We start from the raw sequence: 56,962 nt of genomic DNA on the forward strand, positions 1-56,962 counted from the left end.
GCGTGCCCGTCGACACCTGACCCTCGAGGGCCGCACGGTCGTCGGGGTCGAGGACGAGGTCTTCGACGCCACGCTCTACGACGACGAGCGCACCCACCTGCAGGGCGAAGGGGCCCTGCTCGCCGCGGTCACCGCCGAGCGCACCGGACGGATGACGGACATCGTCGCCACCATCCAGGGCGAGCAGGACCGGATCATCCGCTCCCCGCTCGAGGGCGTGCTCATCGTGCAGGGCGGCCCGGGCACCGGCAAGACGGCCGTCGCACTGCACCGCGCCGCGTACCTGCTCTACTCGTACCGCGAGCGCCTCCGGGGCTCCGGCGTCCTGGTCGTCGGCCCGTCGCCGGCGTTCCTCACCTACATCGAGCAGGTGCTGCCGTCCCTCGGTGAGACCGGCGTCGTGATGGCGTCGCTCGGCTCGCTGTACCCGGGGCTGCACACCACGGTCCACGACCGCCGGGACGTCGCCGCGGTCAAGGGCTCGGGCGAGATGGCCGACCTCCTGCGCCGGGCCGTCCGCTCACGCCAGGTCGTCCCGACCGAGTCGGTGACGCTCGACGTCGAGGGCGAGCGACTCGTCGTCCCGCCGCAGCTCGTGGCCGAGGCGATGCGTCGCGCCCAGGACCGCGGCAAGCCGCACAACGTCGCCCGGGTGTCCTTCAACAAGAACGCGCTCGACGCCATGACCCGGCTGCTCGCCGACCAGCTGCGGCAGCGTGGCACCACGGTCGACGAGGCGGACGAGAAGGTGCTGCGCGAGGACATCCGCAGTTCGTACGACGCCCGCGTCCTGCTCAACACCGCGTGGCTGCCGCTGCCGGCCGAGAAGTTCCTCGAGGACCTCTACGCCCGCCCGAACTGGCTGGCGTCGCTGACCCCGAACTGGAGCCCCGAGCGCCGCGAACTCCTCCGACGCGAGCGTGGTGCGGCCTTCACGGTGGAGGACGTGCCGCTCCTCGACGAGGCGGCCGAGCTCCTCGGCGAGTTCGACCCGACGGGTGGTGCGGCGAAGCGTCAGGCGAAGGCCAGCCGGAACCGCGACATCGAGAACGCCCGCCAGGCCATCGAGAACATGGGCGTCGAGGGGATCGTCAGCGCGGAACAGGTCGCCGGTGCCTTCGCGGAGGGCGGCGACCCCCGCTCCACGGCCGAGCGTGCCGCCGAGGACCGCGAGTGGACCTACGGGCACATCGTGGTCGACGAGGCGCAGGAGCTCTCGCCGATGCAGTGGCGGATCCTCGCCCGCCGGAACCCGCTGCGGTCCTTCACGATCGTGGGTGACATGGCGCAGGGCTCCTCGCCCGGTGCCGCCCGCACCTGGGACGACGTCCGCGGTGCGCTCTCCCGACGCCGTCGTGGTCGTGCGCCGCAGGTGCCGCTGGACTCCCGCCTGGAAGAGCTGACCGTGAACTACCGCACGCCGCGCTCGATCGTCGAGGCCGCCGGGGCGTTCGCCGCCTCGGCCGGACTCACGGTGACCGCGAACGAGGCGGTCCGTGACGGCGACCCCGTCGAGCGGCTGCGCGTCGACCGGGCGGACCTGTTCGACACCGTCGTCCGCCGGGTCGACAGCGAGCGGGACCTGATCGGCGCGGGGACGATCGGCGTGATCGTCCCGGAAGCCGACGTCACGGCCGTCCGCGAGCGCCTGGCCCGCACCGAGGCCGACGTCCGCGGGCTCGGTTCGCCGCGCCCGGGCTCGGTCACGGTGCTCACCGGTGCCGACGCGAAGGGCCTGGAGTTCGACGGCGTGCTGCTCGTCGACCCGGATCGCGTCGGGTCCGACGCGGCCCGCGCAGCTGCGGCGGTCTACGTCGCGATGACCCGCCCGACCCGTCGCCTGACGGTCATCGAGGTCGCCTGACGGTCGTCGCGGTCGCCTGACGGGAGGCCCGACACCCGTCCGTCAGGCTGGCTCGCCCTGGTCCCGCACCTCGGCCACGAGCGTCGCCCACGGACCGTCCAGCCGGCGGCCGACAGGCGGACCGGTGTCGGGCCTCCCGGCCGTGGTGTGCGCGTCAGTCGCGCTTGCGGTTCTCGACCAGGGCGAGCGCGTACGACTCCCACCACTGCCCGGCGGCCGGTCCGCCGTTGCAGCTGCCGTCGCTGAGGCCGGGCGTCTTCACCCAGAGCAACGCGTCGAGCCGGGTCGTGCCGCGGGTGACGTGGGGGAGCTGTCCGAGCCCGGCACCCTCGGGGTTGCACCAGTCCCCGCGCCAGCCCCGACCGTTCCGCGAGACGTCGATGACGAAGTGCGGGTCGCCGCCGATCGCGTCGGCGAGTTCGTCGGCGTAGGCGCGCTCCTGGTCGACGCGGTAGAAGTTCGACACGTTCGTGGCGAAGCCCTGCACCCGGTCGACGCCCGCGCGCCGCAGCCAGCCGGCCATCGTCCGGACCGGCACCCGGTTCTCGTTGCCACCGTCGAGGTACACGGTCAGCCCGTGCCCGGAGAGCGCCGTCACGGCCTTGCGGAGCAGCGGCAGCCGTGTGTCCCGCAGTCGCTCGCACACGGCGATCTGCGCGATCGAGTCCGGCTCGACCAGGACGACGGCGTGCGAGCCGGCGAGGGCGCGGACGACCGCGCGGACCCACGGCAGGTAGGCGTCCTCGGCGGTGCCGCCGCGCGACCAGTGCCCGCAGTCGCGGTCGGGGATCGCGTAGAGCACGAACACCGGGGTCGCGCGCTGCTCGCGCGCCGACGCCAGGACACGCTGCACGGTCGTGACCGTCTCCGGCACGGACGGCTTCGTCAGCCAGGTGGCGACCGGCTGGTCCGCGATCACGGCGAGGCGGTCCGCGGTGGAGGCCCGGCCCGCCTCCCGCGCGGCCGTCTCGTGCCAGCGTGCCTGGTTCGCGGTCGACGGCTGGCGGGCGAGACCGCCGGGCCACGCTTGGGCGACGCTCTTGCGCTGGGCGACCGGGCGGTCAGCGCCGTGCGGCAGCACCACGCTCACCGCCACGACGACGGCCACGACGAGCGCGCCGACGATCCCGATCCACGCCCACTGACGCGTGGACGAGGCGCGTTCCGGTCTCGGCATCGGCCGTTCCTCCCTGTTGCGCGACGCCCCGACCCGCGTCCGCTGCTGCCGTCATGTTCCCATCCCATCGTCATGCGATGCCAGGGTGCTGCCCAGCAGGCGTGCCCCAGACTGACCTGATGTTGCGGAAACTGCTCCTCCTGGCCCTGACCGGCGGCTACGCCTGGGTGATCTACCGGATGACGCTGACCCCGCACGTGTTCACGTCGGCCGAGAACTCGCTGGTCCTGCACGCCATCGCCTGGGTGCAGCACCTGCCGCACGGTGCCTGGTTCACGTACGACCGCACCGAGTTCCTGGCGAACGTCGCGATGTTCGTCCCGGTCGGGGTGATCGCCGCGCTGTGGCTGCCCCGACGCTGGTGGATCCTCGGCGCCCTGGTGGCGGTCGGGCTGTCGGTCGGGATCGAGTTCGCGCAGGCCGAGTACCTGCCGGCCCGGGTGGCCGACCCCCGCGACGTGCTGTCGAACGGCATGGGCGGCCTGCTCGGGGCGACGCTCGTCGGGTTCGTGCGGAGCCTGCTGCCCGAGCGTCGACGCCGTCGTCGGCCGCTGCGAGCACGGACGGTCTGAGCGACCGCGCCCCGTCGGCGCGTCCCTGCTCTGGTATGCTCGTTCGGTTGCCGTCGAACGGCCGCGGATCAAGAGCGCTCACGCATCAGGTGTGGGCACCGCGCAACGGACAGAGCTCTCACGCAGAGCAGGAAAGGGGATCCTCCATGGCACTTGACGCGAAGATCAAGCAGGAGATCATCGAAGAGTACGCGACCCACCCGGGCGACACCGGATCCCCCGAGGTCCAGGTCGCCGTTCTGACGCGTCGTATCAACGACCTGAACGAGCACCTCAAGGAGCACAAGCACGACCACCACTCGCGTCGTGGTCTGCTCCTCATGGTCGGTCAGCGCCGCCGTCTCCTCGGGTACCTCTCCGACGTCGACATCGCCCGCTACCGCGCGCTCATCGAGCGTCTCGGCCTGCGCCGCTAGTCAGATCCGGAGCACTGCCACCGCGCAGTCCTACTGATCGGAAGCCCCGTTCCTCCTGGTGAGGGACGGGGCTTCTGTCGTTCCCGGGCCTCTGCCGTTCCGCGTGCATCCGTCGCGGGAATGCGTCGGAGTCGTTCCGAGTTCCTGATACTGTTCATGCAAACGCATCGAAAGTCGGGAGTCTCCATGACCACCATCGCCGTCGTCTCCGCCGGTCTCTCCGAGCCCAGCTCGACCCGCCTGCTCGCCGACCGCCTCGGCGCCGCGACCCTCGAGGCCCTGTCGGCCGACAGCGCCGTCGCCGGAGACCGGGTGGAACTCCGGAACGTGGACCTCCGCCCGCTGGCGCACGAGATCACCGACGCCATGCTCACGCGCTTCGCCGCCCCGGCCCTGACGGCCGCGATGGCGACGGTGGTCGAGGCGGACGCCGTCGTCTTCGTCACCCCGGTCTTCACCGCCGGCATGAGCGGCCTGGCGAAGTCCTTCCTCGACGTCCTCGACAAGGACGCCCTCACCGACATGCCCGTGCTGCTCGGTGCGACCGGTGGCACCGCACGCCACTCGCTCGCCCTCGAGCACGGCATCCGTCCGGTCTTCGCCTACCTCCGCGCCGCGGTCGTCCCCACCGGGGTGTTCGCCGCGACCGACGACTGGGGGAGCGACGACGCGGGCACGCTCGACGCGCGCATCCGCCGGGCCGGAGCCGACCTGACGTGGATGATGCGGGCCTCCCGTCGGCAGCCGCAGCAGGCGGACGCCCTGCCGGAGGTCGTGGACTTCGCGTCCCTCCTCGGTGGGGCGCAGCGCTAGCCGTACCCCTGCCGGCACTCAGTACCAGTGCGGGTTGACGCTCATCTCGTGGTTCCAGGCGCCGCACGGCGTCCCGTAACTGCTCTTGATGTAGGCCAGACCCCAGTTCACCTGGGTCTGCGCGTTCGTCCGCCAGTCCGCTCCGGCGGCGGCGAGCTTCGACGCGGGCAGTGCCTGCGGGATCCCGTAGGCACCACTCGACGCGTTCAGGGCGTTCGCGCGCCAGCCGGACTCCTGCGTCCACAGGGACACCAGGCAGCCGAACTGGTCGTCGCCCCAGCCGTAGTTGCCGAGGACGCTCCGTGCGTAGGCCTGCGCTGCGGACGGGTCGACCGCGACGCCGTCGGTGCTCGGGTAGTCGTTGCCCGATGACGCCCCGCCCGACGGGGTGGGTGCGGCCGCTGCTGCCGCCGCGGCCTGGGCGGCGGCCCGCGCCGCTGCCGCCTGTGCCGCGGCCTGCGCGGCGACCGCCTGTCCGACTTCGTAGCGACGCTGCGTCTCGGCGGTCGAGTCCCGGAGTGTCGCGAGCTGCTGGTAGAGCTCGTCACTGTGCGACTCGGTCGACGCGACCGCGGCGTCCGCACGCTGCTGGGCGGCCTTCGCGGTCGCCGCCTTCGCCTCGGCCTCGGCCGCGAGCGAGGCACGCTCGTCCTCGGCCCGGGCGGCCTGGTCGTGCAGCGAGGACGCCGTCTTCGCCGACACCGAGGCGTCGTCGAGCACACCGGCCCAGGTCGTCGACAGCTGGTCGAGCGCACCGAGCTGGTACAGCAGTGCATCCGGGTTGCCGGCGGTCGCGATCCGCGTCGTCATCTGGTCGGTCGAGCCGTCGCGGTACAGGTCCGCGGCCAGTCGCCCGGCCCGGGTCTGCGCACGCTTCGCGGTCTCCGCCGCCTGGTCGGCGTGGGCCTGGAGGCTCGTGGCCGTCTGGGTGGCCTGGGCCAGGTCCGCCTCGGCCTGCGTCGCCTCCGCGGAGCGGTCGAGGGCGACCTGCGACTTCGCGGCGGCGTCGGCCTGCACCGACTTCAGGGCTGCCTGGACCCTCGTGACCTCGGTCTGCTTGGCCTGCTCGTTCCCCTTCGCGCGCTGCACGTCCTGCCACGTCGGGTAGTCCGTGGCGGAGGCCGGCGCAGCACCGACCACCGGGACGACCAGGGCGCCGACGAGCACGGTGACGGCGAAGAGGACGTGTCGCCCGTGCGGCCGACGGACGAGGGTGGGATTCCGAGGCATGCCAGCAGGCTAGGTGAGGACACGCCCGTTCTCCTGGAGCACCGCCGCTCGTCCACCACGGAATGCTAAGGTCGGCTGGTCTGGGGACCGTTCCCCGAGACGAACCATGACATCGCACGCAGACCGGCACGAAGCTGGTCATCGGTGGTGGCGTCCGGGCCGGTTGTCGTCCCGTGTGCTTCTACTGCTGGCCAGACATGCGTTCCGCGTCGTGGAGCGCACGTGCACGAGTGTGCCCGAGGCCTGGTCTGCTGCACGAAAAACGCAAGGAGGCATCCTCTATGGAGGGTCCCGAGATCAAGTTCGCGGAAGCGACCATCGACAACGGTCGCTTCGGCACCAGGACGGTCCGGTTCGAGACCGGTCGTCTCGCGCAGCAGGCACAGGGTGCCGTCGCCGCGTACCTCGACGAAGAGACCATGCTGCTGTCGGCCACCAGCGCCGGCAAGCACCCGCGTGAGGGCTTCGACTTCTTCCCGCTGACGGTCGACGTCGAAGAGCGCTCGTACGCCGCCGGCAAGATCCCCGGCTCGTTCTTCCGCCGCGAAGGCCGCCCCAGCACCGAGGCGATCCTCGTCTGCCGCCTGATCGACCGGCCGCTGCGCCCGTCGTTCGTCGACGGCCTCCGCAACGAGGTCCAGATCGTCATCACCGTCCTGAGCATCGCCCCGGACGAGTTCTACGACGCGCTGGCCATCAACGCCGCGTCCGCGTCCACGCAGATCTCCGGTCTGCCGTTCTCCGGCCCGATCGCCGGTGTGCGTCTCGCGCTCATCCCGGGCGCGAACGGCACCGACCAGTGGGTCGCGTTCCCGAAGGCGTCGCAGCTGGCCGAGGCCGTCTTCGACCTCACCGTCGCGGGCCGTGTCGTCACCGACGAAGCGGGCAACGAAGACGTCGCGATCATGATGGTCGAAGCCGAGGCCACCGAGCACAGCTGGGACCTCATCCAGGGCGGCGCCACCAAGCCCGACGAGTCCGTCGTCGCGCAGGGCCTCGAAGCGGCCAAGCCGTTCCTCAAGGCCCTCGTCGAGGCGCAGGCGAAGCTCGCCGCGCAGTCGGCCAAGGAGATCCAGGACTTCCCGGTCTTCCCGCCCTACGCCGACGAGGTCTACGCGGCCGTCGAGTCCCTCGCGCTCTCCGAGCTCGGTGACGTCTACAAGATCGCCGCCAAGACCGAGCGCCAGGACGCCGACGACGCACTCAAGTCGCGCGTCAAGGCAGCCATCGCCGAGCAGGTCTCCGCGGGCACGCTGCCCGAGGTCGCCAACAGCCAGGTCGGCGCCGCCTACAAGTCGGTCACGAAGAAGGTCGTCCGCGGCCGCATCCTCACCGAGCAGATCCGCATGGACGGCCGCGGCCTCGCCGACATCCGTCCGCTCGACGCCGAGGTCGCCGTGATCCCGCGCGTCCACGGTTCCGCGGTGTTCCAGCGCGGCGAGACGCAGATCCTCGGCGTCACCACGCTGAACATGCTCAAGATGGAGCAGCAGATCGACTCGCTGTCGCCCATCACGAAGAAGCGCTACCTGCACCACTACAACTTCCCGCCGTACTCGACCGGTGAGACCGGTCGCGTCGGTTCGCCGAAGCGTCGCGAGATCGGGCACGGCTTCCTCGCCGAGCGCGCCCTCGTGCCGGTGCTGCCGTCGCGCGAGGAGTTCCCGTACGCCATCCGTCAGGTCTCCGAGGCGCTCAGCTCCAACGGTTCCACCTCGATGGGTTCCGTCTGCGCCTCGACCCTGTCGCTCCTCAACGCCGGTGTGCCCCTCAAGGCCCCGGTCGCGGGCATCGCGATGGGCCTCGTCTCCGACACCGTCGACGGCCAGACCCGCTACGCGGCGCTGACCGACATCCTCGGTGCCGAGGACGCACTCGGTGACATGGACTTCAAGGTCGCCGGTACCTCCGAGTTCGTCACCGCGATCCAGCTCGACACCAAGCTCGACGGCATCCCGTCGTCCGTGCTCGACGCCGCGCTGAAGCAGGCCAAGGAAGCCCGTTCGGCCATCCTCGGTGTCCTCAACGAGGCCATCGACGGACCCGACGAGATGGCCGACACCGCCCCGCGCGTGATCTCGGTCAACATCCCGGTCGACAAGATCGGCGAGCTGATCGGCCCGAAGGGCAAGACGATCAACGGCATCCAGGACACCACGGGCGCCGACATCTCGATCGAGGACGACGGCACGGTCTACATCGGTGCCGTCGACGGTCCGTCCGCCGAGGCCGCGCGTGCGCAGGTCAACGCGATCGCGAACCCGACGAACCCGGAGATCGGGGACCAGTTCCTCGGCACGGTCGTCAAGATCGCGACGTTCGGTGCCTTCGTGTCGCTGATGCCGGGTCGTGACGGTCTGCTGCACGTCTCCGAGGTCCGCAAGCTCGCCGGTGGCAAGCGTGTGGAGAACGTCGAGGACGTCCTGGGCGTCGGCCAGAAGATCCTGGTCGAGGTCACCAAGGTGGACGACCGCGGCAAGCTCTCGCTCGCCCCGGTCGTGGCCGACGAGGTCGACACCGAGGGTCGCGACGACCACGGCACCCACACCGAGGTCCCCGCCGAAGGCTGATCCCCGATCACCTGAAGCCCACAACGGCCGCCGTCCTGCTGGACGGCGGCCGTTGTCGTGCGGGTCAGGAGGCGGGCGTCTCCTGGATGCCGACGAGCTGCGCGCGACCGAGCAGGTGCTCGCGGAACATGAAGCCGACGACGGCCGGGGTCGCCTCGGCGGGGACCTCGAGCGTCGGGACGTCCAGCGCGCTCAGCGTGAAGACGTAGCGGTGGGGGCCGTGGCCGGCGGGCGGAGCGGCACCGAGGAAGGTGTCGGTGCCGAACTCGTTGCGGCGGCGTGTGGCGCCGGCGGGCAGCAGGGCGTCGTCGGTGCCGGCGCCCTGCGGCAGCGAGCTGACCGAGGCGGGGATGTCCGACAGCGTCCAGTGCCAGAAGCCGGAGCCGGTCGGGGCGTCGGGGTCGTACACGGTGAGGACGAAGCTCTGGGTGCCCTCGGGTGCGCCGGACCACGTCAGCTCGGGGGAGCGGTCCGCGCCGCCGGCGTCGGCGCCGCGGGCTTCCTGCGGCAGCGTGCCGCCGTCGGTGAACTCGGGGCTGGTGAGGTCGAAGGTCGGGACGTCCGGCAGGTTCCAGTTGGGGTCGTTGGTCATGCTCCGAGCCAACACCCGCCGACCCGACGGAACCGGGGAACGACCCGGGGGAGTGCTCAGGCAGCTGCGGTCAGGCGGCTGCTGTCCGGCAGCTGCGCTCAGGCAGCGAGGACGCGCTCGGCCACGCGGCCGAGTGCTGCCGTCGCGGCGATCGCGTCGCCCGCGTAGGCACCGCTCATCGCCCCGTCGCGCGCGAGCATGAGCTCGTCGGCGCCGTCACCCGGCAGCGGGTGACCGGAGTCCTGCAGCAGGTCGCCGAGGCGTTCGGTGTACCAGTCGCGGTGCATGGCGACGACCTGACGGACCGGGTCGCGCGGGTCGTGGTACTCGGCGGCGGCGTTGAGGAACGCACAGCCGCGGAACTCGGCCTGGTTGACCTCGGCGGCGAGGGCGTCGACCCAGGCGCGGACCGCTGACTCCGGGGCGTCCGCGCCGGCGACGATCCGGTCCATGCGGGCCTGCACACGAGCGTGCTGCTCGTGCATGTAGGCGAGGATCAGGTTGTCCTTCGAGCCGTAGTGCTTGTAGAACGTCGCCTTCGTGACGCTCGCCTCGGAGATGAGGCGGTCGACGCCGACGCCGTGGATGCCCTCTTCGTAGAACAGCCGGAGGGCCGTCTCGAGGATACGGACCTTCGCGCCGCCGGAACGGGGAGCCGGGGGGACGCTCGACCCGTCCGGCGACGGAAGGTTCTGGGTGCTCGGGGCCGGTCCTTGCAGACGCTGACCCAGGAGACGCTGGACGGTCGGTTGGGGGGAATCGACCGTCACAGCGTGGCTCTCCTTGGGTCATCGGCTCCGCGGCGGAGTGGGGGGACTCATTGCCGCGCAGGACTGATGTCCCGAGCCACCGGGTCGAGATCTAGGGGGGCTCTCGACCCGGTGACATCACTGTAGCACGAGGAGGACAGACAGACGAGTCGGTCTGTCCACAATTCTTGTACCCCACTTCGAGTGGCGTGCCCCGCCAGCCCGTCAAACTGGGCGACGGGTGTCCGCGCTTCAGTAGAGTCATGACGATGAACCGCCCAGTGCCGCTGCCGCTCGAGGCTCCGGAAACGTCCTTCGTGACGTCCGGTGGAGCCCTCGTCCGGCGCACCGTTCTCGCCTCGGGCGTCCGTGTGCTCACCGAAGCCGTCCCCTCCGTCCACTCCACGAGCATCGGGTACTGGGTCGGTGTCGGGTCACGTGACGAACGGGCCGGACAGTTCGGCTCGACGCACTTCCTCGAGCACCTCCTCTTCAAGGGCACGACCGAGCGCAGCGCCCTCGACATCGCCGTCGCCTTCGACTCGGTCGGTGGCGAGCACAACGCCGCGACCGCCAAGGAGTACACCTGCTACTACGCCCGGGTCCGGGACACCGACGTCCCGATGGCCGTGGGCGTGATCGGTGACATGGTGACGAACTCCACGCTCGAGGACTCGGCGTTCGACATCGAGCGCGGGGTCATCCTCGAAGAGCTCGCGATGGCCGCGGACGACCCGGCCGACGTCGCGGGCGAGGCCTTCTTCGCCGCCACCTTCGACGGGCACGCCCTGGGACGCCCGATCGGCGGCACCCCGGAGAGCATCCGCGAGGTCCAGCGGGATGAGGTGATGGCCCACTACGCCGAGCACTACGAGCCGAACGGCATCGTCGTGACCGCCGCCGGCGCCGTCGACCACGACGACTTCTGCGCCCTGGTCGAGGCGGTCTTCGCCGACGCGGCCCCGGCCGTGCCCCTCGCTCGTCGCCAGGCCCGTCCCGCCGCCGACCCGGTCGAGTCGTCGCTGGCGGTCGTGCACCGGCCGACGGAACAAGTCAGCATGCTGCGCGGGTCGCAGGGCCTGGACCTCCGCGACGACCGCCGCCCGGTGCTCAGCGTGCTCAACGCCGTGCTCGGTGGCGGCATGAGTTCCCGGCTCTTCCAGGAGGTGCGCGAGCGCCGCGGCCTGGCCTACGCCGTGTCGTCCTTCGCCCCGGCCTACCTCGACAACGGCGCCTTCGGCGTCTACGCGGGCTGTGCGCCGGACAACGTCGCCGGGGTCATCGACATCATCGACGGCGAGTTCCGCCGGATGGCCGACGACGGCATCACCGACGAAGAGCTCCGACGCGCGAAGGGCCAGATCGAAGGCGCGCTGACGCTCTCGCTCGAGGACTCCGACGCCCGGATGACCCGCCTCGGTCGCGCCGAGCTCGGCACGGGGGAGTTCACCGACCTCGCGACCGCCCTCGAGCGGGTGGACCGCGTGACCGCCGCCGACGTGCTCGACCTGTCCCGCGACCTCCTGACCCGACCGATGGTGACCGCCGTCGTCGGCGACGTCCAGCGCGAGCGTCTGGCAGTGGCGCTCGGGATCGACGGTTGACCTCCACGATGTCGCACTACCTCTACCTCGTCCGCCACGGCGAACACCAGGACGCCGAGCACGGCCTCCGTGACGGCAAGCTCTCGGAACGCGGCAAGCGCCAGGCCATGCTGATCGCCGACCGCCTGGGTGGCGTGCCCTTCGACGGCGTCTGGCACTCACCGCTCGAGGCGCCGAGCGAGACCGCGTCCTTCCTGCAGCAGCGTCTGCCGGCGATCCAGCCCGAGCCGTCCACCCTGCTGTTCGACTGCATCCCGTCCGGCCCGACGCCCGACATGCCGCACGCCTACAAGGGCTGGTACGGCGGGATCACCGACGAGGAGATCGTCGCCGGTCAGGCGCAGATGGGCGACGCCGTCGCGGAGTGGTTCACCCCCGCGATGGAGGACCGGCACGACCTCCTCATCACCCACAACGCCGTCATCGGCTGGTTCGTCCGCGAGGTCTTCCAGGCCCCCGAGTGGCGCTGGATGGGCACCAACGTGGCCCACAGCTCGCTGACGATCATCCGGATCCGCTCGGCGAAGCCCGCCGAGCTCGTCACGCTCAACGACCTCGCGCACCTGCCGGTCGAACTCCGCACCGGCCTGCCGGTGCCGCAGCCGCTCTAGGGCCGGCCCCGTCTGCGGGTCGCGACCGGCGGGTCGGACCGGCACCGTTCCTCCCGGGAGGCCCGTGTTGCGTCAGCGGACCGGCTTGCGGTACCAGGCGGTCGCGTTCGGGTTGTCGTTGAAGGCCGGCACCCGGTCGTAGCCGCGACTGCGGTACATCGCGCCGGCCGCGACCAGCGCGTCGTTGGTGTCGAGGACGATGCTCGTCGCGCCGAGGCCCACCGCTGCCTGCTCGAGCACGTCCATCACGGCGGTCGCGACCCCGCGGCCGCGCCCCTCGGGCAGGACGAAGACGTGCTTCACCTCGAAGCGGACGTCGTCGCCGTCGTCGGCGATGCGCCGGAGCCCGCCGCAGCCGAGCGGTGTGTCCCCGTCGTACGCGACCACGAAGGTGCCGTTCGGCGGGGTGAGTTCGGGCGTCGGGGTGCGTTTCCGGGTGTACGTGCCCTGCGTGCTCGGGAAGGTCGCCTCGCGCTCGTCGAGGTACCGGTCGAGCAGGACGTCGACCTCCGGAGCACCGGCGCTGACGGTGCGGACGGTGACCTGGCTGCGATCCTCGGGCATGCCCCGATCCTAGGATGGAGGCATGGTCACTCCCGTCGCCGTCGTCGGCGCCTCCGGTCGGCTCGGTGCCCTCGTGGCGGCCGTCGTCGAGGAACTGCCCGACTTCGCGCTCGTCGCCCGGCTGTCGTCCGCCGACCGTGCACACGAGGCCGACGGCGCGGTGTTCGCCGGGGCGCGGATCGTCGTCGACGTCACGGTCCCGGCACTCAGCCCGGCGATCGTCGAGAACGCGCTGTCGACCGGGGCGAACGTGCTCGTCGGCACGTCCGGGTGGTCGGGGCAGCGGCTCGGCACGCTGCGGACGGCGCTCGAGGCACGCCCCGAGCAGGGTGCCTTCGTCGTGCCGAACTTCTCGATCGGTTCCGTCATCGGCACGCACCTGGCCACGATCGCGGCACCGTGGTTCCCCTCGGTCGAGATCGTCGAGAGCCACCACGCCGGCAAGATCGACTCACCGTCCGGCACCGCGGTCCGGACGGCCGAACTCATCGCCGACGCCCGTCGTGACGTCGGTCCGGTCGACGCGCCGCACGTGGACCAGCGGGCCCGCGGCCAGCAGGTCGCGAGCGTGCCGATCCACTCGCTCCGACTGCCCGGCGTGAAGGCCGTGCAGGACGTCGTGCTGAGCGGCCCCGGCGAGACGCTGACGATCCGGCACGACACCGGCGACGACACCGCGTACCTGCCCGGCATCCGCGCGGCGCTGCAGGCCGTGGGGTCGATGCGCGGCCTGACGGTCGGGCTCGGTTCCGTCCTCGGCATCGGCTAGGGGCGGTCGTGCGAGGCCTCCGGTCACCGCTCTGGGGCGTGCTGCTGATGACCGTCCTGCTCGTCGTCTACATCGTGCTCGTCGGGCAGCGGGCGGTCGCGTTCCTGTCGACGGGGATCCCGGTCGGCATCGGGATCGGCGTCGCGCTCATCGTCATCGCCGTCGTCGGCGCGGTGCTGCTCGTGCTGGAACTCCGCTTCGGCCTGCGGATCACCCGGCTCGGCACCCGACTCGAGCGCGAGGGCGGGGCTCCGGACGACGTCGTCGACGTGCGGCCCTCCGGCCGGCCCGCCCGGGCGGCCGCCGACGAGCTGTTCCCCGAGTACCGGGCAGCGGTCGAGGCGGCACCCGACGACTGGCGCGCCTGGTACCGCCTCGGAGTGGTCTACGACGCAGCGGGGGACCGGAAGCGGGCCCGGGCCGCGATGCGGACGGCACTGACCCACGCGCGGTGAACCCGGGTCCGGCCCCTTGGTCGACTCTCAGCGTCGCCGACGCTCAGAACGCCGCGTCGACGGCGTCCTCGGCCCGGGTGTACCGGAACGTGTACCCGGACTCGAGCAGCTTCGTCGGCTCCATCCGCTGGTTCGACAGCAGCATCTCGTCGGCCGCGTCCTTGAGGACCGCACGGAGCGCGAACGCCGGCACCCGGAACAGGTACGGGCGGTGCAGGTCCTCGGCGACGCGCCTGGTGATCCGCTCGGCCACGGCGGGCTCGGGGCCGGCCAGGTTCACCGGGCCGGAGACGTCGTCGGCGGTGGCGAGGTGCACGATCGCGCCGACCTCGTCCTCCAGCGCGATCCACGGCCAGTACTGGCCGCCGGTGCCCAGTCGGCTGCCGACGCCGGCCTTCGTCAGGGGGACCAGCGGCGCGAGGGCGCCGCCGCCCTGGCCGACGACGATGCCGGTGCGGAGCAGGACGACACGGACGCCCTCCGGTGCCCGCTCGGCCGCCGCCTCCCAGGCGCGGCAGACGTCGGCGAGGAAGCCGGTGCCGACGGCCGCGTCGTCACCGAGCACGTCGACGGGACGGTCGCCGTAGACGCCGGACGCCGAGCCGGACAGGAAGACCCGCGGCGGGGTGCTCGCGGCACGCATCGCCTCGACGAGGGTCGTCGTCGAGTCGATCCGGGAGGACCGGATCGCACGACGGTACGAGGCCGTCCAGGGCAGCTTGCCGAGGCTCGCCCCGGCCAGGTTGACGACGACGTCCGCGCCGTCCAGGACGGCCGGGTCGAGCGGCCGCTCGCCCGGGGCCCAGCGGAACTCGGTCGGGGTGCGCGGTTCCCGGCGGACCAGCGTCGAGACGTGGTGGCCGGCGTCACGGAAGGCACGGACCAGGGGCGTCCCGATGAAGCCGGATGCGCCGGCGACCAGGATCGAGAGCGGCTGTTGGGTCATGCCGCCACGGTACCCAGTCAGCTGACCGTGAGCCCGGGACCGTGTCGCTTAGGCTCGACGTCGTGACCGAGAACCCCACGCCGTACGAAGACCTGCTGCGCCGAGTGCTCGAGGAGGGCTCGCCGAAGGGCGACCGCACCGGCACCGGGACCCGCAGCCTGTTCGGTGCCCAGCTGCGCTACGACCTGTCGCAGGGTTTCCCGCTCATCACCACCAAGCGCGTGCACATGAAGTCGATCGCGTACGAGCTGCTCTGGTTCCTCCGCGGCGACTCGAACGTCGGCTGGCTGCAGGAGCACGGTGTCCGGATCTGGAACGAGTGGGCGGGGGAGGACGGCGACCTCGGACCGGTCTACGGCGTGCAGTGGCGCTCGTGGCCGACCCCGTCCGGCGAGCACGTCGACCAGATCGCCCAGGTGGTCGAGCAGATCCGGAGCAACCCGGACTCCCGCCGGCTCATCGTCTCGGCCTGGAACGTGGCGGACATCCCGAACATGGCGCTGGCCCCGTGCCACGCGTTCTTCCAGTTCTACGTCAACGACGGCAAGCTCTCGTGCCAGCTGTACCAGCGGAGCGCGGACATGTTCCTCGGCGTCCCGTTCAACATCGCCTCGTACGCCCTGCTCACCCACATGGTCGCCGCGCAGACCGGGCTCGAGGTCGGCGACTTCATCTGGACCGGCGGCGACTGCCACGTCTACGACAACCACGTCGAGCAGGTCCGGGAGCAGCTGTCCCGCACGGCGTTCCCGCTGCCGACGCTCGAGCTCGCCCCGCGCGACTCGATCGACGACTACGAGTACGAGGACATCACCGTCGTCGGCTACGAGCACCACCCGGCGATCTCGGGCAAGGTCGCGGTCTGATGGTGGACGGGGCTGGTGGTGCGGGCTCCGTCGGTCTGGTGTGGGCCCGCTCCACGGACGGCGTCATCGGCGCCGACGGCGGGATCCCGTGGCACGTCCCGGAGGACCTCGCCCACTTCCGCACCGTGACCGGCACCGGCACCGTGCTGATGGGCCGGCGGACGTGGCAGTCCCTGCCGGAGCGGTTCCGCCCGCTGCCCGGTCGCCGCAACGTCGTGCTCACGCGCGACCCTGCGTTCCACGCTGAGGGCGCCGAGGTCGTCCACGACCTCGATGCGGCGATCGGACAGGCCCAGTCGGCCGGCGGACCGGTCTGGGTGATCGGCGGTGGTGCCGTCTACCAGGACGCCCTGGCGCGTGCCGACCGCATCGCCGAGACGATCGTCGACGTCGTGGTCGCCGGTGACACCCGCGCGCCGACCATCGACGACGCGTGGGAGCTCGTCGAGGACGGCCCCTGGCAGGAGTCCCGGACCGGCACCCGCTACCGCTTCCTGGAGTGGCGCCGCCGCTGACCGTCCGGGTGGACGGACGCCGTGCGCGCTCGGCCCGGTACGCTGGTCTCCGTGTCCACGCGTGAGAATCCCTTCGGCCAGGTCCTCGTCGCGCTCGTGACCCCGTTCACCGCCGACGGCGAGGTGGACTGGCCGGGCGTCGAGCAGCACATCGACGACTGCATCACCGCGGGCGCCGACGGCATCGTCGTCACCGGCACCACCGGCGAGACCTCCACCCTCACCGACCCGGAGAAGCTCCGGCTGGTCGAGGTCGGCAAGTCCGTCGCCGCGGGCCGCGCGAAGATCATCACCGGCGGTGGCTCGAACGAGACCGCCCACGCGATCCACCTCTACAAGCAGAGCGAGCGCGCCGGCGCCGACGGCGTCATGATCGTCACGCCGTACTACAACAAGCCGACCCAGGCCGGTGTCCTCACGCACTTCCGGATGATCGCCGACGCGACCGACCTGCCGGTCATCCTGTACGACATCCCCGGCCGCACCGGCATCCCGATCACGTACGACACGATCCTCCGTGCGTCGAAGCACCCGAACATCCTCGCCGTGAAGGACGCCAAGGGCGACTTCGCCGAGGTGTCCCGCGTGCTCAACAACACCGACCTCATGTACTTCTCCGGCGACGACACGAACGTGCTCCCGCACCTGTCGATCGGCGCCACCGGGCTCATCGGCGTGACCGCGAACATCACGAGTGCCCCGTACCGCACCATCGTCGACGCCGTGAACCGCGGCGACCTGGCGACCGCGACCGCCGAGCACAAGCGCCTCGAGCCGCTCGTCCGCGCGGTCATGACCCACGTGCCCGGCACCGTGGCGGCGAAGTACGTACTGCACGGCCTCGGGCGCATCGGCAGCCCGCGCGTCCGGCTGCCCCTCGTCGGCCCGGAGGACTCCGAGGCGTACGCCATCGAGACCTCCCTCGAAGCCGTCGTCGACGTGCCGGGCGCCGACTTCTCCAACTTCCGCCCCGACCGCAACGCAGCGGCCGGCGGTGCACTACCGAAGGTGCCAGGCACCACTCGTTGACGAACCGTGGCGCGCTCACCGCGCGTCGCCCGAATCCGTAGGACCGAATGCCCACACAGATCTCGACTCCCCAGCCGCTCGAACCCGGAACCCTCCGAGTCATCCCCGTCGGGGGACTCGGCGAGATCGGTCGCAACATGACCGTGTACGAGTTCGAGGGCAAGATCCTCATCGTCGACGCCGGCGTGCTCTTCCCCGAGGAGCACCAGCCCGGTGTGGACCTGATCCTGCCGGACTTCGCGCCGATCCGGGACCGCCTCGACGACGTCCTCGGTGTCGTGCTCACGCACGGTCACGAGGACCACATCGGCGCCGTCCCGTACCTGCTGAAGCTCCGCGGTGACATCCCGCTGATCGGCTCCACGCTGACCCTCGCGCTCGTCGAGGCGAAGCTCAAGGAACACCGGATCAAGCCCTACACGCTGAACGTGGCCGAGGACCAGACCGAGCAGATCGGTCCGTTCCACCTCGAGTTCGTCGCCGTGAACCACTCGATCCCGGACGCCCTCGCCGTCGCCATCACCACCCCGGCCGGCCGCGTGCTGCACACCGGCGACTTCAAGATGGACCAGCTCCCGCTGGACGACCGGATCACGGACCTCCGTGCCTTCGCGCGCCTCGGTGAGCTCGGCGTCGACCTGTTCCTGCCGGACTCGACGAACGCCGACGTGCCGGGCTTCACCGCACCGGAGCGCGACATCGGCCCGGTGCTCGAGAGCATCATCACGAAGGCCCGCAAGAAGGTCGTCGTGGCGAGCTTCTCGTCCCACGTGCACCGCGTGCAGCAGGTCCTCGACGCCGCCGCGGCCGCGAACCGCAAGGTCGCGTTCATGGGGCGCTCGATGATCCGCAACATGACGATCGCCGCCGAGCTCGGGTACCTCCGCGTCCCGGAGAACGTGCTCATCGACACGAAGAAGGCGAAGAACGTCCCCGACGACCAGATCGTCTACATGTCGACCGGGTCCCAGGGCGAGCCGATGGCCGTCCTGGCGCGGATGGCGAACCTCGAGCACCAGATCGAGATCGGTGAGGGCGACACCGTCATCCTCGCCTCGTCGCTGATCCCGGGCAACGAGAACGCCGTCTACCGCGTCATCGACGGTCTGACGAAGCTCGGCGCGAAGGTCGTGCACAAGGGCAACGCCAAGGTGCACGTCTCCGGACACGCCTCCGCCGGCGAGCTGCTCTACTGCTACAACATCCTGCGTCCGCGCAACGTCATGCCCGTGCACGGCGAGCACCGCCACCTGTTCGCGAACGCCGACCTGGCGATCCAGACGGGTGTCCCGCCGCGCAACGTCATCCTGGGCGAGGACGGCACCGTCGTCGACCTCAAGGACGGCCAGGTCACGGTCGCCGGGCAGCTCGACATCGCGTACGTGTACGTCGACGGCTCCACGGTCGGCGAGATCACCGACGCCGACCTCAAGGACCGCCGCGTCCTGGCCGAAGAGGGCTTCATCACCGTCTTCTGCGCGGTCGACTTCACGACCGGCCAGTGCGTCATCGGCCCGGAGATCCAGTCGCGCGGGTTCGCCGAGGACGACTCGGTGTTCGACGACGTGCGTCCGCAGATCGCGAAGGCCCTGGCCGACGCCGCGGGCAACGGCACGCGGGACGCGCACGCGTTCAGCCAGGTGGTCCGCCGCACGGTCGGTCGCTGGGTGAACACGAAGCACCGTCGTCGTCCGATGATCGTGCCGGTGGTCATCGAGGCCTGACGCCTCGCAGATCCGACTGACGGGAGGCCCGTCGCACGTCCGCCACGGACGCTGCGGCGGGCCTCTCGTCCTTCGTCGTCGGCTGGCGTTAGGGTCGTCCCCATGGCCGGAGGCACCAAGTCGACCACGCGCACGCGCGCGTCGTCATCGTCGACCCGTGGAGGCGGGTCGCGCGGGACGTCGCGTACCCAGGCCACGACGAAGAAACTGCCGCAGGCGGCGCCGACACCGGTGTTCCGCGAGCAGAACCCGCTCGTGACGGCGTGGCTCGGCATGGCGCACGGCGTCGGTGCCGGCTTCCGGTTGCTCGGCAAGGAGTCCCTCGAGAAGGACCAGCGCCGCGACGGGTTCCCGTTCCTGCTGTTCGTCCTGGCCATCGCCGGCGGGGTCGTCGAGTGGTTGAACCCGACGAACGCCGTGTCGATCGCCCTCGACGCGTACACGTTCGGCGGGCTGTTCGGTCGGCTGGCGTTCGCGCTGCCCGTGATCATGGTCGTGTTCGCCGGCTGGCTCTTCCGGCACCCGGCGTCCGTGCACGACAACACCCGGATCGGCATCGGCCTGGGGCTGATGCTCGTGTCGATCGCGTCGCTGTGCCACGTGTTCGGTGGTCAGCCGAGCGCGGTGGACGGCATGCCCGCCCTCGCCGCGGCCGGTGGGGTGCTCGGTTGGGTCGTCATCGGCTGGCTCGTCGCGGTCGCCACGGCCTGGGTCGCCGTCCCGGTCGCGGTCGTGCTGCTCGCACTCTCGCTCTTCATCATCACCAAGACGCCGCCGAACCAGCTCGGTCGGCGTCTGCACGAGCTCTACGCCTACTTGTTCGGGGCTCCCGGCCCGGCGGCGGAGACGGACGAGACCCCGAGTGCTGCCGAGACCGGGGCGGTCGCGACGAAGCCGACCCGGAAGCGTGGCGCGAAGGGGCAGTCCCAGGACTTCCCGCTGTTCGAGGACCTCGGGTTCGACGAGGACGGCGCTCCGATCGACCCGGGCGCGGACGAACACCTGCCCTGGTGGCGGCGCAACAAGTCCGGGCGCGAAGAGGACCCGGCGTTCGACAGCCCGGTCATCCCGCCGGCCGGTGCGGCTGCGGCCGGTGCCGGTCCGCGCGGTGCGGGTGCTGCCGGTGCTGCCGCCGGGCTCCGCGACTTGACGCCGGCCGAGCCCGAATCGGTCAACCTCAACGACTCGATCGAGCAGGACGTCGCCGACGACCTCGACCGTGCGGAGCAGGCGCTCCGCGACTTCGGGTCGCCTGCGGCCGCGGCCGCACCGACCGAGGCGTTCCGTCCGGACCGCGACGTCGCGGCGGCCGTGGCCACGGGCCTCCCGTCCAGCGCTGCCGCCGTTGCAGCGCCGGCCGTCGCCCCGGTCCCGTCTGTGCCCGTCGTGTCGGGTGCGTCCGACCTCGGGGAGGTCGGGGTCGAGGACGAGCCGGAGGGCCTGCCGGTCGCCAGCACCGACGACCCGGCCCACCCGTACCGCCTGCCCGCCGCGTCTACGCTGACTCCGGGCACACCCTCGGTCGCGCGCAGCCAGGCGAACGACGAGATCGTCGCGGCGATCACCGGTGTGCTCACCGAGTTCAAGGTCGACGCGCGGGTCACCGGGTTCTCCCGTGGGCCGACGGTCACGCGGTACGAGATCGAGCTCGGCCCGGGCGTCAAGGTCGAACGCGTCACCGCCCTGTCGAAGAACCTGTCGTACGCGGTGGCCTCGAACGAGGTCCGCATCCTCTCGCCGATCCCGGGCAAGAGCGCGATCGGCGTCGAGATCCCGAACAGCGACCGCGAGATCGTGTCCCTGGGTGACGTGCTCCGTTCGAGCGCGGCCACCAAGTCCAAGCACCCGATGACGATCGGCGTCGGCAAGGACGTCGAGGGCGGCTTCGTCGTCGCGAACCTGGCGAAGATGCCGCACCTGCTCGTCGCGGGCTCCACCGGCTCCGGCAAGTCCGTGTTCATCAACTCGATGATCACCTCGCTGCTCATGCGCGCGAAGCCGTCCGAGGTCCGCATGGTCCTGGTCGACCCGAAGCGCGTCGAGCTGTCGATCTACGCCGGGGTCCCGCACCTCATCACGCCCATCATCACGAACCCGAAGAAGGCGGCCGAAGCGCTGCAGTGGGTCGTGAAGGAGATGGACATGCGGTACGACGACCTGGCGTCCTTCGGGTTCCGCCACGTCGACGACTTCAACAAGGCCGTCCAGAACGAGGAGATCGTCCTGCCGGCGGGCAGCGAGCGGAAGCTCAAGCCGTACCCGTACCTGCTCGTCGTCGTCGACGAGCTCGCGGACCTCATGCTCGTCGCCCCACGCGACGTCGAGGAGTCGATCGTCCGGATCACTCAGCTCGCCCGCGCCGCCGGCATCCACCTCGTGCTCGCCACGCAGCGCCCGTCGGTCGACGTCATCACCGGCCTCATCAAGGCGAACGTGCCGTCCCGGATCGCGTTCGCCGTGACGAGCGTCACCGACTCCCGGGTCATCCTCGACCAGCCGGGCGCCGACAAGCTCATCGGCCAGGGCGATGCGCTCTTCCTGCCGATGGGGTCCTCGAAGGCTGTCCGCGTGCAGGGCGCCTGGGTGCAGGAGAGCGAGGTCGCCGAGGTCGTCCAGCACGTCACCCGGCAGGCACAGCCCGAGTACCGCCAGGACGTCGCGGCCGTGGTCGAGCGCAAGGAGATCGACGCCGACATCGGCGACGACCTCGAGCTGCTGCTCGCGGCGGTCGAGCAGGTCGTCTCGACGCAGTTCGGGTCGACGTCGATGCTGCAGCGGAAGCTGCGTGTCGGCTTCGCGAAGGCGGGGCGTCTCATGGACCTGATGGAGTCCCGCGACATCGTCGGTCCGTCCGAGGGGTCGAAGGCGCGCGACGTCCTCGTCACCGGGGACCAGCTGCCGTCGGTGCTCGCGAAGCTCCGCGGTGAGGAGCCGCCGGCACCTGCCGCGGCAGCACCGACCGCCGCTCTGCCGTCGTCGTCCGCCGCGGTGCCGACCTCGGCCACGGAGTCCGACGACCGGTACGGCAACGACCCGGTCGCCGGCATGACGCGTGGGTACGATGAGGTGACAGGCGATGACGACGACGAAGACGCCTGGGGCCTGACGGGCAGGGAGTGAGACCATGACCGCCTCTGACGGCAACACGAACCGGTTCCCGTGGCGTGGCCGGATCCTCCGCAAGGGTCCCGGCCCCGCGTCCACCGCGAACGTCGCCAACATCATCACCGTGGTGCGCATCCTCATGGCGCCGCTGTTCTTCGTCCTGCTGCTGACCGACGCCGGTGCGGACGGCCCGGTGCGCATCTGGGCCGCGGTGCTCTTCGTCGTGGCGATCGTCACCGACAGCGCGGACGGCATCATCGCCCGCCGACAGAACCTGGTGACCGACTTCGGCAAGCTCGTCGACCCGATCGCCGACAAGGTGCTGATCGGCGGCGCGCTCGTCGCCCTGTCGATCCTCGGTGAACTTCCCTGGTACGTGACGGTGCTGATCATGGTGCGCGAGATCGGCATCACGGTCTTCCGGTTCGCGGTGCTGTCCGACCGGGTGATCCCGGCCAGCCGCGGCGGCAAGATCAAGACGGTGCTGCAGGCCGTCGCGCTCACGCTCGCGCTGTTCCCGTGGTGGAACCTCGTCGGCGACCTGGCGCACTGGGTCAACGGCATCTTTATGACCGCAGCGGTCGTCGCGACGGTCGCCAGCGGGGTGGACTACCTCGTGCAGGCGTGGCGGCACAACCGGACCGCAGCGTGAGCCTCCCGGCCTCCACCGAGGTCGCTGGCGTCACTGACATCGCTCGTGCGCTCGTCGCGGAGCTGACCGCTCGTGGTGAGACCGTCGCGGTGGCGGAGTCGCTGACCGGCGGACTCGTCGTCGCGGAGCTGGTCGGCGTCCCCGGAGCCAGTGCGGTCGTGCGCGGGGGAGTCGTGGCCTACGCGACCCCGGTGAAGGCGACCGTGCTCGGCGTCGATGCCGAGCTGCTCGCCGAACACGGTGCGGTCGATCCGGAGGTCGCGCGCCAGATGGCCGCGGGTGTCCGGATGGCGCTGGCGGTCGACGACGTCCCGGCGACCTGGGGCATCAGCACGACGGGTGTCGCCGGACCGGATCCCCAGGACGGTCAGCCGGTCGGGACCGTGTTCGTCGGAATCGCCAGCGCGGCCGGTGCGGAAGCGGTCGAACTGCACCTGGACGGGGACCGCGGAGCAATCCGTCGGGCCGTCGTCTCCGAACTCCTGGCACGACTGCGATCCAGACTGCAGGGCGTGGAATAGGCGGCGTGACCGTCAGGTTACATCTCACGCAATCTCCAGCAGGACGGCAGCCGCACTGGCTAACATGCTGCAACCGGCAACCTCATCGTTGCCGAACCCGAGCTCGGTCATCCCGACCGAGCGGGCGCGGAGATGACAGGAAGGAGGAGTTCTCATGGTTCTCGTTCGTCAGGAAATCGGCGATGTGCTGCGGGACTTCCGCTTGCAGAAGGGCCGGACCCTCCGTCAGGTCGCGTCCAAGGCCAGCGTTGCCCTCGGGTACCTCAGCGAGGTCGAGCGTGGTCAGAAAGAAGCCAGCTCGGAGATCCTCGCCTCGGTCGCGGATGCTCTCGACACCCCCATCTCGACGATCATGCGCGAAGTGGGCGACCGCCTCGCGGTGGTCGAAGGACTCACCCGGGTCCCGGACACGCTTCCCGATGAACTCGTCGCCGAGTTCGACAACGACCTCGCGGTGCGCTGAGGCCGATCTCACGAACGAACGCCCTCGCCGGTCCGCCGGCGGGGGCGTTCCCCGTTGTTAGGGTGGTCCGATGCGCGTGAGTGAGTTCTGGCGAGCCGTCGACCAGGTGTTCGGGGATGCCTACGGTGCCGTCGTCGCGCGGGACGTCGTGCTCGAGCAGCTCGGCGGTCGTTCGGCAGCGGACGCCCTGGCCGCGGGCATCGACGCCCGCACGGTCTGGGAAGCGCTGTGCGACTCGCAGGACGTCCCGGAAGCGCGTCGGCACGGGCGCGGTCTGCAGGACCCGCGGGACTGACGAACGGCCCTGTCCGACCCTCCCCGATGGGAACACCTGTTCGGCGTGTCGCTCGAACACGTGTTCGGTCGGTGCTACGTTCCTGCACAGCGACGTTGACCGGATGCTCCATCAACAACCGACGCTCGCCACGGCAGTGATGTCGGTGGGCGGCCGTAGGTTCATGGACATCGGAACACGTCCGAAGCCTTGTCGCAGAACGAGTGGCCTTGCACCATCGGCCGGTCCGGACGCGACAGCCTACAGGCGGCCGTCACCAGCACGAAGGAGCATCCCATGCCATCAGCAGTAGACCGCGAGAAGGCCCTCGAGACCGCACTCGCCCAGATCGACCGTCAGTTCGGCAAGGGTGCCGTGATGCGCCTCGGTACCGACGAGCGCGCTCCGGTCGCCGTCATCCCCACCGGCTCCGTCGCGCTGGACGTCGCGCTCGGTATCGGCGGACTTCCCCGTGGCCGCATCATCGAGATCTACGGGCCGGAGTCCTCCGGTAAGACGACGCTGACGATCCACGCCATCGCGAACGCCCAGCGCAACGGCGGCATCGCAGCGTTCATCGACGCCGAGCACGCGCTCGACCCGGAGTACGCCAAGAAGCTCGGTGTCGACATCGACGCACTGCTGGTGTCGCAGCCGGACACGGCCGAGCAGGCGCTCGAGATCGCGGACATGCTCGTCCGTTCGGGCTCCATCGACCTCATCGTCATCGACTCCGTCGCAGCACTCGTGCCGCGTGCCGAGATCGAGGGCGAGATGGGTGACTCGCACGTCGGTCTGCAGGCCCGCCTGATGTCGCAGGCCCTCCGCAAGCTCGCCGGTGGGCTGAACCAGACGCAGACCACGATGATCTTCATCAACCAGCTGCGCGAGAAGATCGGTGTGTTCTTCGGTTCGCCGGAGACCACTTCCGGCGGTAAGGCGCTGAAGTTCTACGCCTCCGTCCGCCTCGACATCCGCCGCATCGAGACCCTGAAGACCGGTACCGAAGCCGTCGGCAACCGGACCCGCGTCAAGGTCGTCAAGAACAAGATGGCGCCGCCCTTCAAGCAGGCCGAGTTCGACATCCTGTACGGCGTCGGCATCTCCCGCGAAGGTTCGCTGCTCGACTTCGGTGTCGACCACAACATCGTCAAGAAGTCCGGTGCCTGGTACACGTACGACGGCGACCAGCTGGGGCAGGGCAAGGAGAACTCCCGCGCCTTCCTGATCCAGAACCCCGAGATCGCCGCTGAGATCGAGGGCAAGATCCTCGCCAAGCTCGGCGTCGGCGGGGCCAAGGAGGCCGCACCGGTCGAGTCCATCGCGCCGAAGGTCGCGAAGGGCGCGTGACGGCCGGACACGACGACGCGGACCTCGCGCCGGTCACCGACCTGTTCGGTGCGCGGTCCCGTCGGGGTTCGTCCGCTGCCGGGTCCCGCGCCGCAGGCCCGGAGTCGGCCGGCCCAGTAGACGAGTCTCCGGGATCCGACAGGACCGCTGGTGCTGACGCCGAAACTGGTGCTGACGTCGGCGCTGGCGCGGAAGTCGACAGCGCCGACGCGGACACCCCGGTGCCGCTGCCGATCCGCGGGGCACAGTCCGAGTGGCTGACTCCCGTGGTCGGCGACGGTTCGGGGCGGACGGCTCGTGCCGAGCAGAGCGGGTACGACGGTGAGGAAGCCGACGCTCCGACCGCCTCGGTCTTCTCGATCACCGGCGGGGAGATCGACCCCGCAGACGCCCCGCGGCCGCTGGACGAACAGCGTGCGGACGCCGAGCGCATCAGCATGCGAGCCCTGAGTCGTCGCGGGGTCAGCACCTCCGAGCTCCGGACGATGCTCGTCAAGCAGGACGAGTTCGATGCCGACGTGATCGAGCACGAGATCGAACGGCTGACGCGGGTCGGCCTCCTCGACGACGTGGCCTTGGCGACCGACCTGGTCGACCGGATGCACGCGCGGAAGGGCCTGGGCCGGCAGGCGATCGTCGCCGACCTCCGCCGCCGGGGGATCGACCAGACGGCCATCGACGCCGCTCTCGAAGCCGCCGCTGACGACGAGGACGACGAGTTCGTCCGTGCGCTCGAACTGGCTGCCAAGCGTGCCGGGCAGATGCGTGGCCTGGACCGGGCGACCGCCGAACGTCGGCTGTCCGGGTTCCTGATGCGCAAGGGCTACAACGGGGGCGTCGTCCGCGTCGCCGTCGAGCGAGCCCTGGACGGACCGCGACGTCCGCCGACCGGGGGCGGGACCGTCCGCTTCGAGTAGGGCGCGACGCGTGACGACGGCCGGGGCGGACGCGCTCCGGCCGTCGTCGTCCCCGGACCTACACTGGTCGATCATGGACACCGTCGCCGCGCGCCCGCGTACCTACGAAGTGCGCACGTACGGGTGCCAGATGAACGTGCACGACTCCGAGCGACTGAGCGGCTCCCTCCGCGCCGCCGGGTACGTCGACGCTGCGGCCTCGGGGTCCGAGCACGAGCAGGCCGACGTCGTCGTCATCAACACCTGCGCGGTCCGCGAGAACGCCGACAAGCGCCTCTACGGCAACCTCGGCCGCCTCGCGTCGATCAAGCGTGACCACCCGGGCATGCAGATCGCCGTCGGCGGATGTCTGGCGCAGAAGGACAAGGACGTCATCCTCGAGAAGGCGCCCTGGGTCGACGTCGTCTTCGGCACGCACAACATGGGGTCGCTGCCGACCCTGCTCGAGCGTGCCCGGCACAACGGCGAGGCACAGCTCGAGATCCTCGAGTCGCTCGAGGTCTTCCCGTCGACGCTGCCCACCAAGCGGGAGTCGACCTCCAGCGGCTGGGTGTCGATCTCCGTCGGCTGCAACAACACCTGCACGTTCTGCATCGTGCCCTCGCTGCGCGGCAAGGAGAAGGACCGCCGGCCGGGTGACGTCCTGGCCGAGATCCAGGCACTCGTCGACGACGGCGCGATCGAGGTCACCCTGCTCGGCCAGAACGTGAACTCCTACGGGGTGGAGTTCGGGGACCGCCAGGCGTTCGGCAAGCTCCTCCGCGCCACCGGGCAGATCGCCGGTCTCGAGCGTGTGCGCTTCACCAGCCCGCACCCGGCCGCGTTCACCGACGACGTCATCGCCGCGATGGCGGAGACCCCGAACGTGATGCCGCAGCTGCACATGCCGCTGCAGTCCGGGTCCGACCGAGTGCTCAAGGCCATGCGCCGGAGTTACCGCAGCGAGCGGTTCCTCGGCATCCTCGACCGGGTCCGCGCGGCCATCCCGCACGCCGCGATCTCCACGGACATCATCGTCGGCTTCCCCGGCGAGACCGAGGCCGACTTCCAGGACACCCTGCGCGTCGTCGAACAGGCCCGCTTCGCGACGGCGTTCACGTTCCAGTACTCGATCCGCCCCGGCACCCCGGCCGCGACGATGGACGAGCAACTGCCGAAGCAGGTCGTGCAGGAACGGTACGAGCGGCTCATCGCCCTGCAGGAACGCATCACCGCTGAAGAGAACTCCCGGCAGGTCGGTCGGACCGTCGAGGTCCTGGTCGCCACGGGTGAGGGCAAGAAGGACGACTCCACGCACCGGCTGTCCGGCCGTGCCGAGGACTCGCGCCTGGTGCACTTCGCCGTCCCGGCCGGGTCCGACGTCCCGCGGCCCGGCGACGTCGTGTCCGTGGAGATCACCCGGTCCGCGCCGCACTTCCTCCTCGCCGACTCCGACGCTCCGCTCCGCATCCGTCGGACCCGCGCCGGTGACGCCTGGGACACCGCGCAGGCCGAGTCCTGCGGTGTCCCGAGCCCGACCGTCGCCGGAGAGGGGCCCCGCCCGGTGTCGCTCGGCCTCCCCACGCTCCGTGTCGGCCGCTGACCCGAGCGGCGACGTCCCGGGCGTCCCCGTCGACCCCGGCGCCCCGCTCATCGCGGTCGCCCCACTCGTCGCGGTCGCCCCCCTCGTCGCCGTAGTCGGGGCGACCGGTACCGGCAAGTCCGAGCTCGCCCTCGACATCGCCGAACGGTACCGAGCGCAGGGACGACGGGCGGAGATCGTCAACGCCGACGCCATGCAGCTCTACCGCGGCATGGACATCGGGACGGCGAAGGTCCCCGAGTCCGAGCGACGGGGCATCCCGCACCACATGTTCGACGTCCTCCGGGTCACCGACGAGGCCAGCGTCGCCGCCTACCAACGCGACGCCCGTGCCGTCATCGCCGACATCACGGACGACGCCGGGGTCGCGGTCCTCGTCGGTGGCAGCGGGCTGTACGTCTCGTCGGTGCTGTTCGACCTCGCGTTCCCGGGCACCGACCCCGTCCTCCGCGAAGAGCTCGAACGTGAGCACCGCGAGCGTGGGCCGAACGTCCTCCTCGAGCGACTCCGCGCCCTCGACCCGCAGGCCGCCGCCGTCATCGACGCGCGGAACCCGCGCCGCCTGATCCGTGCCGTGGAGATCGCGAGCCGATCGGACCGCGTCACCCCGAGCCTCCCGTCCGCCCCGCGGTCCTGGCGGCCGGCCCACGTCCTGCACCTGCGCCGCGACCGCGAGCAGCTCGTCGAGGCGCTGCGCGTGCGGGCCGAGCGGATGTTCGCCGACGGACTGGTCGACGAGGTCGCCGCACTCCGCGACGAGGGGCTCGAGCAAGGCCCCACGGCCCGCGCCGCGATCGGTTACGCGCAGGCGCTGCAGGTCCTCCGCGGCGAGGCGAGCGTCGCACAGGCCATCGAGGCGACCAGCATCGCCACCCGCAAGTACGCCCGTCGGCAGGTGTCCTGGTTCAAGCGCTACGTCGACGGCGACACCACCCACGTCGAGACGCTCGACGTCACCGGCGCCGGCACGGCGGAGCTGTCCGAGCTGGCCCGTAGGATCGTCCCGTGACCGAGCTGCACTTCACCAAGGGCCACGGGACCGGCAACGACTTCGTCCTGTTCGCCGACCCCGACGCCACGGTCGACCTGACCCCCGACCGGATCCGCGCCATCGCCGACCGTCGGTTCGGAGTCGGGGCCGACGGCGTCATCCGTGCCGTGCGGTCCGAGGCGATCCCGGAGGGGCGGGCGATCCTCGCCGAGGACCCCGACGCGACCTGGTTCATGGACTACCACAACGCCGACGGCTCGGTGGCGGAGATGTGCGGCAACGGCATCCGCGTCTTCGCCCGCTACCTGACCGAAGCGGGGCTCGTCGACCTCGAGCCGGGCCGCACGCTGACGGTCGGCAGCCGGAAGGGCGTCGTCGACATCCAGCGCTCCACGAACGGGTTCGCCGCGGACCTCGGACGCTGGGGCCTCGGCATCGAGGGTGGGGGATCGGACGACGTCCTGGTCCGGGCCAAGGCCCTGCCGAACGCACGACCCGGCCTGGGCATCGACGTCGGCAACCCGCACGTCGTCGTCGCGGTCGCCAGCGAGGACGAACTCGCCGGCATCGACCTCACCTACATCCCGGTCCTCGACCCGGCACCGGCCGCGGGGGCGAACGTCGAGTTCGTCCTGCCCGGCGACCCGCTGGTCACCGACGGCGTCGGCGAGATCACCATGCGCGTGCACGAGCGCGGCAGCGGGGAGACGCTGTCCTGCGGCACCGGCGCGGTGGCCGCGGCGCTCGCCACGCGGTACTGGGCCGGAGCGTCGGCGCCGAACACGTGGCGGGTCCGCGTGCCGGGTGGCGTGCTCACGGTGCGCATGACGGCGACGGAGGACGGCGAGCACGTGTCGCTCGCCGGGCCGGCCGAGCTGGTGTTCTCGGGGGACCTGACGGTCTGAGTTCCGTCCTACCCGATGCGACGGGCTGCGGCGCAGCCGTCTCGACGTCGGGTGGCGGTGACGCCGGACGGGAGGCCCGGATCACCCTGGCCGACGTCGCTGCGGCGATCCGCGCCTCCAGGCCGTGACCGCGTGACCACGCGACCGCGTGCGCGCATGACCGCATGACGCCCCGTCAGGCCGTGCGGTGCACCTGGATGACGCGGAAGCCCTTGTCGGTCGTCGCCCGCGTGACCGTGAAGCCGTCGCCCAGCATCTGCTGCAACCAGCGCTGCAGCGAGTCCCCACCGAGGTCCTTCGACACGACCAGCCAGGCGTCGCCGCCCACCGCCAGGCGGGGGATCCAGGTGCGGAGGATGTCGTGCAGTTCGTCCTTGCCGACCCGGATCGGCGGGTTCGACCAGATCGTGGCGAAGGTCCGGTCCGCCGGGATCTCCGTCGGCAGCCCGACGGTGACGTTGTCCGCACCGGCGGTGGCCGCGTTCGTCCGCGCCAGGTCGAGGACGCGCTCGTTGACGTCGACGCCCCAGACGTGGGTGTCCGGCGACTGCAGGGCCATCGTGATCGCCAGCGGACCCCAGCCGCAGCCGACGTCGAGCAGGTCGCCCGCGACGGCCGGAGTGGGCACGTTCTGCAGCAGCACGCTCGTGCCGCGGTCGATGCCGTCGGGGCTGAAGACGCCCGCCGCGGTGGTGAGTTCGAGGGTCCGACCGGCGAGGGTCACCCGGATCTGCCGCGGTCGTGCCGCGCTCTCCGGGGTGGCCGAGAAGTAGTGGTCGTTCGCCATGGAAGAACCGTACCGGGAACCCCGTGTGTCCCGAGGCCTCCGGAGGTACCCTGTGGACAGCATGACGGATACCCATCAGCAGGACGAACAGACCATCCACGACGACAGCGCAGACGGTGTCGTCGAACGAGTGCTGCGCAACGCCGACCAGCGCGCCGCCTCCTCCATCTTCGCGCCGGCACAGGCGATCCAGACCCGCTCGATCGACGAGCAGGGCTGGGACGGCGACGGCGAACAGTACGACCGCGAGGACCGCGCGGCGCTGCGCCGGGTCGGCGGCCTCTCCACCGAGCTCGAGGACGTCACCGAGGTCGAGTACCGGCAGCTCCGGCTCGAGCGGGTCGTCCTGATCGGCGTGTACCCGCAGGGCGACGCCACGGACGCCGAGAACTCCCTCCGCGAACTGTCGGCCCTCGCCGAGACCGCCGGCGCCGTGGTGCTCGACGGGCTGCTGCAGCGCCGTCCGAACCCGGACCCGGCGACCTACCTCGGCAAGGGCAAGGCCCAGGAGCTCGCGATGGTCGTCAAGGCCACCGGAGCCGACACGGTCATCGCCGACACCGAGCTCGCACCCTCGCAGCGCCGTGCGCTCGAGGACGTCGTGAAGGTCAAGGTGATCGACCGCACGGCTGTCATCCTCGACATCTTCAGCCAGCACGCCTCCACCAGAGAGGGCAAGGCGCAGGTCGAGCTCGCGCAGCTCCAGTACCTGCTGCCGCGCCTGCGTGGTTGGGGTGAGTCGATGTCCCGACAGGCCGGTGGTCAGGTCTCCGGCGGTGCGGGCATGGGCTCCCGTGGTCCCGGTGAGACCAAGATGGAGCTCGACCGCCGCAAGATCCACACCCGGATGGCGAAGCTCCGACGACAGATCGCCGGCTTCACCCCGGCGCGTGAGGCGAAGCGTGCCGAGCGCAACCGCAACGAGGTCCCCAGCGTCGCGATCGCCGGCTACACCAACGCCGGCAAGTCCTCGCTGCTCAACCGTCTGACCAGCGCGGGCGTGCTCGTCCAGAACCAGCTGTTCGCGACGCTGGACTCGACGGTCCGCCGCACGAACACCGCGAAGGGCCGCGAGTTCACGTTCACCGACACCGTCGGGTTCGTCCGCAACCTGCCGCACCAGCTGGTCGAGGCGTTCCGCTCCACCCTCGAAGAGGTCGGCGACGCGGACGTCATCGTGCACGTGGTCGACGGCTCGCACCCGGACCCGGCAGCACAGCTCGCCACGGTCCGCGAGGTCATCGGCGACGTCGGTGCCCGGGACGTCCCCGAGGTCGTCGTCTTCAACAAGGCCGACCTGGTCGACGACACCCAGCGGATGCTGCTGCTCGGGCTCGCGCCGGACGCCGTGTTCGTCTCCGCCCGCACGGGCGAGGGGATCCCGGACCTGCTCGAGGCGATCGAAGCGCGTCTGCCCGAGCCGGACGTCGAGCTCACGGTCGTGGTGCCGTTCTCGCGCGGCGACCTCGTGTCGCACCTGCACGACTCCGGGGCGGTCGAGTCGCTCGACTACGTGGAGGAGGGCACGCGCCTCCGGGTGCGCGTCTTCCAGCGGGAGGTCGCCGAGCTCGACCCGTACGTGGTCGCGCCGGTCGCCTCCGCCTGACGGCGCGCCTGACTGACGGGAGGCGCGGTGCCAGCTGGCACCGCGCCTCCCGTCGTCGTACGTCTTGCGGGGGTTCAGAGGGAGCGGAGGACCGCCACCACCTTGCCGAGGACGGTCGCCGCGTCACCGAGGATCGGCTCGAACGCGGTGTTGCGGGGGAGCAGCCACGTGTGGCCGTCGCGCTGGCGGAAGACCTTGACGGTCGCTTCCTCGTCGAGCATCGCGGCGACGACGTCACCGTTCTCCGCCGTCTGCTGCGACCGGACGACGACCCAGTCGCCGTCGCAGATCGCGGCGTCGATCATCGACTCGCCGACGACCTTGAGCATGAAGAGGTCACCCGTCCCGACCAGCTGGCGGGGGAGTGGGATGATCTCGTCGACGTGCTGCTCGGCGGTGATCGGGACACCGGCGGCGATCCGGCCGACCAGGGGCACGAGTGTCGTGGCGTCGACGTCGGGGCCGTCGGAGTCGGGCGTGGGCTCGTCGACCAGCACCTCGAGCGCACGGGGGCGGTTCGGGTCGCGGCGGATCCAGCCGCCGAGCTCGAGCTGCCCGAGCTGGTGGGACACGCTCGACAGTGACGAGAGTCCGGCCGCGTCGCCGATCTCGCGCATGCTCGGCGGGTAGCCCCGGCTCGCGATCGACGCTCGGATCGCGTCGAGGATCGACTGCTGCTTCGCCGTCAACGGTTTCTGTCCGCGCAGTTCGTCCACCACGTCTCGCCCTTCGTCCGGAGTGGAACCGAGCCCCGCGGGAATGTCAGTGGTCCCGATGAGACTTGCTCCAGTCGATCGAAACAGTATCCGACCGTGACATGTCGGACAAACACCTGTTCGAGCGTGTCGCAAGAAAACTCCCCACAAATCCCCTCCTGGGGGTTGTGCATCCTCCGAGTCGAACGTATGTTCGGTACACGGCTTCGGACGACCGACACGGTCGGACCGGCACCAACGCAAGCAGGAAGGCAACGACATGAGCACCAACGCCATCGCGGACATGCAGCACACCGCAGCACCCGCAGCGCGCACGCGCCTCCGTCTCACCCGTCGCGGGCGAGTGGTCTTCACCACCCTCGCGGCCGTTCCCGTCCTGCTCTGCGTCGGCATCGCGATGCTGAACGGCGGCCAGGCCTCGGCCGGTGACCGTGCGGCGAACGTGCACTTCGACACCGTGACCATCCAGCCGGGGGAGACCCTGTGGCAGGTCGCCGAGGACACCGCGCCGAACACCGACCCCCGTGACTTCATCCAGGACGTCGTGAGCCTGAACGCGCTCAACGGTTCCGCAGTGCAGGCCGGGCAAGAGATCTCGATCCCCACGCAGTACGAGCACTGACCCGCTCCCGACGGGCCGGGCAGGTCGGCGTTCGCCCCTGGCGTGACCGTCCGGACGGCCGGTCCCCACGCGGGCAGCGCGGCCTACGATGGATCGGTGGCAACCACGCTCGAAGACCTCCCCATCCGCGACGACCTGCGCGGGCAGAGCCCCTACGGCGCCCCGCAGAAGCACGTCCGCGTGCAGCTCAACGTCAACGAGAACACCCATCCGGTTCCGGCGGACGTGGCAGAGGACATCGTCGCCTCGATCCGCCAGGCCCTGACGACCGTGAACCGGTACCCCGACCGCGAGTTCACCGAGTTGCGGCAGTCCCTCGCCGGGTACCTCGGCCACGGCCTGGGTGCTGAGTCGATCTGGGCGGCGAACGGGTCGAACGAGGTCATCCAGCAGCTGCTGCAGGCGTTCGGTGGCCCCGGGCGCAGTGTGCTCGGCTTCCCGCCCACCTACTCGATGCACTCGATCATCGCCTCGAGCACTGGCAGCCGATGGATCGCCGCTCAGCGTGACGACGAGTTCCGCATCTCTCCCGAGACCGCCGTCTCCGCGGTCCAGGAGCACCAGCCCGACCTGGTGTTCCTCTGCGGCCCGAACAACCCGACGGGGACGCCGCTCGACCTCGCCACGATCGAGGCCGTGTACGACGCCACCGACGGCATCGTGATGGTCGACGAGGCCTACGCCGAGTTCATGCCCGCCGGCCAGCCGACGGCACTGACCCTGCTGCCGGGGCGCCCGCGCCTGGTGGTCTCCCGGACGATGAGCAAGGCCTTCGCGTTCGCCGGCGCCCGCGTCGGTTACCTCGCAGCAGACCCCGCGGTGATCGACGCCCTGCGCCTGGTCCGCCTGCCCTACCACCTGTCCGCGCTCACCCAGGCGGCGGCGGTCGCGGCCCTCCGGCATGCCCCGGAGATGCTCCGCATGGTCGACGACATCCGCGGCCAGCGGGACCGGATGGTCACGGAGCTGCGGGCGATGGGCTACCAGCCGCACGAGACGTGGTCGAACTTCGTCCTGTTCGGTGGCGTCGCCGACCCGCGTGCGGCGTTCGAGTCGCTGCTCGAGCGCGACGTGATCGTCCGCGACCTGGGCATCCCGAACCACCTCCGCGTCAGCGCCGGCACGACCGAGGAGACCACCGCGTTCCTCGACGCCATGCGTGCGGTCGCCGCCGAGCAGCCGCCCGTTAGGGTTGGATCATGACCGCGCGCACCGCCGAGATCACCCGCTCGACGAGTGAGTCGACCGTCTCCCTGTCGCTCGACCTCGACGGCACCGGGAAGTCCGAGATCTCGACCAGCGTGCCGTTCTTCGACCACATGCTGACCGCGTTCAGCAAGCACTCGCTGATCGACCTGCGCGTGCAGAGCTCGGGCGACACGGACATCGACGTGCACCACACGGTGGAGGACACCGGCATCGTCCTGGGGCAGGCGCTCCGCCAGGCACTCGGCGACCGTGCCGGCATCGGCCGCTACGGCGACGCCCTGGTCCCGCTCGACGAGGCACTGGCGCAGGCGGTCGTCGACGTCTCCGGCCGGCCCTACCTCGTGCACACCGGGGAGCCCGCAGGCTTCGAGTTCCACCGGATCGGTGGGCACTTCACCGGCTCGATGGTGCGTCACGTGTTCGAGGCGATCACGATGAACGCCGGCATCACCGTCCACCTCCGCGTCCTCGAGGGACGCGACCCCCACCACATCGCGGAGGCTGAGTTCAAGGCCTTCGCCCGCGCGATGCGCCATGCCGTCGAACTCGACCCGCGCGTCGACGGCATCCCGTCCACGAAGGGCACGTTGTGAGCTCCACCCGCCCGAACGTCGTCGTCCTCGACTACGGCTCCGGCAACGTCCACTCGGCGGCGAAGGCGTTGGAACGCGCCGGCGCCGACGTCACGCTCTCGAACGACAAGCAGACGGCCCTCGCCGCCGACGGACTCCTGGTCCCCGGCGTCGGCGCGTTCGCGGCCGTCGTCGACCAGCTCGAGGGGGTGCGCGGCGGCGAGATCGTCGACCACCGTCTGGCCGGTGGGCGCCCGGTGCTCGGCATCTGCGTCGGCATGCAGGTCCTCTTCGCCCGTGGTGTCGAGCGCGGCGCCGACGTCGAGGGCCTCGGGCAGTGGCCGGGCGTCGTCGAGCCGATCAAGGCGGACGTGCTGCCGCACATGGGGTGGAACACGATCGACGCCCCCCAGGACTCGGTGCTCTTCGACGGCCTCCGCGACGAGCGGTTCTACTTCGTGCACTCCTACGGGGTCACCGACTTCCCGCTCGACGCCTACGGTCCGTTCCGCGCGCCGAAGCTGACGTGGGCCGAGCACGGGGAACGCTTCATCGCCGCCGTCGAGAACGGCCCGCTGAGCGCGACGCAGTTCCACCCGGAGAAGTCCGGCGAGCCCGGCATCCGCCTCCTCCGCAACTGGGTCTCGTCGCTGTGACCCCCGATCCCGACGGGACCATGACCGAGCTCTCCACCACCCAGCCCCTCGTCCTCCTGCCCGCGGTCGACGTCGTCGACGGCCAGGCGGTGCGCCTCACCCAGGGCGAAGCCGGCAGCGAGACGGGGTACGGCGACCCGGTCGCCGCCGCCCGCACCTGGCGCGACCAGGGCGCCGAGTGGATCCACCTCGTCGACCTCGACGCCGCCTTCGGTCGCGGTGACAACCGTCGCGTCATCGCGCACGCCATCCGGGAGGTCGAGGGGGTCTCCGTCGAACTCTCCGGTGGCATCCGCGACGACGCCTCGCTCGAGGCCGCGCTGGCGACCGGTGCCGCCCGGGTCAACCTCGGCACCGCTGCGCTCGAGAACCCCGAGTGGGCGGCCCGGGTGATCGGGCAGTACGGCGAGCAGATCGCCGTGGGCCTCGACGTCCGCGGCACCACCCTGGCCGCCCGTGGGTGGACCGAGGACGGCGGCGACCTCTGGGAGGTCCTCGACCGGCTCGAGGACGCCGGATGTGCGCGGTACGTGGTCACCGACGTGACCAAGGACGGCACGCTGCAGGGCCCGAACGTCGACCTGCTGCGCCAGGTCTGCGACCGCACCGACCAGCCGGTGGTGGCCTCGGGCGGCATCTCGACGCTCGACGACCTCCGTGCGCTCCGCGAACTCGTGCCGCACGGGCTCGAGGGCGCGATCATCGGCAAGGCCCTGTACACGGGGGCGTTCACGCTGCCGGCCGCACTCGACATCGCGTCGGAGTAGCCGCGTGGCGGGCATCTCGAACGGCCGGGGTGCCGGCCCGGACCCCGACGAGCAGGCAGTGCCTGCCCACGACCACGCGGCCGACTCCGCCGGCAACCCGTGGGCCGGCCGCACGTTCGACGCGCACGACACGACCTTCACCGAGGACGACGGCCTGGCCGATCCCGCCGTCGTCGCCGCGATCACCGCGGTCGCGTCCGGAGGCCCGCACGCCGCGGTCGTCGACGCCCTCCGCACCGCCCGTCTGCTCATCCCGCTCGTCGCCGAGGCCGGCGACGTGGGGGAGACCCCGGACGGCCGGATCGTCGACAAGACCCAGGAGCTCTCGATCGTCACGGTCGCCGGTCCCGACGGTCGTGCGGTGATGCCCGCCTTCACCTCGGTCGAGGCGATGCGCTCCTGGGACGCGGACGCCCGGCCGATCCCGGTCGAGTCCCGTCGGGTCGCGATGGCCGCCGCGAGCGAGGACACGCAGCTCGTCGTGCTCGACCCGACGGCAGCGACCGAGTTCGTCCTCCGCCGGCCCGCGGTGTGGGCGCTCGGCCAGGACCTGCCGTGGACGCCGTGCTCCGAGGACCCGGAGGTCGCGCGGGCCTTCGCCGGCACGATCGAGACCGAGCCCGCCGTGGTCCGGATCGAGCTGTCGCCGGGGGACCCGCTGTCCCGGTTCGCCGGGCCCGAGCTGACCGTCGGCCTCCGGCTCATCGCCGGCCTCGACCGCGAGCAGATCGCCGAGCTGGTCGGCCGCCTGCAGCAGCGGTGGGCGAGCGACCCGGTCATCGCGGAACGGGTCGACAGCATGCGCGTCGCCCTCCGCGCCGCCTGACCGACGGCACCGGCATCGAGACCGGCCGTCGGTCGGACACGGCCGGGAGGCGCGCCCTCCGTCCGCCCCGACCCGCACCCCACGCGGCGGTGCGGCCCGACCCCGTGCGAGCGCGCCGGTACGATGGCCCGGTGAGCAGCACCCCGACGACAGCCTCCGGCACCGGCGACATCGTCACGGGTCCGACCGGTCGGCCTGTGCGGGCGTTCCCCGTGCCGGAAGAGCTGGACGGCCACGGTCCCGCACGCATCATCTCCCTGTGCAACCAGAAGGGCGGGGTCGGCAAGACCACCACCGCCATCAACCTCGGTGCCACGCTCGCCGAGTACGGCCGCCGTGTGCTGGCCGTCGACTTCGACCCGCAGGGCGCACTGTCCGCCGGTCTCGGTGTCCGGACGCACGACATCCCCACGGTCTACGACCTGCTGATGGGCGCCGTGAAGGACCCGAACCAGGTCATCCAGCCGACGAACGTGCCGCTGCTCGACGTCATCCCCGCCAACATCGACCTGTCCGCGGCCGAGGTGCACCTGGTCAACGAGGTCGCCCGCGAGCAGATCCTGGCGAGCGTGCTGCGGAAGGTGTCGAACGACTACGACGTCATCCTCATCGACTGCCAGCCGTCGCTCGGCCTGCTCACCGTGAACGCCCTCACCGCGGCGCACGGCGTGCTCATCCCGCTCGAGTGCGAGTTCTTCGCCCTGCGCGGTGTCGCCCTGCTCATCGAGACGATCGACAAGGTGCGGGACCGGCTGAACCCGGCACTGCTGCTCGACGGCATCCTGCCGACCATGTACGACTCGCGGACCCTGCACTCGCGGGAGGTCATGGAGCGCGTCGTCGAGACCTTCGGCGACCGGGTCCTCGACACCGTCATCGGGCGCACCGTGAAGTTCCCGGACGCGACCGTCTCGGCGCGACCGATCACGCAGACCGCTCCGGACCACGCTGCGGCCCATGCCTACCGGCAGCTGGCCCGAGAGCTCGTCCAGCGTGGCGCCGTCGCCTGAGGACCCGGCCACGAGCCTCCCGTCCGCATCGGCCGGACACGCCGACAGCGCGACCGACGCGCCGGTCGGCACCACGACGGCACCCGGGTTCCGGGTCCGTCTCAGCAACTTCGACGGACCGTTCGACCTGCTGCTGTCGCTCATCGCGAAGCACGAGCTGGACATCACCGAGGTCGCCCTCAGCGTCGTCACCGGCGAGTTCATCGCGTACGTGCGGCAGGCCTCGTCGAGTGAGGAACTCGACGAGGCGAGCGAGTTCCTGGTCGTCGCCGCGACCCTGCTCGACCTGAAGATCGTCGGTCTGCTGCCGCAGGGTGAACTCGTCGACGCCGAGGACGTCGCCCTGCTCGAAGCCCGCGACCTGCTGTTCGCCCGACTGCTGCAGTACCGGGCGTTCAAGCAGGCGGCGGACTGGTTCGGCGACCGCTGGGGTGCCGAGTCGCGACGCCACGTCCGGAGCGTCCGGCTCGAGGAGCGGTTCCGCGCCCGGACGCCGGAACTCGTCTGGACGCTGTCCGTGCAGGACTTCGCGGCGATGGCGGCGCTGGCCTTCGCACCGAGAGAGATCCCGACCGTCGGACTCGACCACCTGCACGCCCCCGCGATCAGCATCCGGGAGCAGGCGGCCATCGTGGTGTCGGTCCTCCGCACCCGCGCCGACGAGGGCACGCCGGACGTCACGTTCCGGGAACTCATCGCCGGGGTCGACCAGGCGGGTATCGTGGTGGCTCGTTTCCTCGCGATCCTGGAGCTGTACCGGAACGCCTCCATCTCGTTCGAACAACTCGAACCGCTCGGGGAACTGGTCCTCCGGTGGACCGCGCTCGACTGGACGGACGAGAGCCTCGCGAACCTGGGAGCCGACTATGACGGATGACGTGCACGCGCACGGCGCTCGGTCGCGCGCCGGGGGATCCGCCGAGCCGGGCGGGGCGGACGAGATCGAGGACGCCCGTGCGCTCGAGGTCGAGCTGCGCGGCGCCGCAGCCGCCACGGACGCGCTCGCAGACCTGGCCGCCGACGTGCCCGTCGACCGGCAGCTCGAAGCGATCCTGATGATCGCCGACCAGCCGCAGTCCCTCGTGGCCCTCGCCGCCGCCGTCGGTGCACCGGTCCCCGACGTCCGGCAGGCCGTCGACCGCCTGGTCGCCGACTTCGACGGCACCGACGGCACCGTGCGGCGCGGCTTCGAACTCCGCGAGGTCGGCGGCGGTTGGCGCTTCTACGTCCGTGCCGAGCTCGACGCCGTCGTCGAGCAGTTCGTCGAGGCGGAACGTCCGGCACGCCTGTCCCAGGCGGCCCTCGAGACCCTCGCCGTGGTCGCCTACAAGCAGCCGATCACCCGCTCCCAGATCGCCGCGATCCGGGCCGTCAACGTCGACGGCGTGGTCCGCACGCTCGTCGCGCGCGGCCTCATCGAGGAGTCGTTCACCGACTCCGAGACCGGCGCGATCAACTACGTCACCTCCGAGTTGCTGCTCCAGCAGCTCGGCATCAACTCGCTCGACGAGCTTCCGCTCATCTCGCCCCTCCTGGAGGACGGCGCGGACGGTTTCGGGCAGACCGGAAGGATCCCCGATGGCCGGGTTTGACCAGAACGACCGTGCACGACGAGACGACGACCGCCGCGGCGGGTCCGGACGTCCGGGCGGTGACCGGCCGGGAGGCGCGGGTCGCCGCGACGACGCACCCCGCGGACGCGACGGGGCCGGCTCCGGCGGGTACCGCGGACGCGACGACCGTGGCGCCCGTGCTGACCGTGGCGCCGGGGGCGACCGTGGTGGGTACCGCGGGGGAGACGACCGTTCCTCCGGCGGGTACCGCGGGCGCGACGACCGGGCCGGTGGCAGCGAGCGTGGTGGGTACCGCGGGCGTGACGAGCGTGGCGGCGACCGTCCCACGGGTGGGTTCCGTGGCCGCGATGACCGTGGCGGGGACCGTCCGACGGGTGGGTTCCGTGGGCGTGACGAGCGTGGTGGTGACCGTCCGACCGGTGGGTACCGCGGGCGTGATGAGCGTGGCGGTGACCGTCCGACCGGTGGGTACCGTGGCGGCGACGACCGCAGCAGTGGTGGGTACCGCGGTCGTGACGACCGTTCCTCTGGTGGGTTCCGTGGCCGCGATGACCGTGGTGGGGACCGTCCGACGGGTGGGTTCCGTGGGCGCGATGACCGTGGTGGGGACCGTCCGACGGGTGGGTTCCGTGGGCGCGATGACCGTGGCGGTGACCGTCCGACGGGTGGGTTCCGTGGGCGTGACGAGCGTGGCGGTGACCGTCCGACGGGTGGGTTCCGTGGCCGCGATGACCGTGGTGGGGACCGTCCGACCGGTGGGTACCGCGGGCGTGACGAGCGCGGGGGAGACCGCCCGACCGGTGGGTACCGTGGCGGCGACGACCGCAGCAGTGGTGGGTACCGCGGTCGTGACGACCGTTCCGCCGGTGGGTTCCGTGGCCGCGATGACCGTGGTGGGGACCGTCCGACCGGTGGGTTCCGTGGGCGTGACGACCGTGGTGGGGACCGTCCGACCGGTGGGTTCCGTGGGCGTGACGAGCGCGGCGGTGACCGTCCGACCGGCGGGTACCGCGGCGGCGACGACCGCAGCAGCGGTGGGTACCGCGGGCGGGACGACCGTCCCTCCGGCGGGTACCGCGGCAACGACGACCGCGCTGCCGGTGGGTACCGCGGACGTCCCGAGCGCGACACGCGCGGCGCCGACCGACGCAGCGACGACCGTGGCGGCTTCGTGAGCCGTGACGACGACCGCGGACGCTTCGTGCGCCGCGACGACGCCGGCGACCGCCGGACCGGTGACAGCCGGACCGGTGGACGCGACGACCGTGGTGGGTACCAGGGGCGTGACTCCCGCGGTGGCCGTGACGAGCAGCGTGGTGGGTACCAGGGACGCGACTCCCGCGGCGGCCGCGACGACCGCGGTGGCCGTGACGAGCAGCGCGGTGGGTACCGCGGGCGTGACGACCGCGGAGCCTCCCGTCGTCCGGACGACCGTGGCGCCGAGCGCGGTGCCGACCCCCGCCGCGAGGACCGTCGCAGCCCGGACGGTGCCCCGAGCAGCGTGTGGCACAACGGCCGCCGCTACGTCGGTGGCACGACCAGCCCGCGCAACGACCCCGCACGCAAGCGGACGACGCCCCTCCCGGCCGGGGAGCGCGACGACGCCGGGCGGCCCGCCGAGGGCACACCCGAACGCCCGATCATCCCCGACTGGGACCCGGCGGACGGGACGACGACCGCCGGGGGCGAGCCGGACCTCCAGGAAGGCGGTGAGCGCCTGCAGAAGGTGATCGCCGCTGCCGGTGTGGCGAGCCGTCGAGTCGCGGAGAACCTGATCTCCGAGGGCCGCGTGACCGTGAACGGCGAGGTCGCCGACATGCTCGGCCGTCGCGTCGACCCGGACACCGACGAGGTCGCGGTCGACGGGGTGCCGGTGCAGACCGACACCTCCCGGCGGTACGTGGTCCTCAACAAGCCGACCGGTGTGGTCTCGAGCATGCAGGACGAGCACGACCGTCCCGACCTGTCGCAGTACGTCGAGCAGTTCGAGGAGCGGCTGTTCAACGTCGGCCGACTCGACTTCGACACCGCCGGGCTGCTCATCCTGACCAACGACGGCGGGCTCGCCCACGTCCTGGCGCACCCGTCGTTCGGCGTGACGAAGACCTACGTCGCGAAGGTCGACGGCAACATGGTCCCCTCGACGCTGCAGATGCTGCTCGAGGGCATCGAGCTGGAGGACGGCCAGATCGCCGCCGACAAGGCGCGGCTGCTCGAGTCCTCGCGCGGGGAGTCGCTCGTCGAGATCACGCTGCACTCCGGCCGCAACCGGATCGTGCGCCGCATGCTCGAAGCGGTCGGACACCCGGTCCTCGAGCTCGTGCGCCGGTCGTTCGGACCGCTGCAGCTCGGCAGCCTGGCGCCGGGCGAGGTGCGCGAGTTGACCACGGTCGAGCTCGGCAAGCTGCTCGGCATCGCCCGGACCGCGGACACCCGCACCGGCGACGACGACGCGGAGAGCACGGACTGACGAGCGGGTCGATCGTCGCGGTCTGACCGCGACACGGACGGCGCCGGACCTGGTGGGGACTTCTCCACAGGCCCGGCGCCGTCCTGCTGCCCGGCACCTGCGCTCGATAGGCTTGCCGGGTGACCGACGCCAGCACGACCGCGACCGACGGAGAACCGTCGCGCGCCGACATCGACCGCCGTGTGCGCGGACCGGTGCGGATCGTCGGGACCGGACTGCTCGGTGCCTCGATCGGCCTGGCCCTGCGTGACAAGGGGGTGGAGGTCGTCCTCGACGACGTCTCCCCGGCCGCGTTGGCGCTCGCCGTCGACTACGGCGCCGGACGACCGCCGGCAGCGGGGGACGAACCTGAACTGATCGTGGTCGCCGTGCCGCCGGACGTCACCGCGACGGTCGTGGAGCGTGAACTCCGCAACCACCCGAACGCCGTCGTCACCGACGTCGCCAGCGTCAAGTCCGGGCCGCTCGACCGCCTGCGTGCCGTCGGTGCGGACGTCTCGCGGTACATCGGTTCGCACCCGATGGCCGGCCGCGAACGCAGTGGTCCGACCGCCGCCCGTGCCGACCTGTTCATCGGTCGTCCCTGGGTCATCGCCGGCCACGACGACATCAGCCACCAGCGTGCCGCCGTGGTCGAACACCTGGCGCTCGACCTCGGAGCGACGGTCGTTCCGATGGACCCGGAGTCGCACGACCGGGCGGTCGCGGTCGTCTCCCACGCGCCGCAGCTGGTCGCGACGCTGATGGCCTCGCGCCTCCGCGACGCCCCCGGCGAAGCCCTCGGCCTGGCCGGCGGTGGTGTCCGCGACGTCACGCGCATCGCCGCGAGCGACCCGGGCCTGTGGGTGCAGATCATCGGTGCCAACGCGGAGCACATCCGCCCGGTGCTCGCCGACCTCCGTGACGAACTCGACCGGGTGCTCACCGCGCTCGCCGACCCCGCCGCGGCCGGGTCCCCGCGCGCCATCGCCGAGACGATGGCGTCGGGCAACCGCGGCGTCGAGCGACTGCCCGGCAAGCACGGGTCCACCGCACGTTTCGCCCAGGTCGTCGTCCTGATCGACGACCGACCCGGGCAGTTCGCCGAACTCCTCACCACCATCGGGGAACTCGGCATCAACCTCGAGGACCTGCGCCTCGAGCACTCGCCCGGAGCGCAGATCGGCATCGTCGAGGTGTCGGTCGTCCCGGAGCACGAACAGCGACTCGTCGAGGAACTCGAGGGTCGCGGATGGAGGATCGCAGCAGCATGGGCCTGAACGACAACGACACCACGCTCGAGTCCGGCGTCACCGGCGGCCCGGACGCCCCCGACTCCGGTCTGCCGACGCCGGCCGACCAGCCCGGACCCCTCGGCGGCGGCGACGTCACCGGCGGCCCGGGCGGACAGGGCGGCGGCGAACTCGGTTCGACGCGCGACCCGATGCCGGCCGGTCTGCCCGCCGGCGCCTTCGTGGCGAAGTTCGTCATCGCCGTCGACGGTCCCGCCGGCAGCGGCAAGTCCAGCGTGTCCCGTGCTGCCGCCCGCGCGCTCGGCTTCGGCTACCAGGACACCGGTGCCGCCTACCGCGCACTCGCCTGGCACGCACTGCAGCAGGACGTCGACCTGGACGACCCCGCCGCGGTCGTCGCCGCCTTCGACTCGTTCGACTACGCCATCGGTACCGACCCCGACGACTACTTCGTGCGGGTCGGCGGTGTCGACGTGACGGACGCCATCCGCACCCCCGACGTCACCGCCGCGGTGGCGCACATCGCGAAGCTGCCGGAGGTCCGGGCCAAGCTCGTTTCGCTGTTCCGCCAGGTCATGCGGATGGCCGAGGGACAGGGCATCATCACCGAAGGGCGCGACATCACGACGGTGGTCGCACCTGACGCCGAAGTCCGGATCCTGTTGACGGCCGACGAATCCGTTAGGATGGCACGTCGGTCGGCAGAGGTCACGACCCAGTCGGCCGAAGAGACCTCGGCTGCCCTCGCCCGTCGGGACGCTGCCGATGCGAAGGTCGTCGACTTCATGAACGCCGCCGACGGCGTCACCACCCTCGACTCCACCGACCTCGACTTCGACCAGACCGTGCAGGCGGTGGTCGACCTGGCCCGCTCGGCCACGAACTGACAGCAACCCGGCCACACGGCCGCACCTGAACCACGAACACGCGGCCCACCGGCCGCCGGCAAGGAAACCACCATGGCGCAGCTGGACGACCGAAGCGACGACGACTTCCCCGAGTACGACGACTCGCTCGGAGAGCGGCTCGCCGGCATCGACGACGCCGAAGCGGACCAGCGTGCAAGCGCGCTCCGCGTCGGTCTCGACGAGTACGACCTGGACGACGAGGACCTCGCGCTCCTCGAAGCCGGCAAGCTCGGCGTCGACGGGGTCGCGTACCTGTCGGCACTGCCGGTGCTCGCGATCGTCGGCCGCCCGAACGTCGGCAAGTCGCAGCTCGTGAACCGCATCCTCGGCCGCCGTGAAGCCGTCGTGCAGGACACCCCCGGTGTCACCCGCGACCGCGTCAGCTACAAGGCCGAGTGGAACGACAAGCGCTTCACCATCGTCGACACCGGTGGGTGGGAGCCCGATGCCAAGGGCATCAACGCCTCGGTCGCCGCCCAGGCCGAGGTCGCGATCGACCTCGCCGACGCGGTGCTGTTCGTCGTCGACGTCACGGTCGGCATCACCGCCACCGACGAGCACGTCGTCAAGATGCTCCGCGGCACCGACCGTCCGGTCATCGTCGCGGCGAACAAGTCCGACGACGAGCGCCGCGACCTCGAGGCGTACTCGCTCTGGAACCTCGGTCTGGGCGAGCCGCACCCGGTGTCGGCCCTGCACGGCCGTGGCGTCGCGGACCTCCTCGACCTCATCATCTCGACGCTGCCGGACGTGTCCGCGGTCGCCAAGCAGGAGATCGGCGGCCCCCGTCGCGTCGCCATCCTCGGCCGACCGAACGTCGGCAAGAGCTCGCTGCTCAACAAGGCCGCCGGTGAAGAGCGCGTCGTGGTCAACGAGCTCGCGGGTACGACCCGTGACCCGGTGGACGAGCAGATCGAACTCGGCGGCAAGACCTGGCGCTTCGTCGACACCGCCGGCATCCGGAAGCGCGTGCACCTGCAGCAGGGTGCCGACTTCTACGCCTCGCTCCGCACCACCGCGGCACTTGAGAAGGCCGAGGTCGCGGTCGTCGTCCTCGACGTCACCGAGCCGGTGTCCGTGCAGGACCTCCGCATCATCGACCTGGTCCTCGAGTCCGGTCGTGCGCTGGTGCTGGCCTACAACAAGTGGGACCTGTTGGACGACGAGCGCCGCCGCTACCTCGAGCGCGAGATCGAGCAGGACCTGGCGCACGTCGCCTGGGCCCCGCGCGTGAACATCTCCGCCCGCACCGGCCGTCACCTCGAGAAGCTCGTGCCCGCCCTCGAGACCGCCCTCGAGTCGTGGGACACCCGCATCCCGACCGGCAAGGTCAACGCCTTCGTCGCCGAACTGGTCCAGGAGCACCCGCACCCGGTCCGCGGCGGCAAGCAGCCCCGCATCCTGTTCGCCACGCAGGCGTCGAGCCAGCCGCCGACGTTCGTGCTCTTCACCTCGGCGTTCCTCGACCCGCAGTACCGCCGGTTCATCACCCGGCGTCTCCGCGAGGTGTGGGGCTTCGACGGCACGCCGATCGTGGTCAACATGCGAGTGCGCGAGCGCCGGAAGCGCTGATCGGTCATGTCCGCGCCACGAGGGGAGCGATCGACGTCACGACGTCGATGGCCCGTCGTGGCCGGGCTCGTGCTGCTCGTCGTGGTCGCCGTCGGTGCAGTTGCGCAATGGCACACCCCGGACGGCGCCCCGTCGGCCTCGGCGCCTGATCCGTCCTCGGACGCGGACGATGCGGGGATCGGGGACGACGTTGGGATGTCGATCGGCCACGGGTTCATCCCGGACGAGCCGACACCGGACGCGACCGGCACCACGAGCGTGGTGGACGCCGCGACCGGGCTCCCGGTCGACGCGGCACAGGCCGTCGGTCCCTGGTGGCGACGCGCCCTGCCGATCGCGGGCGACCTCGTCCCGATCCGCGGCGAGGTCCGCGGGAACGTCCGGCTCGAGGTCGTCGGGGAGCAGGTCGTCCAGGTCGTCCTCACCGGCGTGCAGGTGACGGCGAGCCCCGATCCGACCGGGTCGACGAAGACCGGGTCAACCACGACCGGGTCGGCTGCCTCGACCCGCTCGCACATCGGCGCGGTGCGCGTCGAGCTGTCCTCGGGTGACGTGATCGGCACCGAACGGGCGCAGTGGACCGGCGCCGACGTCCCCGCCGACTTCGGCTCCTTCACCCCGGACGGCGAACACACCGTGCTCGTCATCGTCGACCCACAGGACCTGCCGCCCGTGGTGCACTCCGTGCTCCTCGTCGACGCCGACACCGGAGACCTGCTCGGCGGCGCCGAGCTGCTGCCCGTCTTCTGACCGGGGTCGCGTGTCGGGGGAGGGCGTGCCTCCCGGCCGACCGGACCGGCGGCCGGGGAGACGGGCCGACGTCGGTCGTCGTGCCGGACCGGTGTCGTGCCGGACCGGCGTCGGGCCGGTGAACCGGCGGGACTCTCAGCCGTCCGGGAGGCCCGTGGCAGCGCCGCCCCGCTGGATACGGCACCATGGGACGGTGACGCAGCGACCCTCCGGCCTGGCAGCGACCGCTGACCGGGCGTGGAACCGGCTCCGCCTGGACCGCCTGGCCGGCGGCCGGCAGGGCGGCTACGTCATCCGCGAGGACATGCTCGCCCACCCCGACACGGTCCGCTCGTTCCGGTGGATCCGGTGGCTCCTCGTCGCCGAGACCGTCGTCGGCCTGACCGCGATCGTCGTCGCCGTGCTGCTGACCCGCGCCGGAGAGACGGTGCCGTGGGCGGTCTGGTTCCGAGCGACGGTCGTGTTGCTCATCACCCTGACGCTCTACGTGTTCGCGTGGCGGGCGCAGCTCGGCTACTACTGGGCGTACCAGCGGCTGCGGCTGTTCAGCCGGATCTTCCCGATCGTGACGCTGGTGATCGCGGCGATCCCGGGCCTCTACCCGTTCTGGATGGTCATCGAGCAGATCGTGTTCTCGGTGCTGATGGTCGGGATCGGCGACGTGCTGACCAGCGACCAAATGCGGCTCACGTTCCCGAAGCCGGTGCGCCGGCAACCGTAGGCCCCGGGCAGATGCAGCACCGAGGAGCATCGTGGGGTCCATGACCACGACATCGCTCCCCGGCGGCACGTTCCGCCTCGCCGACGACCTCGAACTCACCCGCGTCGGGTACGGCGCCATGCAGCTCGCCGGACCGAACGTGTTCGGTCCTCCCGCCGACCGCGACGAGGCGCTCCGGGTGCTCCGGACCGTTGTCGAACTCGGCATCACCCACATCGACACCGCCGAGTTCTACGGCCCGCACGTCACGAACGAACTCATCCGCGAAGCGCTCGCGCCCTACGGGGACGACGTGCACCTCGTGACGAAGGTCGGCTCCGTGCGGGACGCCAAGGGCAACTGGGTGCCTACCCGGCAGCCCGACGACCTGGTGGCGCAGGTGCACGAGAACCTCCGCACCCTCGGGCTCGAGCAGCTCGAGGTCGTGAACATCCGGATGGGTGGGTTCGACGCCCCGCAGTCCGGCTCGATCGCCCCGCAGGTGGAGGCGCTCGCCCGCCTGCAGGAGGAAGGCCTCGTCCGCCACATCGGACTGTCGACCGTCAGCGCGGAGCAGCTCGACGAGGCGCAGAGCTACGTGCCGATCGTCTGCGTGCAGAACATGTACAACGTGGCCCGTCGGGAGGACGACGCCCTCGTCGACCTCACCGCGTCGCAGGGCATCGCGTACGTGCCGTACTTCCCGCTGGGTGGGTTCTCGCCGATCCAGTCCGGGGCGCTCGACCGGGTCGCGGAGCGCCTGGAGGTGTCGCGCCTGACGGTGGCGCTGTCCTGGCTGCTCCAGCGGTCCCCGAACATGCTGCTGATCCCGGGGACGTCCTCGGTGGACCACCTGCGGGACAACGTGGCGTCGGCCGGGTTCGCGCTGCCGGACGACGCCGTCGCCGAACTCGACGCGATCGGGTCGGCCGCCTGAGGCTCAGCCGCCGGCCGTCAGGCGACGGTGGCTAGGGCGAACGGCAACACGGCCGAGGCTCCGGCTCGTCGGAGTTCCCGTCCCGCCACCGTCATGGTCCACCGGCTGTCGACCAGGTCGTCGACGAGCAGGACCGGCCCCTCGTGCACCTGCAGTGCGGCCGCGAGTTCCGGTCCGACGACGAAGGTGTCCCAGACGCCCGACAGCCGGTAGGCGCTGTTCGTCGCACCGTCGCCACGCGGTGTCCCACCGTCGCGGTCGAGGGTGCCGAGGTGCTGCAGCCGCCCGATCGAGGACAGCGCCTGGGCGAGCGACGCGACGAGCTGCGGCCGGGAGCGCGAGGACATCGCGACGACCCCGGTCGGCCGGGTCTCCCACGGCCAGTCCTTGAGCGCGCGGACGCAGCCGTCGACGAGTTCGCGGGACACCGGTGCGTCCGGGGTGGCGTTCGCGAACAGAGCGCGGAGCGGCCCACCCCAGCCGAGGTCGGTCAGTCGGGCGACGGCACGACCCGGGGCGACGAGTTCGCCGGCCGGGATCTTGCCCTTCACCGCGACGCCGAGCGACGCCATGCCCGAGGGCCACTGCGCACGCGGGGCGATCTCGACGCCGACCTGGTCGAGGGCGTTCGCGGCCCCCGTGCGGTCGGCGTCCGAGACGTCCGTCGGGTACCAGGCACCGGCGCAGTTGTCGCACCGCCCGCAGGGTTCGGCGGTCGGGTCGTCGAGGTCCTGCTGGAGCAACTGCATCCGGCACGCACTGGTCGACTCGTAGGTGAGCATCGACGCGGCCTCGGCAGCGCGGGCAGCGGCGACCCGCTCGTAGCGTGCGGCGTCGTACTCCCATGGTCGACCGGTCGCGACCCAGCCGCCACCGACCCGACGCACGGCGCCGTCGACGTCGAGCACCTTGAGGAGCAGTTCCAACGTCGACCGCTTGATGTCGACGAGCCCTTCGAGCGCGACGGTCGACATGGCGCTGTCGGTGGAGAGCGCTCCGAGCACGGCGGAGGCGCGGGACTCGGTCGGCATCGACGCGCTGGCGAAGTACTGCCAGATCTCCTGGTCCTCACGCCCCGGCAGCAGCAGCACGTCGGCGTTGTCGGTGGCACGCCCGGCACGACCGATCTGCTGGTAGTACGCGACGGGGGAGGACGGCGCGCCGATGTGGACGACGAAGCCAAGGTCGGGCTTGTCGAACCCCATGCCCAGCGCACTGGTCGCCACGAGCGCCTTCAGCTCGTTGTTCTTCAGCTGCCCTTCGAGCTGCTCGCGTTCGTCGTTGTCGGTCCGGCCGGTGTAGGCGCGGACGGCGTACCCGGATTCGCGGAGGAGCCGGGCGATGTCCTCGGCCGCCGAGACGGTGAGCGTGTAGATGATGCCGCTACCGGGCAGGTCGCCGAGGTGGGCGAGCAGCCAGCCGAGACGGGCGCGGGCGTCGGGCAGCGTCAGCACCCCGAGCCGCAGCGAGGCGCGGGCGAGCGAGCCGCGGATGGTGAACACCGGGTCCTCGGGCCCGGCGGTCAGCTGTTCGGCCACGTCCTCGACCACGCGCTCGTTCGCGGTGGCCGTGGTCGCGAGGACGGGCACGCCGTGCGGCAGGGACCGGATGAGCTCGGCGAGACGTCGGTAGTCCGGCCGGAAGTCGTGGCCCCAGTCGGAGATGCAGTGGGCTTCGTCGACGACGAGCATGCCCATCCGTCCGATCAGCGCCGGTAGCTGTTCGTCGCGGAACTTCGGGTTGTTCAGCCGCTCGGGGGAGACCAGCAGCACGTCGACCTCGTCACGGGCGAGGGCCGCCTGGGTCTCGGTCCACTCGTGGGCGTTCGCGGAGTTGATCGACACCGCTCGGACCCCGGCCCGGGCCGCGGCGGCGACCTGGTCGCGCATCAGGGCGAGCAGCGGCGACACCAGGACGGTCGGCCCACCGCCCCGACGACGGAGCAGCAGGGTGGCGAGGAAGTACACGGCGGACTTGCCCCACCCGGTGCGCTGCACGACGAGCGCCCGCTGCCGGTGCTCGACCAGTGCGGAGATGGCTTCGAGCTGCCCGGGGTGGAAGACCGCGTCGACCCGACCCGTCAGCGCCTGCAGGGCCTCCTGCGCCTCGGCCGCGACGGCAGCGGACGGCGGGACGGGGGAGGCAGCAGGTGAACTCATGGCCCCATGCTGTCAGGACCGACCGACGAACCCGGCCACGGGCCTCCCTGCTGTGGAGAACCCGCGCCCGCTCACTGGTAGGTGACCAGCGACGGCGTCGGCTGCACCTGGGACATGGTCTGCTCCGGCGTGAGCATCGGCGTGTCCTCGTCGTAGAAGTTCTTCCAACCCCAGTGCAGTCCGTCCGGGCCGCCGGCGTGCAGCGCCTTCCACGTCGCCTGCTTGTCCGGCTGCGACCCCTGCCCGTCGACGTGCACGAGCAGGTCGAGCTCCGGGTGGGACGCCAGCGAACCGCGATCGGACACCATCGAGGACCGGAACTGGTGCAGGACGAGTGCCTTCGGCGGCAGCCCCTCGCGTCGGACGAGCCCGGCGAGCCACTTCGACACGCCGTTCACCTCTGCGGCGCTGACCGTGCCGATCTGCTTGAGCGGAACCTGGTCCGGGCCGAGTCGCCACTCCGGGTCGAGCGCCAGCCACACGTCCGGACGCTGCAGCAGCGACTCGTACCGCTTCGCCTGCGACAGGAAGTCGATGCGTCCGGGCTGCAGGTCGATGATCGTCGGCATGCCGGCCCGGTGCGCGGCATCGACGTACGGCTCGAGGGTCGAAACCGGGAGCTCGCGCGAGTAGTCGCCGTCGTCCCCGGCCTCGCCCGCCGCGACCGTCGCGATCACCTCGAACGCGGGCGTCACCGGCACGTCCGACAGCCCGCGGTACTCCGCCGCGAGTTTCCGGGCCCGCTCGACACTCGCGGCCGGGTTCTGCTCGCCGAGGACGCCGAGCACCGGAGCCCCGGGCGCGCCGTACAGGGCCGTGTACCGGTGTCCGTCGAACGGCCGCTGCCCACCCGAGCCGATCCGGTACCCCGTCTGTGCCGCCCGCACCACCCACTCCGGGTCCCCGAGGTCCGCGAAGGACGCCCCGAGCAGCAGCGTCGGATGGCCCGCAGCCCGGTGCATCGCCCGGACGACCGACCCCGATGCAGCCGGGTCCGACACGCCCGAGGGCATCTCCACCAGCTGAGCGCCGGCAGCCCGGGCGGTCGCCACCGCGGCAGCGTCGGCCGACCGATCCGCGACGAGCACGGTCTGCCGGGAGGCCCGCCCCGCCTCCGCCCGCTGGCCCGCCTCCGGTGCGTCCCGCTCCGGCGCCTTCGTGTCGAGGGTCACGCTCCCGACCGCCTGGTACCAGGACGCGCCGAGCCGATCGAGCTCACCGGTCACGGCCTTCGTCGACGCCGTCGAGCCGGAGTCGACGAGCAAGGCCGGCACGTGCGCGCGGACCGCGGCGCTCGCCGCCTTCCGCACGGCGTCGGCATCCCCGGCCGGTGCGACGACGGCACCGGGAGCGGACCGGAACAGGGCGCGACTCGCCCGGACCGACCGCTCTGCGGCCGACTCCTGCGCCACCATCGTCACGGCGTCCGACGCAGCGCGGGCCAGCGTCGGGCGCGGGGCCGGCGTGGCACCCGAACAGGCGGCCACCCCGAGCACGAGACCGGCCACAGCGAGTGCGAGCAGGGAACGGGCAAGACGAGAACGCATCGGCCCACCCTAGGAGCCGAGCGGTCGTCACCCTGAGAACCGCATCCGTGCCGGCTCGTAGAACGGGAGCATGCACCGACAGGCCGACGACCGACCGCTCATCGGGCCGGTGGCGGCTCCCGACCTGCACTGCATGACCCTCAACCTGCGCCGGAGCGTGCCCCGACCCGCCGGGCACCCGGACTCGTGGGAGCACCGCCGGGACGCCGTCGTCGCGCTCGTCGCCTCCGAAACGCCCACCGTCCTCGCCGTCCAGGAGGCCCTCCGCCCCCAGGCGATCGACCTCGCCACCGGCATCGGGTCGCGCTGGGAAGCCCTGTTGCTCGGACGCGATCGGTACGGCGACGGCGAGGCCGTCGGGCTCCTGGTCGACACCGAGCGCTGCTCCGTCGTCGAGCGCCGGTCCTGGGCGATGTCCCGCACACCGCTCCGCCCCGGCTCCCGCTCGTGGGCGACCGCGTTCCCCCGGCATGCCGTCGGCGCCGTCCTCGACGACCACGCCACCGGTCGTCGCTTCCTCGCACTCGCCACCCACCTCGACGTCGTATCGCCCTGGGCACGCCTCCGCTCGGCGCAGCTGCTCGGCCGGATCATCGCCCAGTCCGGCCTCCCCGCCGTCGTGATGGCGGACTGGAACGCGCCCGCCGGGTCGGCGCCCTGGCGCGCACTGGCGGAGGCGGGCGTCCCCGACACCTGGGGGCGGGCCTCCCGGCACGAGACGGCGGAACTCGGCACGTACGCCGCCTACCGGGAGCCGCGTGCCGACAAGCCGCGCATCGACGGCGTGCTCGCCACCGAGGACGCCGTCGTGTCCCGCGTCGCCGTCTCCACCCGGCGACCCGGGGGAGTGTGGCCGTCCGACCACCTCGCCGTGCACGCCGTGCTGTCTTTCGGGACCACCGCGTGATCGCGACCCTGGGGACGACGTTCCTGCGTCGGCCGCACGGTGCCGTCTGGGCTGCCGACGTGCTGCGGGTCCTGACGCTCGTCAGCGTGCCCGTCGCCACGGCCGTGTGGGGCGGGGTGGCGTTCGCCGTGATGTCGCTCGCGCTGCTCGGCGCCGTCGTCCCGCGCATGCTCGGGCTTCGACCGACGTTCGACACGGCCGTCGTGCTGCTCTGCCTGGTCGCCGCGTGGAGCAGTGCGCTCGACTGGTACACGACCGTGTTCCTCTGGGACAAGGTCGTCCACGTCATCCTGGTCGGACTGCTCGCGGCGCTGCTCGTCGTGATCGCCTCGGACCTCGGCGTCCTCGCGTCGGCCCCACGTGCCGGCGTGCTGCTCTCCGCCCTCGTCGCGCTCGCCGCCGGGATGGCGGTCGGGTCGGTGTGGGAGATCGGCGAGTGGCTCGGGCACAATTTCGTCGACGACACGATCGTCGTCGGGTACGACGACACGATCGGGGACCTGGCAGCGGACGGGCTCGGGGCGCTGCTCGCCGGGTTCGCGCTGCCGTGGCTGTCGCGGGAGCGGCGGGTCGTCCAGCCGATGCACCTGCGGGGGTGACGCGCCCGAGTCCGGTCCCGTGGCGCGGTGGGGCTCGCGCTTCCGCTATGCTTGACGGGCTGCTCCACGCTCGGTCGGGTGTGGGGCGGGGCTCGCGGTCTCCCTCGTGGAGACGGAGTCTGGGTCCTCAGGGGCTCGCGGGCTGTAGCGCAGCTTGGTAGCGCACTTGACTGGGGGTCAAGGGGTCGCAGGTTCAAATCCTGTCAGCCCGACCGAAGGGGTGTCTTAAGAACCGTCTTAAGAACCCAACAACGAAGAGAGGCCCGCAGCCATAAGGCTGCGGGCCTCTCTTCGTTGTTGTGGGTCTCCGGGCTCAGGCGGGCCTGGTTGCCGCCTTCGCTCGCTTCGACCGACTGGTCTTCGTGGCGGCTGCTCTCTCGGCGGCGACCTTCGCCGCCTTCTCCCGTCGAGCCTTGGCGCGCGCCTGGCGGACCTCGAGGTCCGGAACTCCACCCGGGAGAGTGCCTGTGTACTCGTTGAAGAACTTACGGTCTCTGCGCCGCTGGATCGGCGGTTTGCGAGGGGGACGGTTCTCGGCTGCTCGGCGGTCTTCGATCTCCTTTGCCTTGAGGAAGTCGCAGATCTGCTTGATGTTGAGCGCGACGAGCAGGAACGTCAGGAAGACGTAGCCGGATGCGAAGCCGCGAGACTGTCTGTTCAGGTGGTCGTGCAGAGACCCGTACTTCGGAGCCTTGAGCATCGAATTTCCGTTCTCGATGAGGTTGCGCGCGTAGCCGTGGAAGTCGGTCCACTCGCGGGACTTGTACCGCAGGGCTTGGGTGAGCGGCGGCAGGTGCTCCTTCGGGAACTTGACGGAGTCCTGACAGCAGATGAGGGGAAGGTCGTCGCCGACCGGGTAACCGGGTTCGCTTGGGTCCACCTCGTCCATCGTCAGCAGCTTTGCTTCGGATACCCGTGCTCGGGTCTTCTTGAGCGGGCACTTGATACGAGGGCTGTCGCCGGATGCGGGGCACATCATGGTGATGCTGCCGTCGGCGTTGGGACGTGACTTCGGTCGCACCTCCCACTTTTCCCGCTCGTCGACGCGCGCACGGTAGGTGACTTCATCGATCTCGCCGTCCTTGACGTGCTTACTGGCCATCTGGAGCGACATGAGCATCGCTGGGCAGTAGGCAGCGCTTTCGATGAAGATCGCTCCGGCATACCCGCCTCGGGGACCGAGGCGGTCGTCACGCCATTCGGTGCTGGCCTCCCAGCCGAGCTTCCGGACCGGGTCGTAAAGCCGCTCTGGCTTTGCATTGGCGAAGTACTCCATGTCGGCGTCCGCGATGCCAGGCAGGTGTCCGGCGCGGACGATCTGCTCGAGGACGAACGCGGCGGCTTCGACGTTGCCGCTGCCCGGGATGCTCAAGGTAGCGCCGAGGATGAGCTGTGGAGCCTTGCATCGGTCGTCCGTCTTGAGGAACACGCGGCGTGCGATCGTGGCGTTCCACCCCCAGAGGTAGTCCTCCTCAGTCTCGTACTGCGCCATCTGACCCGGGGGAGCGTCGATGCGCTTCGACGTCTCGGTGACCTTCCATGCCGCGAAGGGGGACACCGGGCCCGAGCGTGGCTTACCGGCGGCTGCCAGTACACGGTCCTTCTCGATGCGCTTGGCGATCTTGTCCTTGTTGTGCGACATGCCCGTGGTCAAGGGAGCACTCATGTGCGTGCCGTCGAAGCTGACGTCGACCTCCTTGCGCTCGGGCGCGTTGCGGATGGCGCGCGGCTGGAGGTAGAACGACATGGTGAGGAATCGAGTCATGAACTCGGCAAGGCGCGCCTTGCCGATGGCTTCCCGCTCCTCATCGAGGTTCTCCATGGTTGCGGCGTTCTCCTCGACTGTCTTCGCCGTGTAGCGGTCTTCTCCGAGGTGAGGGTCGACGATTGAGATGAAGCGGCGGTGGGCGTTGCCGACGTTTTGCTGCCAGTTCTCGACCTTCATGAGCGACTTCTTGCTGTTCGGCTTGGGCAGGCCGAGCTCTTCGCGGGCTCCGTCGGTGAGCATGCCGTAGAAGACAGACCCGATTTGGAGGATGAGTTGCGGCTGACCCGCAGTGGTCACGAGCATCCACCCGATGAGCAGGTTCTCGACGGAGATGAGTGCGGGAGCGCCTCCGTTCGACTGCCGGAAGCCCTCTTCATGGCGCCAGATGGCGTAGGCGTCCATGACCCCGGTGGCCCTGAGGCGCGCCTTGGCGAGCTTGACGGTCTTCCGGTTGAAGACGGAGAAGCCGGAGCGGGTGTCTGCGATCTCGTTGTCGCGGAGGCGGATCTTCGAGAACGCTTTTTCCTTCGCGATGTCGTAGACCGAGCTTTCCTGCACCGACGCGCTCTTGCGTCCGTCCGTCTCGAAGAACCGCATCGCCTCGCCGTTGCTGATGCCGTGGCCGCTCATCGGGTGGCTCCCGCGACGCCCGTGATGGTGTCGAGGTAGTCGTTGATGTTCGTCGAGGAGGCGTGAGCGTAGTAGTCGGTGACGGAGGCGAGTGCGGTGAAGCCGGCGACTTCTGCGATGACGTCGAGCGGAACGTTTGCGTTCAGGAGGCTGACGATCCATCCGGAGCGGAGACGCGTCGGGGTCAGCCGAACTGGTCCCGGGTGCGCGCTGATGAACGACTGGATCGGACGCGGTGCGTACTCCTCGAACTCGTAGCCGTGGAAGAGGAGGTCCTCGTCAGTAGTGAGCGCCTGGCCGAGCGTGCGGATCCACTTCGCGCTCACCGGGACGCTGCGCTCAGAAGCGCCGCGCACGGTGACCCAACGCCGGTCGCCGTCGACGACGATGTCGCTAGTGCGCACAGCGATGATCTCGGCCGGGGTGAGCCCGGCCCCGGCACCGAGCGCGAGGAGGGCCGCGCCGTTGCGTCGCGCCTGCGCGGTGGATAGGGCGATCTGCCACGAGTGCAGCTGGGCCATCTCTGCGCTTGTGTAGGGCGCCAAACGCTGTGATGGGGGCGGGGCCAGGCGGCTGGTGCGTTCTCCGGTGAGGCGGGTGGTAACCGCGCCG

At 71.1% G+C, this 56,962-nt stretch carries 55 protein-coding genes and 1 tRNA gene (2 of these 56 cut by a window edge); 43 read left to right on the forward strand and 13 right to left on the reverse strand.

Features of this window, described 5'->3' with window-relative positions; translation table 11 throughout:
- Positions 1–1,864: the 3' portion of a HelD family protein gene (locus tag DEI97_RS05660; RefSeq protein ID WP_111075514.1), read on the forward strand. The gene continues 395 nt to the left of window position 1, outside the view; only the last 1,864 of its 2,259 coding nucleotides appear in the window; its start codon lies beyond the left edge, outside the window; the stop codon is at positions 1,862–1,864.
- Positions 1,865–2,018: 154 nt separating this feature from the next.
- On the opposite strand, the gene DEI97_RS05665 is transcribed toward DEI97_RS05660, so the two are convergent.
- Positions 2,019–3,041 carry a glycoside hydrolase family 6 protein gene (locus DEI97_RS05665; protein ID WP_111075513.1) on the reverse strand — a complete coding sequence of 341 codons (1,023 nt, stop codon included), beginning with the start codon at positions 3,039–3,041 and terminating at the stop codon, positions 2,019–2,021.
- Positions 3,042–3,160: 119 nt separating this feature from the next.
- On the opposite strand from DEI97_RS05665, the gene DEI97_RS05670 reads away from it, so the two are divergent.
- The 3 genes from DEI97_RS05670 (at position 3,161) to DEI97_RS05680 (ending at position 4,842) form a co-directional block, all read left to right on the forward strand.
- Positions 3,161–3,613, forward strand: a complete 453-nt coding sequence (locus tag DEI97_RS05670) for a VanZ family protein (RefSeq protein WP_111075512.1) — start codon at positions 3,161–3,163, stop codon at positions 3,611–3,613.
- A gap of 146 nt (positions 3,614–3,759) precedes the next feature.
- Complete coding sequence (gene rpsO / locus DEI97_RS05675; RefSeq protein ID WP_110823867.1) at positions 3,760–4,029, forward strand: 30S ribosomal protein S15; 270 nt, start codon at positions 3,760–3,762, stop codon at positions 4,027–4,029.
- 186 nt (positions 4,030–4,215) lie between these two features.
- On the forward strand, positions 4,216–4,842 hold the full coding sequence (locus tag DEI97_RS05680) for a CE1759 family FMN reductase (RefSeq protein WP_111075511.1): 627 nt from the start codon (positions 4,216–4,218) through the stop codon (positions 4,840–4,842).
- An 18-nt stretch (positions 4,843–4,860) separates the two neighbouring features.
- On the opposite strand, the gene DEI97_RS05685 is transcribed toward DEI97_RS05680, so the two are convergent.
- Entirely contained in the window at positions 4,861–6,072 is a 1,212-nt protein-coding gene (locus DEI97_RS05685) for a coiled-coil domain-containing protein (RefSeq protein WP_111075510.1), read from the reverse strand.
- A gap of 281 nt (positions 6,073–6,353) precedes the next feature.
- Between DEI97_RS05685 and DEI97_RS05690 the strand changes: the two genes are divergently transcribed.
- Positions 6,354–8,642: a polyribonucleotide nucleotidyltransferase gene (locus DEI97_RS05690; protein ID WP_111075509.1), complete on the forward strand. Its 2,289-nt coding sequence runs from the start codon at positions 6,354–6,356 to the stop codon at positions 8,640–8,642.
- Positions 8,643–8,706: 64 nt separating this feature from the next.
- On the opposite strand, the gene DEI97_RS05695 is transcribed toward DEI97_RS05690, so the two are convergent.
- Together DEI97_RS05695 and DEI97_RS05700 are read right to left on the reverse strand one after the other, a co-directional pair.
- A complete protein-coding gene (locus DEI97_RS05695) occupies positions 8,707–9,234 on the reverse strand; it encodes a YbhB/YbcL family Raf kinase inhibitor-like protein (protein WP_111075508.1) in 528 nt (175 codons plus the stop codon).
- Between the two features lie 98 nt (positions 9,235–9,332).
- Positions 9,333–10,004, reverse strand: coding sequence for a TetR/AcrR family transcriptional regulator (locus tag DEI97_RS05700; protein WP_111075507.1), 672 nt, complete (start codon positions 10,002–10,004; stop codon positions 9,333–9,335).
- Positions 10,005–10,252: 248 nt separating this feature from the next.
- On the opposite strand from DEI97_RS05700, the gene DEI97_RS05705 reads away from it, so the two are divergent.
- Positions 10,253–11,587, forward strand: coding sequence for a M16 family metallopeptidase (locus DEI97_RS05705; RefSeq protein WP_111075535.1), 1,335 nt, complete (start codon positions 10,253–10,255; stop codon positions 11,585–11,587).
- An 8-nt stretch (positions 11,588–11,595) separates the two neighbouring features.
- On the forward strand, positions 11,596–12,198 hold the full coding sequence (locus DEI97_RS05710) for a histidine phosphatase family protein (protein WP_111075506.1): 603 nt from the start codon (positions 11,596–11,598) through the stop codon (positions 12,196–12,198).
- Between the two features lie 72 nt (positions 12,199–12,270).
- Here DEI97_RS05710 and DEI97_RS05715 read toward each other — a convergent pair whose 3' ends face one another.
- Positions 12,271–12,762, reverse strand: a complete 492-nt coding sequence (locus tag DEI97_RS05715) for a GNAT family N-acetyltransferase (protein WP_111075505.1) — start codon at positions 12,760–12,762, stop codon at positions 12,271–12,273.
- 22 nt (positions 12,763–12,784) lie between these two features.
- Between DEI97_RS05715 and DEI97_RS05720 the strand changes: the two genes are divergently transcribed.
- Positions 12,785–13,531, forward strand: coding sequence for a 4-hydroxy-tetrahydrodipicolinate reductase (locus DEI97_RS05720; protein ID WP_111075504.1), 747 nt, complete (start codon positions 12,785–12,787; stop codon positions 13,529–13,531).
- 47 nt (positions 13,532–13,578) lie between these two features.
- Positions 13,579–13,986, forward strand: a complete 408-nt coding sequence (locus tag DEI97_RS05725) for a tetratricopeptide repeat protein (RefSeq protein WP_111075534.1) — start codon at positions 13,579–13,581, stop codon at positions 13,984–13,986.
- A 43-nt stretch (positions 13,987–14,029) separates the two neighbouring features.
- Here DEI97_RS05725 and DEI97_RS05730 read toward each other — a convergent pair whose 3' ends face one another.
- The gene (locus DEI97_RS05730) at positions 14,030–14,932 is read right to left on the reverse strand and encodes a TIGR01777 family oxidoreductase (protein WP_111075503.1); all 903 of its coding nucleotides are present in this window, start codon (positions 14,930–14,932) and stop codon (positions 14,030–14,032) included.
- A 62-nt stretch (positions 14,933–14,994) separates the two neighbouring features.
- Between DEI97_RS05730 and DEI97_RS05735 the strand changes: the two genes are divergently transcribed.
- The 14 genes from DEI97_RS05735 to dapF all read left to right on the forward strand — a co-directional run bounded on the left by DEI97_RS05735 (position 14,995) and on the right by dapF (position 29,826).
- Positions 14,995–15,798: a thymidylate synthase gene (locus DEI97_RS05735; RefSeq protein ID WP_111075502.1), complete on the forward strand. Its 804-nt coding sequence runs from the start codon at positions 14,995–14,997 to the stop codon at positions 15,796–15,798.
- Positions 15,798–16,313: a dihydrofolate reductase gene (locus tag DEI97_RS05740; protein WP_111075501.1), complete on the forward strand. Its 516-nt coding sequence runs from the start codon at positions 15,798–15,800 to the stop codon at positions 16,311–16,313. The genes DEI97_RS05735 and DEI97_RS05740 overlap by 1 nt, the downstream gene beginning before the upstream one ends.
- 51 nt (positions 16,314–16,364) lie before the next feature.
- The gene (gene dapA, locus DEI97_RS05745; protein WP_111075500.1) at positions 16,365–17,342 is read left to right on the forward strand and encodes a 4-hydroxy-tetrahydrodipicolinate synthase; all 978 of its coding nucleotides are present in this window, start codon (positions 16,365–16,367) and stop codon (positions 17,340–17,342) included.
- A gap of 47 nt (positions 17,343–17,389) precedes the next feature.
- Positions 17,390–19,066: a ribonuclease J gene (locus tag DEI97_RS05750; protein WP_111075499.1), complete on the forward strand. Its 1,677-nt coding sequence runs from the start codon at positions 17,390–17,392 to the stop codon at positions 19,064–19,066.
- A gap of 102 nt (positions 19,067–19,168) precedes the next feature.
- Positions 19,169–22,186, forward strand: coding sequence for an FtsK/SpoIIIE family DNA translocase (locus tag DEI97_RS05755; RefSeq protein ID WP_111075498.1), 3,018 nt, complete (start codon positions 19,169–19,171; stop codon positions 22,184–22,186).
- A 4-nt stretch (positions 22,187–22,190) separates the two neighbouring features.
- Positions 22,191–22,823, forward strand: coding sequence for a CDP-diacylglycerol--glycerol-3-phosphate 3-phosphatidyltransferase (gene pgsA, locus DEI97_RS05760; RefSeq protein ID WP_111075497.1), 633 nt, complete (start codon positions 22,191–22,193; stop codon positions 22,821–22,823).
- A complete protein-coding gene (locus tag DEI97_RS05765) occupies positions 22,820–23,344 on the forward strand; it encodes a nicotinamide-nucleotide amidohydrolase family protein (protein WP_220039226.1) in 525 nt (174 codons plus the stop codon). Before pgsA ends, DEI97_RS05765 begins: the two co-directional genes overlap by 4 nt.
- A gap of 154 nt (positions 23,345–23,498) precedes the next feature.
- Positions 23,499–23,807, forward strand: coding sequence for a helix-turn-helix domain-containing protein (locus DEI97_RS05770; RefSeq protein WP_110823882.1), 309 nt, complete (start codon positions 23,499–23,501; stop codon positions 23,805–23,807).
- A 70-nt stretch (positions 23,808–23,877) separates the two neighbouring features.
- Complete coding sequence (locus tag DEI97_RS05775) at positions 23,878–24,102, forward strand: DUF3046 domain-containing protein (protein ID WP_111075496.1); 225 nt, start codon at positions 23,878–23,880, stop codon at positions 24,100–24,102.
- A gap of 276 nt (positions 24,103–24,378) precedes the next feature.
- Positions 24,379–25,431: a recombinase RecA gene (recA, locus tag DEI97_RS05780; RefSeq protein ID WP_110904761.1), complete on the forward strand. Its 1,053-nt coding sequence runs from the start codon at positions 24,379–24,381 to the stop codon at positions 25,429–25,431.
- Entirely contained in the window at positions 25,428–26,348 is a 921-nt protein-coding gene (locus DEI97_RS05785; RefSeq protein ID WP_111075495.1) for a regulatory protein RecX, read from the forward strand. Before recA ends, DEI97_RS05785 begins: the two co-directional genes overlap by 4 nt.
- A gap of 73 nt (positions 26,349–26,421) precedes the next feature.
- Entirely contained in the window at positions 26,422–27,930 is a 1,509-nt protein-coding gene (miaB, locus tag DEI97_RS05790; protein ID WP_111075532.1) for a tRNA (N6-isopentenyl adenosine(37)-C2)-methylthiotransferase MiaB, read from the forward strand.
- A gap of 49 nt (positions 27,931–27,979) precedes the next feature.
- Complete coding sequence (miaA, locus tag DEI97_RS05795; RefSeq protein WP_111075531.1) at positions 27,980–28,939, forward strand: tRNA (adenosine(37)-N6)-dimethylallyltransferase MiaA; 960 nt, start codon at positions 27,980–27,982, stop codon at positions 28,937–28,939.
- Positions 28,936–29,826 (forward strand): diaminopimelate epimerase, encoded by an 891-nt coding sequence (gene dapF, locus DEI97_RS05800; RefSeq protein WP_111075494.1) that lies wholly within the window; start codon positions 28,936–28,938, stop codon positions 29,824–29,826. The genes miaA and dapF overlap by 4 nt, the downstream gene beginning before the upstream one ends.
- A gap of 175 nt (positions 29,827–30,001) precedes the next feature.
- On the opposite strand, the gene DEI97_RS05805 is transcribed toward dapF, so the two are convergent.
- On the reverse strand, positions 30,002–30,613 hold the full coding sequence (locus DEI97_RS05805; protein ID WP_111075493.1) for a class I SAM-dependent methyltransferase: 612 nt from the start codon (positions 30,611–30,613) through the stop codon (positions 30,002–30,004).
- A gap of 61 nt (positions 30,614–30,674) precedes the next feature.
- Here DEI97_RS05805 and hflX point away from each other — a divergent pair, with 61 nt between their 5' ends.
- A complete protein-coding gene (hflX, locus tag DEI97_RS05810; RefSeq protein ID WP_111075530.1) occupies positions 30,675–32,219 on the forward strand; it encodes a GTPase HflX in 1,545 nt (514 codons plus the stop codon).
- A gap of 74 nt (positions 32,220–32,293) precedes the next feature.
- On the opposite strand, the gene lexA is transcribed toward hflX, so the two are convergent.
- Positions 32,294–32,938 (reverse strand): transcriptional repressor LexA, encoded by a 645-nt coding sequence (lexA, locus tag DEI97_RS05815; protein WP_111075492.1) that lies wholly within the window; start codon positions 32,936–32,938, stop codon positions 32,294–32,296.
- 256 nt (positions 32,939–33,194) lie between these two features.
- Between lexA and DEI97_RS05820 the strand changes: the two genes are divergently transcribed.
- From DEI97_RS05820 to scpB, 9 genes are all read left to right on the forward strand, one after another.
- Positions 33,195–33,557 carry a LysM peptidoglycan-binding domain-containing protein gene (locus DEI97_RS05820; RefSeq protein ID WP_111075491.1) on the forward strand — a complete coding sequence of 121 codons (363 nt, stop codon included), beginning with the start codon at positions 33,195–33,197 and terminating at the stop codon, positions 33,555–33,557.
- Between the two features lie 96 nt (positions 33,558–33,653).
- Entirely contained in the window at positions 33,654–34,760 is a 1,107-nt protein-coding gene (locus DEI97_RS05825) for a histidinol-phosphate transaminase (protein ID WP_111075529.1), read from the forward strand.
- Entirely contained in the window at positions 34,757–35,359 is a 603-nt protein-coding gene (hisB, locus tag DEI97_RS05830; protein ID WP_111075490.1) for an imidazoleglycerol-phosphate dehydratase HisB, read from the forward strand. Before DEI97_RS05825 ends, hisB begins: the two co-directional genes overlap by 4 nt.
- On the forward strand, positions 35,356–35,994 hold the full coding sequence (gene hisH / locus DEI97_RS05835) for an imidazole glycerol phosphate synthase subunit HisH (RefSeq protein ID WP_111075489.1): 639 nt from the start codon (positions 35,356–35,358) through the stop codon (positions 35,992–35,994). The genes hisB and hisH overlap by 4 nt, the downstream gene beginning before the upstream one ends.
- Before the next feature lie 20 nt (positions 35,995–36,014).
- Positions 36,015–36,761, forward strand: a complete 747-nt coding sequence (priA, locus tag DEI97_RS05840) for a bifunctional 1-(5-phosphoribosyl)-5-((5-phosphoribosylamino)methylideneamino)imidazole-4-carboxamide isomerase/phosphoribosylanthranilate isomerase PriA (protein ID WP_111075488.1) — start codon at positions 36,015–36,017, stop codon at positions 36,759–36,761.
- 4 nt (positions 36,762–36,765) lie between these two features.
- A complete protein-coding gene (locus tag DEI97_RS05845; protein ID WP_111075487.1) occupies positions 36,766–37,587 on the forward strand; it encodes an SseB family protein in 822 nt (273 codons plus the stop codon).
- Between the two features lie 131 nt (positions 37,588–37,718).
- On the forward strand, positions 37,719–38,597 hold the full coding sequence (locus DEI97_RS05850; RefSeq protein WP_111075486.1) for a ParA family protein: 879 nt from the start codon (positions 37,719–37,721) through the stop codon (positions 38,595–38,597).
- Entirely contained in the window at positions 38,581–39,474 is an 894-nt protein-coding gene (locus DEI97_RS05855; protein WP_181439305.1) for a segregation and condensation protein A, read from the forward strand. Before DEI97_RS05850 ends, DEI97_RS05855 begins: the two co-directional genes overlap by 17 nt.
- Complete coding sequence (gene scpB, locus DEI97_RS05860; RefSeq protein ID WP_111075484.1) at positions 39,464–40,189, forward strand: SMC-Scp complex subunit ScpB; 726 nt, start codon at positions 39,464–39,466, stop codon at positions 40,187–40,189. Before DEI97_RS05855 ends, scpB begins: the two co-directional genes overlap by 11 nt.
- On the opposite strand, the gene DEI97_RS17785 is transcribed toward scpB, so the two are convergent.
- On the reverse strand, positions 40,116–41,681 hold the full coding sequence (locus DEI97_RS17785; RefSeq protein ID WP_258376744.1) for a hypothetical protein: 1,566 nt from the start codon (positions 41,679–41,681) through the stop codon (positions 40,116–40,118). The genes scpB and DEI97_RS17785 overlap by 74 nt on opposite strands.
- Before the next feature lie 207 nt (positions 41,682–41,888).
- Between DEI97_RS17785 and DEI97_RS05870 the strand changes: the two genes are divergently transcribed.
- The 7 genes from DEI97_RS05870 (at position 41,889) to DEI97_RS05900 (ending at position 48,740) form a co-directional block, all read left to right on the forward strand.
- The gene (locus DEI97_RS05870; protein ID WP_258376747.1) at positions 41,889–42,641 is read left to right on the forward strand and encodes a pseudouridine synthase; all 753 of its coding nucleotides are present in this window, start codon (positions 41,889–41,891) and stop codon (positions 42,639–42,641) included.
- A gap of 119 nt (positions 42,642–42,760) precedes the next feature.
- Complete coding sequence (locus tag DEI97_RS05875) at positions 42,761–43,900, forward strand: prephenate dehydrogenase (protein WP_111075482.1); 1,140 nt, start codon at positions 42,761–42,763, stop codon at positions 43,898–43,900.
- Positions 43,901–44,064: 164 nt separating this feature from the next.
- On the forward strand, positions 44,065–44,760 hold the full coding sequence (gene cmk / locus DEI97_RS05880; protein WP_111075528.1) for a (d)CMP kinase: 696 nt from the start codon (positions 44,065–44,067) through the stop codon (positions 44,758–44,760).
- 72 nt (positions 44,761–44,832) lie between these two features.
- Positions 44,833–46,353, forward strand: coding sequence for a ribosome biogenesis GTPase Der (der, locus tag DEI97_RS05885; protein WP_111075481.1), 1,521 nt, complete (start codon positions 44,833–44,835; stop codon positions 46,351–46,353).
- Between the two features lie 195 nt (positions 46,354–46,548).
- Positions 46,549–47,103, forward strand: a complete 555-nt coding sequence (locus tag DEI97_RS05890) for a hypothetical protein (protein WP_146248189.1) — start codon at positions 46,549–46,551, stop codon at positions 47,101–47,103.
- Positions 47,104–47,296: 193 nt separating this feature from the next.
- Positions 47,297–47,824 (forward strand): hypothetical protein, encoded by a 528-nt coding sequence (locus tag DEI97_RS05895; RefSeq protein ID WP_111075479.1) that lies wholly within the window; start codon positions 47,297–47,299, stop codon positions 47,822–47,824.
- Between the two features lie 40 nt (positions 47,825–47,864).
- Positions 47,865–48,740, forward strand: coding sequence for an oxidoreductase (locus DEI97_RS05900; RefSeq protein WP_111075478.1), 876 nt, complete (start codon positions 47,865–47,867; stop codon positions 48,738–48,740).
- 17 nt (positions 48,741–48,757) lie between these two features.
- Here the strand turns inward: DEI97_RS05900 and DEI97_RS05905 are convergent, their stop codons facing one another.
- Together DEI97_RS05905 and DEI97_RS05910 are read right to left on the reverse strand one after the other, a co-directional pair.
- On the reverse strand, positions 48,758–50,899 hold the full coding sequence (locus DEI97_RS05905; protein WP_181439304.1) for a RecQ family ATP-dependent DNA helicase: 2,142 nt from the start codon (positions 50,897–50,899) through the stop codon (positions 48,758–48,760).
- A 71-nt stretch (positions 50,900–50,970) separates the two neighbouring features.
- A complete protein-coding gene (locus tag DEI97_RS05910) occupies positions 50,971–52,446 on the reverse strand; it encodes a hypothetical protein (protein ID WP_146248188.1) in 1,476 nt (491 codons plus the stop codon).
- 70 nt (positions 52,447–52,516) lie between these two features.
- Between DEI97_RS05910 and DEI97_RS05915 the strand changes: the two genes are divergently transcribed.
- The 3 genes from DEI97_RS05915 to DEI97_RS05925 all read left to right on the forward strand — a co-directional run bounded on the left by DEI97_RS05915 (position 52,517) and on the right by DEI97_RS05925 (position 54,164).
- Positions 52,517–53,353, forward strand: coding sequence for an endonuclease/exonuclease/phosphatase family protein (locus DEI97_RS05915; protein WP_111075476.1), 837 nt, complete (start codon positions 52,517–52,519; stop codon positions 53,351–53,353).
- Positions 53,350–53,952 carry a DUF2238 domain-containing protein gene (locus DEI97_RS05920; protein ID WP_111075475.1) on the forward strand — a complete coding sequence of 201 codons (603 nt, stop codon included), beginning with the start codon at positions 53,350–53,352 and terminating at the stop codon, positions 53,950–53,952. Before DEI97_RS05915 ends, DEI97_RS05920 begins: the two co-directional genes overlap by 4 nt.
- A 138-nt stretch (positions 53,953–54,090) precedes the next feature.
- Positions 54,091–54,164: transfer RNA gene (locus DEI97_RS05925), tRNA-Pro, on the forward strand.
- 101 nt (positions 54,165–54,265) lie between these two features.
- Here the strand turns inward: DEI97_RS05925 and DEI97_RS05930 are convergent.
- On the reverse strand, positions 54,266–56,350 hold the full coding sequence (locus DEI97_RS05930) for a hypothetical protein (RefSeq protein WP_111075474.1): 2,085 nt from the start codon (positions 56,348–56,350) through the stop codon (positions 54,266–54,268).
- Positions 56,347–56,962 carry the 3' portion of a tyrosine-type recombinase/integrase gene (locus DEI97_RS05935; RefSeq protein WP_111075473.1) on the reverse strand. Its footprint extends 374 nt past the window's final position, so only the last 616 of its 990 coding nucleotides appear in the window; its start codon lies beyond the right edge, outside the window — the gene reads right to left on this strand; it ends in the stop codon at positions 56,347–56,349. The genes DEI97_RS05930 and DEI97_RS05935 overlap by 4 nt, the downstream gene beginning before the upstream one ends.

This window comes from Curtobacterium sp. MCLR17_032 (assembly GCF_003234795.2).
Taxonomy (GTDB): domain Bacteria; phylum Actinomycetota; class Actinomycetes; order Actinomycetales; family Microbacteriaceae; genus Curtobacterium.

Coding starts and splice junctions, on each gene's coding strand:
- DEI97_RS05665 (WP_111075513.1), bottom strand. CDS start 3,041: ATGCCGAGACCGGAACGCGCCTCGTCCACGCGTCAGTGGGCGTGGATC.
- DEI97_RS05670 (WP_111075512.1), top strand. CDS start 3,161: ATGTTGCGGAAACTGCTCCTCCTGGCCCTGACCGGCGGCTACGCCTGG.
- rpsO (WP_110823867.1), top strand. CDS start 3,760: ATGGCACTTGACGCGAAGATCAAGCAGGAGATCATCGAAGAGTACGCG.
- DEI97_RS05680 (WP_111075511.1), top strand. CDS start 4,216: ATGACCACCATCGCCGTCGTCTCCGCCGGTCTCTCCGAGCCCAGCTCG.
- DEI97_RS05685 (WP_111075510.1), bottom strand. CDS start 6,072: ATGCCTCGGAATCCCACCCTCGTCCGTCGGCCGCACGGGCGACACGTC.
- DEI97_RS05690 (WP_111075509.1), top strand. CDS start 6,354: ATGGAGGGTCCCGAGATCAAGTTCGCGGAAGCGACCATCGACAACGGT.
- DEI97_RS05695 (WP_111075508.1), bottom strand. CDS start 9,234: ATGACCAACGACCCCAACTGGAACCTGCCGGACGTCCCGACCTTCGAC.
- DEI97_RS05705 (WP_111075535.1), top strand. CDS start 10,253: ATGAACCGCCCAGTGCCGCTGCCGCTCGAGGCTCCGGAAACGTCCTTC.
- DEI97_RS05710 (WP_111075506.1), top strand. CDS start 11,596: ATGTCGCACTACCTCTACCTCGTCCGCCACGGCGAACACCAGGACGCC.
- DEI97_RS05715 (WP_111075505.1), bottom strand. CDS start 12,762: ATGCCCGAGGATCGCAGCCAGGTCACCGTCCGCACCGTCAGCGCCGGT.
- DEI97_RS05720 (WP_111075504.1), top strand. CDS start 12,785: ATGGTCACTCCCGTCGCCGTCGTCGGCGCCTCCGGTCGGCTCGGTGCC.
- DEI97_RS05725 (WP_111075534.1), top strand. CDS start 13,579: ATGACCGTCCTGCTCGTCGTCTACATCGTGCTCGTCGGGCAGCGGGCG.
- DEI97_RS05730 (WP_111075503.1), bottom strand. CDS start 14,932: ATGACCCAACAGCCGCTCTCGATCCTGGTCGCCGGCGCATCCGGCTTC.
- DEI97_RS05740 (WP_111075501.1), top strand. CDS start 15,798: ATGGTGGACGGGGCTGGTGGTGCGGGCTCCGTCGGTCTGGTGTGGGCC.
- DEI97_RS05750 (WP_111075499.1), top strand. CDS start 17,390: ATGCCCACACAGATCTCGACTCCCCAGCCGCTCGAACCCGGAACCCTC.
- DEI97_RS05755 (WP_111075498.1), top strand. CDS start 19,169: ATGGCCGGAGGCACCAAGTCGACCACGCGCACGCGCGCGTCGTCATCG.
- pgsA (WP_111075497.1), top strand. CDS start 22,191: ATGACCGCCTCTGACGGCAACACGAACCGGTTCCCGTGGCGTGGCCGG.
- DEI97_RS05770 (WP_110823882.1), top strand. CDS start 23,499: ATGGTTCTCGTTCGTCAGGAAATCGGCGATGTGCTGCGGGACTTCCGC.
- DEI97_RS05775 (WP_111075496.1), top strand. CDS start 23,878: ATGCGCGTGAGTGAGTTCTGGCGAGCCGTCGACCAGGTGTTCGGGGAT.
- recA (WP_110904761.1), top strand. CDS start 24,379: ATGCCATCAGCAGTAGACCGCGAGAAGGCCCTCGAGACCGCACTCGCC.
- miaB (WP_111075532.1), top strand. CDS start 26,422: ATGGACACCGTCGCCGCGCGCCCGCGTACCTACGAAGTGCGCACGTAC.
- DEI97_RS05805 (WP_111075493.1), bottom strand. CDS start 30,613: ATGGCGAACGACCACTACTTCTCGGCCACCCCGGAGAGCGCGGCACGA.
- hflX (WP_111075530.1), top strand. CDS start 30,675: ATGACGGATACCCATCAGCAGGACGAACAGACCATCCACGACGACAGC.
- DEI97_RS05820 (WP_111075491.1), top strand. CDS start 33,195: ATGAGCACCAACGCCATCGCGGACATGCAGCACACCGCAGCACCCGCA.
- hisB (WP_111075490.1), top strand. CDS start 34,757: ATGACCGCGCGCACCGCCGAGATCACCCGCTCGACGAGTGAGTCGACC.
- priA (WP_111075488.1), top strand. CDS start 36,015: ATGACCGAGCTCTCCACCACCCAGCCCCTCGTCCTCCTGCCCGCGGTC.
- scpB (WP_111075484.1), top strand. CDS start 39,464: ATGACGGATGACGTGCACGCGCACGGCGCTCGGTCGCGCGCCGGGGGA.
- cmk (WP_111075528.1), top strand. CDS start 44,065: ATGCCGGCCGGTCTGCCCGCCGGCGCCTTCGTGGCGAAGTTCGTCATC.
- der (WP_111075481.1), top strand. CDS start 44,833: ATGGCGCAGCTGGACGACCGAAGCGACGACGACTTCCCCGAGTACGAC.
- DEI97_RS05890 (WP_146248189.1), top strand. CDS start 46,549: ATGTCGATCGGCCACGGGTTCATCCCGGACGAGCCGACACCGGACGCG.
- DEI97_RS05900 (WP_111075478.1), top strand. CDS start 47,865: ATGACCACGACATCGCTCCCCGGCGGCACGTTCCGCCTCGCCGACGAC.
- DEI97_RS05905 (WP_181439304.1), bottom strand. CDS start 50,899: ATGAGTTCACCTGCTGCCTCCCCCGTCCCGCCGTCCGCTGCCGTCGCG.
- DEI97_RS05910 (WP_146248188.1), bottom strand. CDS start 52,446: ATGCGTTCTCGTCTTGCCCGTTCCCTGCTCGCACTCGCTGTGGCCGGT.
- DEI97_RS05915 (WP_111075476.1), top strand. CDS start 52,517: ATGCACCGACAGGCCGACGACCGACCGCTCATCGGGCCGGTGGCGGCT.
- DEI97_RS05930 (WP_111075474.1), bottom strand. CDS start 56,350: ATGAGCGGCCACGGCATCAGCAACGGCGAGGCGATGCGGTTCTTCGAG.